General features: G+C 54.1%; 49 protein-coding genes (2 of these 49 cut by a window edge). 40 read left to right on the top strand and 9 right to left on the bottom strand.

The annotated features are described in order from the left end of the window. The 17 genes from QTL79_RS07840 to QTL79_RS07760 form a co-directional block, all read left to right on the top strand. Positions 1-1,235, top strand: partial view of a glycogen/starch/alpha-glucan phosphorylase gene (locus QTL79_RS07840; protein ID WP_346354408.1) — the 3' portion only. The gene continues 1,210 nt to the left of window position 1, outside the view; only the last 1,235 of its 2,445 coding nucleotides appear in the window; its start codon lies beyond the left edge, outside the window; its stop codon occupies positions 1,233-1,235. An 82-nt stretch (positions 1,236-1,317) separates the two neighbouring features. Further along, positions 1,318-3,222 carry a 1,4-alpha-glucan branching protein GlgB gene (gene glgB, locus QTL79_RS07835; RefSeq protein WP_346354407.1) on the top strand — a complete coding sequence of 635 codons (1,905 nt, stop codon included), beginning with the start codon at positions 1,318-1,320 and terminating at the stop codon, positions 3,220-3,222. A gap of 46 nt (positions 3,223-3,268) precedes the next feature. After that, entirely contained in the window at positions 3,269-4,624 is a 1,356-nt protein-coding gene (locus QTL79_RS07830) for a glucose-1-phosphate adenylyltransferase (RefSeq protein WP_346354406.1), read from the top strand. Next, on the top strand, positions 4,621-5,739 hold the full coding sequence (glgD, locus tag QTL79_RS07825) for a glucose-1-phosphate adenylyltransferase subunit GlgD (RefSeq protein ID WP_346354405.1): 1,119 nt from the start codon (positions 4,621-4,623) through the stop codon (positions 5,737-5,739). Before QTL79_RS07830 ends, glgD begins: the two co-directional genes overlap by 4 nt. Position 5,740: 1 nt before the next feature. Continuing rightward, entirely contained in the window at positions 5,741-7,204 is a 1,464-nt protein-coding gene (gene glgA / locus QTL79_RS07820) for a glycogen synthase GlgA (protein ID WP_346354404.1), read from the top strand. Positions 7,205-7,330: 126 nt separating this feature from the next. Beyond that, positions 7,331-10,795, top strand: a complete 3,465-nt coding sequence (locus QTL79_RS07815; protein WP_346354403.1) for a bifunctional glycogen debranching protein GlgX/4-alpha-glucanotransferase — start codon at positions 7,331-7,333, stop codon at positions 10,793-10,795. Positions 10,796-10,917: 122 nt separating this feature from the next. Next, a complete protein-coding gene (locus tag QTL79_RS07810; protein ID WP_346354402.1) occupies positions 10,918-11,358 on the top strand; it encodes an RrF2 family transcriptional regulator in 441 nt (146 codons plus the stop codon). Beyond that, positions 11,351-12,733, top strand: a complete 1,383-nt coding sequence (locus tag QTL79_RS07805; RefSeq protein WP_346354401.1) for a cytochrome ubiquinol oxidase subunit I — start codon at positions 11,351-11,353, stop codon at positions 12,731-12,733. The genes QTL79_RS07810 and QTL79_RS07805 overlap by 8 nt, the downstream gene beginning before the upstream one ends. Next, positions 12,724-13,731, top strand: a complete 1,008-nt coding sequence (cydB, locus tag QTL79_RS07800; RefSeq protein WP_346354400.1) for a cytochrome d ubiquinol oxidase subunit II — start codon at positions 12,724-12,726, stop codon at positions 13,729-13,731. Before QTL79_RS07805 ends, cydB begins: the two co-directional genes overlap by 10 nt. A 222-nt stretch (positions 13,732-13,953) precedes the next feature. After that, positions 13,954-14,190 (top strand): hypothetical protein, encoded by a 237-nt coding sequence (locus QTL79_RS07795; RefSeq protein ID WP_346354399.1) that lies wholly within the window; start codon positions 13,954-13,956, stop codon positions 14,188-14,190. A gap of 172 nt (positions 14,191-14,362) precedes the next feature. Then, on the top strand, positions 14,363-15,709 hold the full coding sequence (locus QTL79_RS07790) for an anaerobic C4-dicarboxylate transporter (protein ID WP_346354398.1): 1,347 nt from the start codon (positions 14,363-14,365) through the stop codon (positions 15,707-15,709). 130 nt (positions 15,710-15,839) lie between these two features. Then, on the top strand, positions 15,840-16,973 hold the full coding sequence (locus QTL79_RS07785; protein ID WP_346354397.1) for a L,D-transpeptidase: 1,134 nt from the start codon (positions 15,840-15,842) through the stop codon (positions 16,971-16,973). 140 nt (positions 16,974-17,113) lie between these two features. Beyond that, complete coding sequence (locus tag QTL79_RS07780) at positions 17,114-18,517, top strand: amino acid permease (RefSeq protein WP_346354396.1); 1,404 nt, start codon at positions 17,114-17,116, stop codon at positions 18,515-18,517. An 82-nt stretch (positions 18,518-18,599) separates the two neighbouring features. Continuing rightward, positions 18,600-20,339 (top strand): thiol reductant ABC exporter subunit CydD, encoded by a 1,740-nt coding sequence (gene cydD / locus QTL79_RS07775; RefSeq protein ID WP_346354395.1) that lies wholly within the window; start codon positions 18,600-18,602, stop codon positions 20,337-20,339. Beyond that, entirely contained in the window at positions 20,321-22,048 is a 1,728-nt protein-coding gene (cydC, locus tag QTL79_RS07770; protein WP_346354394.1) for a thiol reductant ABC exporter subunit CydC, read from the top strand. Before cydD ends, cydC begins: the two co-directional genes overlap by 19 nt. A gap of 66 nt (positions 22,049-22,114) precedes the next feature. Beyond that, entirely contained in the window at positions 22,115-22,834 is a 720-nt protein-coding gene (locus QTL79_RS07765) for a DUF2225 domain-containing protein (protein ID WP_346354393.1), read from the top strand. Between the two features lie 135 nt (positions 22,835-22,969). Next, positions 22,970-23,281 carry a hypothetical protein gene (locus QTL79_RS07760; protein WP_346354392.1) on the top strand — a complete coding sequence of 104 codons (312 nt, stop codon included), beginning with the start codon at positions 22,970-22,972 and terminating at the stop codon, positions 23,279-23,281. 50 nt (positions 23,282-23,331) lie between these two features. Here the strand turns inward: QTL79_RS07760 and QTL79_RS07755 are convergent, their stop codons facing one another. Together QTL79_RS07755 and QTL79_RS07750 are read right to left on the bottom strand one after the other, a co-directional pair. Continuing rightward, a complete protein-coding gene (locus tag QTL79_RS07755; RefSeq protein WP_346354391.1) occupies positions 23,332-24,165 on the bottom strand; it encodes an MBL fold metallo-hydrolase in 834 nt (277 codons plus the stop codon). A 77-nt stretch (positions 24,166-24,242) separates the two neighbouring features. Continuing rightward, a complete protein-coding gene (locus QTL79_RS07750; RefSeq protein WP_346354390.1) occupies positions 24,243-24,746 on the bottom strand; it encodes a flavin reductase family protein in 504 nt (167 codons plus the stop codon). 603 nt (positions 24,747-25,349) lie between these two features. Here QTL79_RS07750 and serA point away from each other — a divergent pair. The 3 genes from serA (at position 25,350) to serC (ending at position 29,531) form a co-directional block, all read left to right on the top strand. Further along, on the top strand, positions 25,350-26,936 hold the full coding sequence (serA, locus tag QTL79_RS07745; RefSeq protein ID WP_346354389.1) for a phosphoglycerate dehydrogenase: 1,587 nt from the start codon (positions 25,350-25,352) through the stop codon (positions 26,934-26,936). A gap of 216 nt (positions 26,937-27,152) precedes the next feature. Then, positions 27,153-28,415 (top strand): DUF1015 domain-containing protein, encoded by a 1,263-nt coding sequence (locus QTL79_RS07740; protein ID WP_346354388.1) that lies wholly within the window; start codon positions 27,153-27,155, stop codon positions 28,413-28,415. A gap of 24 nt (positions 28,416-28,439) precedes the next feature. Further along, positions 28,440-29,531 (top strand): 3-phosphoserine/phosphohydroxythreonine transaminase, encoded by a 1,092-nt coding sequence (serC, locus tag QTL79_RS07735; protein WP_346354461.1) that lies wholly within the window; start codon positions 28,440-28,442, stop codon positions 29,529-29,531. Between the two features lie 335 nt (positions 29,532-29,866). Here the strand turns inward: serC and QTL79_RS07730 are convergent, their stop codons facing one another. From QTL79_RS07730 to QTL79_RS07710, 5 genes are all read right to left on the bottom strand, one after another. Continuing rightward, positions 29,867-30,781 carry a DMT family transporter gene (locus tag QTL79_RS07730; RefSeq protein ID WP_346354387.1) on the bottom strand — a complete coding sequence of 305 codons (915 nt, stop codon included), beginning with the start codon at positions 30,779-30,781 and terminating at the stop codon, positions 29,867-29,869. A gap of 166 nt (positions 30,782-30,947) precedes the next feature. Beyond that, a complete protein-coding gene (gene nrdD, locus QTL79_RS07725; protein WP_346354386.1) occupies positions 30,948-31,223 on the bottom strand; it encodes an anaerobic ribonucleoside-triphosphate reductase in 276 nt (91 codons plus the stop codon). A 108-nt stretch (positions 31,224-31,331) separates the two neighbouring features. Continuing rightward, a complete protein-coding gene (locus QTL79_RS07720; protein WP_346354385.1) occupies positions 31,332-31,454 on the bottom strand; it encodes a hypothetical protein in 123 nt (40 codons plus the stop codon). Between the two features lie 234 nt (positions 31,455-31,688). Next, on the bottom strand, positions 31,689-32,375 hold the full coding sequence (locus tag QTL79_RS07715; protein ID WP_346354384.1) for a hypothetical protein: 687 nt from the start codon (positions 32,373-32,375) through the stop codon (positions 31,689-31,691). 193 nt (positions 32,376-32,568) lie between these two features. Then, positions 32,569-33,186, bottom strand: coding sequence for a hypothetical protein (locus tag QTL79_RS07710; RefSeq protein ID WP_346354383.1), 618 nt, complete (start codon positions 33,184-33,186; stop codon positions 32,569-32,571). A 297-nt stretch (positions 33,187-33,483) separates the two neighbouring features. On the opposite strand from QTL79_RS07710, the gene QTL79_RS07705 reads away from it, so the two are divergent. From QTL79_RS07705 to QTL79_RS07695, 3 genes are all read left to right on the top strand, one after another. Continuing rightward, positions 33,484-35,184, top strand: a complete 1,701-nt coding sequence (locus QTL79_RS07705; protein WP_346354382.1) for a LytS/YhcK type 5TM receptor domain-containing protein — start codon at positions 33,484-33,486, stop codon at positions 35,182-35,184. After that, a complete protein-coding gene (locus QTL79_RS07700) occupies positions 35,177-35,935 on the top strand; it encodes a LytR/AlgR family response regulator transcription factor (RefSeq protein WP_346354381.1) in 759 nt (252 codons plus the stop codon). Before QTL79_RS07705 ends, QTL79_RS07700 begins: the two co-directional genes overlap by 8 nt. A gap of 142 nt (positions 35,936-36,077) precedes the next feature. Then, entirely contained in the window at positions 36,078-37,868 is a 1,791-nt protein-coding gene (locus QTL79_RS07695; protein ID WP_346354380.1) for a carbon starvation CstA family protein, read from the top strand. 59 nt (positions 37,869-37,927) lie between these two features. On the opposite strand, the gene QTL79_RS07690 is transcribed toward QTL79_RS07695, so the two are convergent. Continuing rightward, entirely contained in the window at positions 37,928-38,170 is a 243-nt protein-coding gene (locus QTL79_RS07690) for a zinc-ribbon domain-containing protein (protein WP_346354379.1), read from the bottom strand. A 124-nt stretch (positions 38,171-38,294) separates the two neighbouring features. On the opposite strand from QTL79_RS07690, the gene QTL79_RS07685 reads away from it, so the two are divergent. The 5 genes from QTL79_RS07685 to QTL79_RS07665 all read left to right on the top strand — a co-directional run bounded on the left by QTL79_RS07685 (position 38,295) and on the right by QTL79_RS07665 (position 44,005). Next, positions 38,295-39,209 (top strand): NAD(P)/FAD-dependent oxidoreductase, encoded by a 915-nt coding sequence (locus QTL79_RS07685; protein WP_346354378.1) that lies wholly within the window; start codon positions 38,295-38,297, stop codon positions 39,207-39,209. 107 nt (positions 39,210-39,316) lie between these two features. After that, positions 39,317-40,321 carry an HD domain-containing phosphohydrolase gene (locus QTL79_RS07680; protein ID WP_346354377.1) on the top strand — a complete coding sequence of 335 codons (1,005 nt, stop codon included), beginning with the start codon at positions 39,317-39,319 and terminating at the stop codon, positions 40,319-40,321. A 184-nt stretch (positions 40,322-40,505) separates the two neighbouring features. Then, positions 40,506-41,774 carry a serine--tRNA ligase gene (gene serS, locus QTL79_RS07675; RefSeq protein WP_346354376.1) on the top strand — a complete coding sequence of 423 codons (1,269 nt, stop codon included), beginning with the start codon at positions 40,506-40,508 and terminating at the stop codon, positions 41,772-41,774. Positions 41,775-41,837: 63 nt separating this feature from the next. After that, complete coding sequence (locus QTL79_RS07670) at positions 41,838-42,809, top strand: DUF3298 domain-containing protein (protein ID WP_346354375.1); 972 nt, start codon at positions 41,838-41,840, stop codon at positions 42,807-42,809. Between the two features lie 299 nt (positions 42,810-43,108). Beyond that, entirely contained in the window at positions 43,109-44,005 is an 897-nt protein-coding gene (locus QTL79_RS07665; RefSeq protein WP_346354374.1) for a DMT family transporter, read from the top strand. Between the two features lie 79 nt (positions 44,006-44,084). Here the strand turns inward: QTL79_RS07665 and QTL79_RS07660 are convergent, their stop codons facing one another. Beyond that, positions 44,085-44,375, bottom strand: a complete 291-nt coding sequence (locus QTL79_RS07660) for a DUF5665 domain-containing protein (protein ID WP_346354373.1) — start codon at positions 44,373-44,375, stop codon at positions 44,085-44,087. A gap of 197 nt (positions 44,376-44,572) precedes the next feature. Here QTL79_RS07660 and QTL79_RS07655 point away from each other — a divergent pair, with 197 nt between their 5' ends. From QTL79_RS07655 to QTL79_RS07600, 12 genes are all read left to right on the top strand, one after another. Then, positions 44,573-45,016: a metal-dependent transcriptional regulator gene (locus tag QTL79_RS07655; protein WP_346354372.1), complete on the top strand. Its 444-nt coding sequence runs from the start codon at positions 44,573-44,575 to the stop codon at positions 45,014-45,016. Beyond that, entirely contained in the window at positions 45,009-45,239 is a 231-nt protein-coding gene (locus QTL79_RS07650; RefSeq protein ID WP_346354371.1) for a FeoA family protein, read from the top strand. The genes QTL79_RS07655 and QTL79_RS07650 overlap by 8 nt, the downstream gene beginning before the upstream one ends. A 22-nt stretch (positions 45,240-45,261) precedes the next feature. After that, a complete protein-coding gene (locus tag QTL79_RS07645; protein ID WP_346354370.1) occupies positions 45,262-45,474 on the top strand; it encodes a FeoA family protein in 213 nt (70 codons plus the stop codon). A gap of 65 nt (positions 45,475-45,539) precedes the next feature. Continuing rightward, a complete protein-coding gene (gene feoB, locus QTL79_RS07640; RefSeq protein WP_346354369.1) occupies positions 45,540-47,921 on the top strand; it encodes a ferrous iron transport protein B in 2,382 nt (793 codons plus the stop codon). A 10-nt stretch (positions 47,922-47,931) separates the two neighbouring features. Continuing rightward, positions 47,932-48,102, top strand: coding sequence for a hypothetical protein (locus tag QTL79_RS07635; protein WP_346354368.1), 171 nt, complete (start codon positions 47,932-47,934; stop codon positions 48,100-48,102). After that, positions 48,099-48,239, top strand: a complete 141-nt coding sequence (locus QTL79_RS07630) for a hypothetical protein (protein ID WP_346354367.1) — start codon at positions 48,099-48,101, stop codon at positions 48,237-48,239. The genes QTL79_RS07635 and QTL79_RS07630 overlap by 4 nt, the downstream gene beginning before the upstream one ends. Positions 48,240-48,635: 396 nt before the next feature. Continuing rightward, positions 48,636-49,853 carry a diaminopropionate ammonia-lyase gene (dpaL, locus tag QTL79_RS07625; RefSeq protein WP_346354366.1) on the top strand — a complete coding sequence of 406 codons (1,218 nt, stop codon included), beginning with the start codon at positions 48,636-48,638 and terminating at the stop codon, positions 49,851-49,853. 24 nt (positions 49,854-49,877) lie between these two features. After that, positions 49,878-51,206: a putative aminohydrolase SsnA gene (gene ssnA, locus QTL79_RS07620; RefSeq protein ID WP_346354365.1), complete on the top strand. Its 1,329-nt coding sequence runs from the start codon at positions 49,878-49,880 to the stop codon at positions 51,204-51,206. Positions 51,207-51,257: 51 nt separating this feature from the next. Beyond that, positions 51,258-52,556 (top strand): nucleobase:cation symporter-2 family protein, encoded by a 1,299-nt coding sequence (locus QTL79_RS07615; RefSeq protein ID WP_346354460.1) that lies wholly within the window; start codon positions 51,258-51,260, stop codon positions 52,554-52,556. Positions 52,557-52,602: 46 nt separating this feature from the next. Further along, positions 52,603-55,875, top strand: coding sequence for a putative selenate reductase subunit YgfK (ygfK, locus tag QTL79_RS07610; RefSeq protein WP_346354364.1), 3,273 nt, complete (start codon positions 52,603-52,605; stop codon positions 55,873-55,875). 84 nt (positions 55,876-55,959) lie between these two features. Further along, positions 55,960-57,195, top strand: coding sequence for a YgeY family selenium metabolism-linked hydrolase (locus tag QTL79_RS07605; RefSeq protein WP_346354363.1), 1,236 nt, complete (start codon positions 55,960-55,962; stop codon positions 57,193-57,195). A 156-nt stretch (positions 57,196-57,351) separates the two neighbouring features. Then, positions 57,352-57,671, top strand: the start of a protein-coding gene (locus tag QTL79_RS07600) for an ornithine carbamoyltransferase (protein ID WP_346354362.1). Its footprint extends 685 nt past the window's final position; 320 of the gene's 1,005 nt are visible here — the first part of the coding sequence; it begins with the start codon at positions 57,352-57,354; the stop codon falls past the right edge of the window.

Below are 57,671 nucleotides of genomic sequence, written 5' to 3'. Positions count from 1 at the left end.
CCAATATGGCGATCATTGCGGACGGCCTCATTCACATGGCCCGCCTGTCGGTAGTCGGCAGTTACAGCGTAAATGGCGTGGCCGCGATCCATACCGATATCCTGAAGAATCACATCATGGCCGACTACAACCAGTTCTATCCCGGCAAATTCAACAACAAGACCAACGGAATCACGCACCGGCGCTGGCTGGTGAAGGCGAATCCTAAACTAAGCGCGTTGCTCAATGAAACGATCGGCGAGACCTGGGTCTATAATCCGATGGATTTAAAAGAGTTGAGCAAGCATGCGGATGATAAGCGCGTGCTTGAGCAACTGCGCCGCGTAAAACAAAACAACAAGAAGGCGCTGGCAAAATACATTAAAGACCAGAACGGTGTTACGGTCGATCCTAACTCGCTCTTTGACGTTCAAATTAAGCGCATCCATTCGTATAAGCGGCAGATTTTGAATTTGCTGCACATCATGGATTTGTACAACCGTCTGCAAGAAAATCCGGATCTCGATATTGTGCCGCGAACCTTTATCTTTGCAGGTAAGGCGGCGCCCGGTTATTACATCGCTAAACAGACGATCAAACTCGCCTGCACGATGGCGGCGAAAATCAACAATGACAAACGCATCAAGGACAAATTGAAGGTGTTGTTCCTTGAGAACTACAGCGTCTCGCTCGGTGAAGTCGTCTTCCCCGGTGCCGATCTAAGCGAGCAGATCTCGACGGCCAGCAAAGAAGCGTCCGGAACCGGCAACATGAAGTTCATGATGAACGGCGCAGTGACGATCGGGACGATGGACGGCGCGAACGTCGAGATACGCCAGGAGGTCGGCGACGAGAATATCTTCATCTTCGGTCTGACGAGCGACCAGGTCTTTGACTACTATAACCGCGGCGGCTACAACGCCTGGGATGTCTATAACAACGACCTGCGTCTCAAGACGGTGATGGAGCAGCTGTCGAGCGATTATCTCGGCGTCGACCGCGGCGAATTCCAGCCGCTGTACAGCTATCTTTTGCATAACAATGACGAATTCTTCGTGCTGAAGGATTTTTCCGCCTATGCGAAGGCACAGAGCGATGTTGATCTGGCTTATCGCGACAAGGACGCGTGGGCGAAAAAGAGCTTGCAAAACATTGCAAACTCCGGCATCTTTTCGAGTGACCGGACGATCATGGAATACGCGGAAGATATCTGGAAGATCTGGCCGGTCAATGTATTGGGCAAGCGGAAAAAATAGCCGGTCATAGCTAAAAATCGCTGCGACGATCGTTTTTTTAGAAATAATGCCGCGTGCGGCAAACTGCAAAGGAGGCGGTGAGATGGTTTTTAAACCGGCACCCCTTGACAAGGAAACGATCTACTTGTTTAACAAAGGCTGCAACTATCAAAGTTACCGCTTGCTTGGCGCACATCTGCTGGAGCAAAAAGGCGTAAAGGGCGTCCGCTTCGTTGTCTGGGCACCCAACGCCAGATCCGTGCGGGTCGTAGGGGAATTTAACGCGTGGAACGGCGAACGGCATGTGATGAGCAAAGTGGCGGGGGCCGGACTCTGGAGCCTCTTCGTACCGGAGCTGGAAGCGGGCGTGCAGTACAAGTATGATGTGGAAAAGGCGGACGGTTGGCGCTGGCTGAAATCCGATCCCTATGCGTTCTGGTCGGAAATGCGCCCCGGGACCGCTTCGGTTGTCTATGAACTCGGCAACTATGAATGGAACGATGAAGAATGGCAGACGGCAAAGCAAGAGAGTAGCCCGTATGAAAAACCGATGCTCATTTATGAAGTGCATCTCGGTTCCTGGCGGCGCACGCCGGAGGGAGAGCCGCTGAATTGTCGCGATATCGGCGATTTGCTGCCGGCGTATGCAGCGGAAATGGGCTACACGCATATCGAGCTGTTGCCGGTCGTCGAGCATCCGTTTGACGGATCCTGGGGTTACCAGGCTACGGGCTATTACTCCTTCACCAGTCGCTACGGGAGCCCGGAAGATTTCATGTATCTGGTAGACAAGTGTCACCAACATGGTCTTGGCGTGATCCTCGATTGGGTACCGGGGCATTTTTGCAAGGACGATCATGGTCTACGCCTCTTTGACGGCACGCATTGTTATGAGCCGGAATGCAGCGTTAAAGGGGAGAACCAGGGCTGGGGAACGTCTAATTTTGATTACGGCCGCACGCAGGTGCAAAGTTTTTTGATCTCAAATGCGATCTTCTGGCAGGACGTTTATCATATCGATGGTTTTCGGGTTGACGCCGTTTCCAATATCCTCTATCTGGATTATGGGCGCGAAGACGGCGAATGGCTGCCGAACCGCTACGGCGGCAACGGCAATCTGGAGGGGATCGCCTTTCTCCGTCATCTCAACGCGATCATCTTTCAATACTATCCGAAAGCGTTGATGATGGCGGAAGAATCGACGTCGTGGCCGATGGTATCGTGGCCGACGGACACCGGCGGACTCGGTTTCAACTTCAAGTGGAACATGGGCTGGATGAACGATATGCTGCGCTATATGGAGACCGATCCGATCCATCGCAAATGGTATCATCAGTTGGTGACGTTTTCCTTCATGTACGCTTTTTCCGAGAACTATATTCTCGCGTTGTCGCATGATGAAGTGGTGCATGGGAAGCGCTCCCTGCTCAATAAAATGCCCGGCGACTACTGGCAGAAATTCGCCAATCTGCGTGCGTTCTATGGTTATTGGCTGGCGCATCCGGGCAAAAAGCTGCTCTTCATGGGCGGCGAAATCGGCCAATTTATCGAGTGGGATGACAAAGCCAGCTTGGACTGGCATTTACTTGAACACGAGATGCATCATCGTCTGCAAACCTATTGCCGGGATTTGAATTATTTTTACCGGGGGCAGTCGGCGTTATGGCAAAAAGACTTTGACTGGAGCGGTTTTTATTGGATTGATTGCAGCGACTACCAGCAAAGCATCATCGTTTTTGCCAGGCGTTCGCCAAAGACCGGAGAGACCTTGTTGGTCGTCTGCAACTTCACGCCCGAAGTGCGTTATGATTATCGGATCGGTGTGCCGGAACTGGCTTCTTACGAGGAAGTTTTCAACAGCGATCGTAAAGAATACGGCGGTGCAGGTGAGACGAACGAAGTCTTGCAGGCCGAAAAACTAAAGTGGCAGAACCAGCCCTATTCTCTGCGCCTTAAACTGCCGCCGCTCGCAACGTTGTATTTGCGGGCCCAAAAGCAGAAGGGCTAAGAGATGAAGGAAATGCAATAGATTAAGGTGAGGGGAGAGGCAGACTATGCATAAGAAGAAATGTATGGCCATGTTGCTGGCGGGAGGGCAAGGAAGCCGGCTCGGCATCCTGACGCAAAAGATTGCTAAGCCGGCCGTGCCGTTCGGCGGCAAGTTTCGCATCATCGATTTTACGCTGAGCAACTGTTATAATTCCGGCATCGATACGGTAGGCGTCTTGACGCAGTATAAGCCCTTGGCCTTGAACAGTTATATCGGCATCGGCAGCGCCTGGGATCTCGATCGTCAGCATGGCGGCGTGTTTGTCCTGCCGCCGTACGTCAAAGAGCAAGGCGGCGAATGGTATAAGGGGACGGCCGATGCGATCTGTCAGAATCTGAATTTCATCGATCGTTTCAATCCGGAGAATGTCCTGATTTTGTCGGGCGACCATATCTATAAGATGGATTATTCGCTGATGCTGGAATACCATGTGACGAAAGAAGCGGATGCGACGATCGCCGTTATCGAGGTTCCCTGGGAAGAAACCAGCCGTTTCGGGATCATGAACACCGATGCGGAGAAGCGGATCGTCGAGTTTGAAGAGAAGCCGAAAGAGGCGAAAAGCAATCTCGCTTCGATGGGCATCTACATCTTCAACTGGAAGGCGCTACGCCGCCAGCTGCTCGAAGACGAGGCAAATCCGGCTTCGAGTCACGACTTCGGCAAAGATGTGATTCCGAAAATGCTGCGTGAAAACATGAAAATGGTGGCTTACCCCTTCAGTGGCTACTGGAAGGATGTCGGGACCGTTGAAAGCTACTGGGAAGCCAATATGGACCTTTTGGATGAAGACTCCGCATTACGCCTATATGACCGGTCTTGGCGGATTTATTCCGTCAACCCGCCAAGACCGCCGCATTATATGGCGGCCGGCTCGAGAGTCAAGAACTCGATTGTCAGCGAAGGCTGTATGGTATTTGGTGAAGTGGAAAATTCGATCATATTTCCCGATGTCTATATCGGCAAAGGGGTGAAAATAAAAAACTCGATCATCATGGCCGGCGTGCATATCGAAGATCAGGTCAGCATTGACAAGGTAATCGTCGGTCGCAAGACGCTGGTCAGAACGGGAGCGCAGATCGGTGCGCCGTGCCAGGACGGCAGGCAGGAGATTCTTGTCGTGTCGGGGGACATCATCGTACCGGCGCACAGCCAGGTGACCGCCAATTTATCGACCGGCCGCAGCAGCAGTGAAGAAGAGGACGACGACCTGAACGCAGGGGGATCAATGCCGGTAAAAATGGCGCCAAATGAAATCGTTAAAATGCCACCCCAACATTTAAAAATCGTAAAAAAGCCGGGCCTTCCGGTCGAACATCGTACAAATAAGGACGGCGGCAGTGGGGGGGAGAAGCAATGATGGACATGATGGGCATCATCAACATGAATGAAGCGGAAGATTATTTGGGCGATATTACGAGGGTCAGACCGCTGGCGGCAGTTCCTTACGGCGGGCGATACCGTCTCGTCGACTTTACGTTGTCGAACATGGTGAATTCCGGTATCGATAACGTGGGGATTTTTATCCAGCATAAATACCGTTCGTTGATGGATCATTTGCGCTCCGGCAAAGAGTGGGATCTGGCGCGCAAGCGGGACGGGCTGTTTATTTTGCCGCCCGCATATTCTAAATTGCCGATGCAGATGCACCGCGGCGACGTGGAGAATTTATATGCGAATCTGGATTATATCTCGCAAAGCCGGCAAAAGTATGTGGTGATTTCGGGCGCCAATATGATCTGTAATTTCGATTTTCGCGAGGTGCTGGAATTTCACAAACGAACCGGCGCCGATATTACCGCGATGTACGGCGAAGCGGATTGCGACGCTGCGGACTGCAGCAAGTCACATGTTTTGGAAACCGATGCCGAAGGACGGGTGACCGACATCCGCGAATTTGAAGCGATCAAAGGCTGCCGCAAGATGGCGATGGAAGTCTTCGTGATGGAAAAAGCACTGCTTGTCGAGATGATCAACGAATGCATTTCACGCGGCGACTATGACTTCATTAAGCATTGCGTGATTAAAAATTGTCAGCGTTTGAAAATTTTCGGTTTTCATCATCCGGGCTATGTCGGGCGAATCATTTCGCTGCAGAGCTATTTTCAGCACAGCATGGCGCTGTTGCAGCCTGCCATCTGGCGCGAACTGTTTTTCAAGAGCGGTTTGGTTTATACGAAGGTTAAGGACGAACCGCCGTCCAAATACGGGGCAACAGCGGACGTGTCCAATTCATTGGTTGCCGGCGGCTGCCATCTCGAAGGCCGCGTGGAAAACAGCATTTTGTTTAGAGGAGTCAAGGTGCATAAAGGCGCCTATGTGAAAAACAGCATCATTATGCAACAGGGCGTGATTGAAGCGGGCGTAGTGCTTGATAATGTCATCTGCGATAAATCGGTTCGCGTTACGGCCGGTAAACAGTTGAAGGGAGAGAGCAATTATCCGCTGGTAATCAAAAAGGGGAGAGTGATCTGAGATGACTAAGGTTCTGTTTGTGGCCGCCGAAGCGGTTCCTTTCGCCAAAACGGGAGGTTTGGGAGACGTGATAGGCTCCCTGCCGAAAGAGCTGCGTCAGAAAGGTCTCGACGTCAGAGTAATCCTGCCTAAATATCAGGACATTCCTGCTTCGTTTCAGGAACAGATGACGTTAAAAGCCGAATTCACGGTGCCGGTCGGCTGGCGCCAACAATATTGCGGCATCTATATGCTCGAATATCAGGGCATCACATTTTACTTTGTCGACAATGAATATTACTTCAAACGGCATGGCTTTTACGGCTACGGCGACGATGCCGAGCGCTTCGCCTTTTTCAGTCGTGCGGTACTGGAAGGGCTCGACAAGATCGATTTCATGCCCGAAGTCCTGCACTGCCATGATTGGCATGCGGCCGTAGTGCCGGTACTGCTGAAGGCGAATTATGCCGAGCGTCCCGAGTATCAAGGCGTAAAAACCGTATTCACGGTGCATAACCTGCGTTATCAAGGCGTTTTTCCGCAGGTGGTTATGGCGGATATCTTGGGACTCGAGTGGCAGTATTTTCAGCCGGACGGTCTCGAGTTTTTCGATGCGGTCAACTATATGAAGGGCGGTCTGGCCTACGCCGATCGCATCACGACGGTAAGCCGTACCTATGCGCAGGAGATTCAGGATCCGTTTTACGGCGAGCAGCTTGACGGCTTATTGCGTAAGCGTCGGGAAGATCTGAGCGGCATCACGAATGGTATTGATTATGATGATTACAATCCAGCCGTCGACAAAGCGCTTTTTGTCAACTATGATGCAAGCTGCATCGAAAAACGCCGCGAGAATAAGAGTAAGCTGCAACAGCAACTGAAGTTACCGGTCAAGGACGTGCCGCTGATTGCGGTGGTTTCAAGGCTGGTCGGGCCAAAGGGCATGGATCTGGTAGAATATGCGCTGAATGACATGGTGAAGCATTTGCGCCAGACCGGTCAGGAGAAATATGGCGTACAGTTTGTCGTCGTCGGAACCGGCGAAGCGCGCTATGAAAATTTCTTTAAATATCTGGCCTGGCAATTCCCCGGAAAACTGTCGGCCAACATCATCTTTGACGATCGCCTGGCGCGGCAAGTCTATGCGGGCGCTGATCTCTTCCTGATGCCGTCGCTCTATGAGCCATGCGGCATCGGACAATTGATCGCCATGCGTTACGGTTGCTTGCCGATCGTGCGCGAAACCGGCGGCCTGAAGGATACCGTGACGCCTTACAACAGCCATACCGGCGAAGGAACCGGTTTCAGCTTCGCCAACTACAATGCGCATGAGCTAATGGAAACGATGGAGCGGGCGCTCGAGCTTTATGAAGACCGGCCTACCTGGGAAAAGATCATCAAGAATGCGATGCAGCGCAATTTCAGCTGGCAAGAGTCGGCCAGGCAGTACCAGGAAGTCTATGCGGAAATCGCAGGTAAAAAGTAAGCGTGTGAGAAATAAAAGAACACAGAGATGGGCAGTCGGAAAAGGACAATGGCTTTTTGCGCTTTCCTTCGCTCTGTGTTCTTTGCACATCAAAGAAGATGTCAGGCAAGACTAGGGGGTGTCCGGATGAAAAGCGAACAAATCATGCACGATTCGCAGGTCGGCTTTTACCGCAGTCCGTTTGGCGCAGTACCCTGCGGCGAAGTCGTAATCCTGCGCCTTGAAGTGGCGACGCAGCTGAAGACGAAAGAAGTAAAGCTGCGCATTTGGCAAGACGGCGTCGGTGAGAGACTGCTGCCGCTCATCTTAAAAGAAGACGGCAAGCAAAAGCGCCTTTATGAAGTGCGGTTGACGTTGCCGGAGCAACCCTGCCTGCTTTGGTACTATTTCATTATTACGAATGCCGAGCGGACGATTTACTACGGCAACCAAGCCGACCTGCTGGGCGGCGTTGGCCAGGTCTGGGAGCAAGATCCGGCCTCTTTTCAAATCTCGGTGCATATGCCTGCGTTGGCTACGCCCGATTGGTACAAAGACGCGGTCATGTACCAAATCTTCCCGGATCGTTTTTGCAACGGTGAACCGTCCGGCAAGGTGCAGAATCCGAAACAGGGCAGCCTGCTTCATTCGCATTGGGATAACACGCCGTATTATGTGCGGGATCCGGAAACGAAACGGATCGTTGCGTATGATTTTTTCGGCGGCAATTTGAAAGGGATCCGCAAACGTCTGCCGTATTTAAAAGAGCTGGGCATCAGCGTCATTTATCTGAATCCGATATTCGCTTCACCGAGCAATCATCGCTATGATGTCGGCGATTACAAGAATATCGATCCGATGCTCGGCGACAATGAAGAGTTCGCAGAACTATGCGAAGCCGCGAAAGAAATGGGCATCTACATCCTTTTGGATGGCGTCTTCAGCCACACCGGCAGCGACAGCATTTACTTCAATAAGGACGAACACTACCCGGGACCGGGCGCGTATCAGTCCGTGCAGTCGCCGTATTACAAATGGTATCGTTTCTACGATTATCCGAATAAATATGAATGCTGGTGGGGCGTTGACACGCTGCCGAATGTCGAAGAACTCGAACCGTCCTATATGGATTACATTATCGAAGATCAGGACAGCGTCATCCGTCATTGGCTCAAGCTGGGAGCCAAAGGCTGGCGACTCGACGTAGCCGATGAACTGCCGGATATGTTCATCAAGAAGATTCACCGCGTGATGAAGGAAACCGATCCCGACTCCGTCCTGATTGGCGAGGTGTGGGAAGATGCGTCGCGCAAGCATAGCTATGGGCAGCTGCGTCAATATCTGCACGGCGATGAACTGGACAGTACGATGAATTATCCGTTTCGCAAAGCGGTGATGGAATTCCTGCTCGGGCATGCCGATGCGAAACAGACGCACCGCCTGCTGATGAGTCTGTATGAAAATTATCCGAAAGAGATATTCTATGCGCTGATGAACCTAATCGGCAGTCATGACGTGCCGCGCATCATGACGCTGCTCGGCGAAGCGCCGGAACAGGACAGCCTGACCAGTCTGGAACAGTCGAGATACCGTTTGCCGCTCGTCAGACGAAAGTTGGCGATGGCGCGCTTGAAACTCTTGCTCATTTGGCAGATGACGTTTCCTGGTGTGCCGTCGATCTATTACGGCGATGAAGTCGGTTTGGAGGGCTTTAAGGATCCGTTCAACAGAGGAACTTATCCCTGGGGCAAGGAACACGAGGAACTGCTCGATTGGCACAAGCTGATCGTGGCGCTGCGCAACCGTTATGCGGTCTTTAGGACAGGCGAATGGGTCTCGCTGCCCGCGCATAAAGACGTCTACGCTTATGTGCGTCAAATCGTCAACGGGCGGGATGCTTTCGGCCAGGTGAGAGACGATAATACCGCGCTGATCCTGCTTAACCGCCATGTCTTGAGTGCGATCACGGTCAAGCTCGATCTGCGCAGCTGGTGTCGCGGCAGCATGAAAGACCTGTTGGATGAAAGCAGCGAGTACAAGATCGAAGGCGGTTGCCTCACGCTTACGCTAAAGCCACTGGAAGGCAAGGTCTTGCTGCAATTGGAAAAATGCAGCTTTGACCGCGCTTGCGGCGTATTGCTGCACCCGACATCGCTGCCGGGAAAATTCGGCAGCGGCGATATGGGAAAAGAGGCTTATGAATTCGTAGATTTTCTGCATGCGGCCGGGCAAAAATTATGGCAGGTGCTGCCGCTAAATCCGGTCGGTTTCGGGCAGTCGCCGTATCAGTGTCCCTCGGCTTTTGCCGGCAATCCGCTCTTGATTTCTCTGGGCCGCTTGGTCAGTAAAGGCTTGCTGAGCAGCAGCGACCTAAAGACGAGCGAGGAATTCGATCCAGACCGCGTCGATTTTGACCGCACTGCAGCGCTGCGCGAAACGCTGCTGCGCAAGGCGTACGAGAGCTTTCCCAAGCATCCGATGCCGGATGATTATGTGTCGTTTGTTGCGGACCAGCATGGCTGGCTGAAAGACTATGCGCTTTTCATGGCGCTTAAAAAACAGTTTCCCGGCCTGCCCTGGACGCAGTGGCCGGGCGGGTTGGCTGAGCGGGATGAAGCGGCGCTGGAGCGCTGGGCCGCGGAACTGGCGGCGGAGATGGAATACCATTATTTCTGCCAATACGTCTTTTTCCACCAATGGCAAGCGCTACGCGTTTATGCGAACAGGAAAGGCATTCAGATCGTCGGCGACCTGCCGATCTTTGTCGCACATGACAGCAGCGACGTCTGGGCCAATCAGAAACTGTTCGAACTGAGCGCGGATGGACGGGCGGCCAAGGTTGCTGGGGTACCACCCGATTATTTCAGCGCGACCGGGCAATTATGGGGCAATCCACATTATCGTTGGACGGAAATGGCCAAGGATGAATATCATTGGTGGCGTGAACGCTTTCGCGTACTCCTGCAGCTGGTCGATATCATACGAGTCGATCACTTCAGGGGCTTTGAGGCCTATTGGGAAGTGGACGGCAAAGAGAAGACCGCGGTGGTTGGAAACTGGCGCAAGGGACCCGGGGCGGAGTTTTTCCGCGTCGTGCAGAATCATTTCGGCGAACTGCCGCTGATTGTAGAAGATTTGGGCGTGATCACGCCGGAGGTTCAAGACCTGAAGCATGCGTTCAATTTCCCCGGCATCCAGGTGCTTCACTTTTCCTTTGTCCTCGCGGACAACGGGCGCTGCCATCCGGTCATCTGCCCGCGTAACAGCGTGACGTACAGCGGAACACACGACAATGACACTACTTGGGGCTGGTTCGTCGAACTGATGGAAGAGGAACCGCTGCTGGCCGAGGCGATCCGTCGCGAAGTCGGCGCAGCGCCCGATGCTACCGCGCGCGAGGTATGCTGGTCGCTGATCGAATATGCCTATGCCGGTAATGCAAACACCGTGATCATTCCGATGCAGGACCTGCTGCGACTGGAGTCGAATACGCGCATGAATACGCCGGGCACGGTGGGCGGCGAAAACTGGCGCTGGCGCTGTCGCGACGAATATCTGACCGCGCATTTACAAAGCCAGATGGCCGCATTGGCCAAAGCATACCAACGTTAAAAAAAGGCATGCATGAATCTTGTTCGTGCATGCCTTTTTAAGAAAAAACAGTTGACGAAAAAGCAAGAGCGCGATAGAATTTAATTAATACTATACCGGTGCGGTATGAAAAGGGGTAGAGCATGCAATTGAATCAGGCGACGGACTATGGTTTTCGCGTCGTACTTTATCTGAGTTGCCGGCCTCCGGGCAGCATTATCAGCGGGCAAGTGATTGCTCAGGAACAAAGAATTCCGGTTCGTTTCCTGCAAAAAATCATGCGACAACTGACCTTAGCGGGTCTGACGCGATCGTATCGCGGCATCGAAGGCGGCTTTGCATTACTGAAAGCGCCGCAGGAAATCAGTTTGCTTGACGTCGTGACTGCGATGGAGGGGCCGGTGTCCATCCAGCGCTGTCTGGAAGATACGGCGGAATGCAGTCGACAGTGCGCGAATCATTGTTCCGTGCATCGAGCGCTCGATCGAGTGCAGCAAACGCTGCTCGACGGTTTGACGGCAGTGACGTTTGACCGCCTCGCGGCGGAAGAAATGGCAAAAAAGGAGGAAAACAAGGATGAGTGAAGTGTTATTGGCTCGCTGGCAGTTCGGCATCACATCAACGTACCATTTTCTTTTTGTCCCCCTTACCTTGGGGTTGTCGATTCTGCTGGCCATTATGGAAACGATGTATGTCCGGACCGGAAACCCGTTGTACAAGAAAATGACGCAATTTTGGGGCAAACTGTTTTTAGTGAATTTCGCGATGGGGGTCGTGACGGGGATTGTTCAGGAGTTCCATTTCGGCATGAACTGGGCGGAGTATTCGCGCTTCATGGGCGATATTTTCGGCGCGCCGCTCGCACTCGAAGCACTGACGGCCTTTTTTCTTGAATCGACGTTCCTTGGCCTGTGGATCTTTGGCTGGGATCGGCTGTCGCCGCGTCTGCATGCCGCCTGCATCTGGCTGGTGGCGTTTGGCAGCAATCTCTCGGCTTTTTGGATTCTGGTCGCCAACTCGTTCATGCAATCGCCGGCCGGCTATGTCATTCAAAATGGCCGTGCCGAAATGGTTGATTTTACCGCGCTGCTTACCAATAAATATGTTTGGGGACAATTTCCGCACACGCTGTTGGCGGGACTTGTTACCGCCGGTATCTTTATCAGCGCGATTAGCGCATATTACCTTCTGAAGGGACGCTACCAGGATTTGGCGAAAGCGTCGATGCAGATCAGTCTGACCTGTCTGCTGGTTGCGGCATTGGCAACCGCTGCGAGCGGCCACTTGCAGGCGCAATATGTCGGCAAGCAGCAACCGATGAAACTGGCGGCGATCGAAGCGCTTTGGGAATCGGCCGATCCGGCGCCGTTCGGCATTGTGGCTGTGATTGACGAACAGGCGCAAAAAAACACGTTTGAAATCAATGTTCCTGCCTTTCTCTCGCTGTTGGTCTACGACAAGCCCTCCGGTGAAATCAAAGGAATAAAGGAAATGCAATTGCTTTCGGAACAAAAATACGGGCCGGGCAACTACATTCCGCAGGTGACGCCTCTTTTCTGGAGCTTTAGAATCATGGCTGGAGCGGGCGTGCTGATGATCCTGCTCGGTGCAAGCGGTCTGTGGCTTTGGTATCGCAATAAATTGGCCGAAACGCCGCTTTACTTGAAGATCATGCTTTGGAGTCTGCCGCTGCCGTACCTGGCAAATTCCTGCGGCTGGTTTGTCACTGAAGCGGGACGCCAGCCTTGGATAGTCGTCGGTTTGCAAAAAGTCAGCCAGGCGGCTTCCACGAATGTGACCAGTGCGGAAATCTGGTTTTCGATGATCGGTTTTACGTTGATTTACGGCGTGTTGGCAATGGCGGCCGTATATCTGACGCGCAAGTTCATCTTAAAAGGGCCGGATGATGCTGCTGCAGCGGTAGTGCCGGAAGAGAAGGAGGCGGTATTATGGAACTGAACATCATTTGGTTCATCTTGGTGGGCGTTCTGTTTACAGGTTTCTTTTTCTTGGAAGGTTTTGATTATGGCGTCGGGATGCTCTTGCCGTTCATCGGCAAGAATGACGTCGAGCGGCGCATGGTGATCAACACCATCGGACCGGTCTGGGATGGCAATGAAGTGTGGATGATCACGGCTGGCGGAGCGCTGTTCGCCGCGTTTCCACACGTCTATGCGACGCTTTTCAGCGGTTTTTACCTGGCGCTCTTTTTGATGCTGCTGGCGCTGATCCTGCGCGGCGTGGCGTTCGAGTTCCGCAGCAAGGATGAGAATCCTGTCTGGCGCAGCTGCTGGGACTGGTGCATTTTCATCGGCAGCGCCGTGCCGGCGTTGCTTTGGGGCGTCGCGGTTTCCAATCTGATCAAAGGGGTGCCGATCAATGCGAAGATGCAATATGTGGGGACTTTCTTTGATTTACTGAATCCGTACACGTTGCTGGGGGGAGCCGCTTTTCTTCTGGTCTTCCTCTTTCACGGCGCACTCTTCTTAAGCCTTAAGCTGGAAGAAGGACCGCTAGTAACGCGGGTCATTGCTGCGGCAAGACGCATTGGCGTGCTGACCGCCGTGGTGTTTTTGAGCTGGGTCGTCTTGGGTTACTCGAATACCGACCTCTTCCAAAGTACCTTGGCTGCTGCGGCGCTCTGGGGCGCAGTCGCGGTTTTCCTCGTCGGCTATATCGGCAGTTGGGTGGATCGGCCGGGCATCGGCTTTGTCGCCAGCGGCGGCGCGATCATCCTGACGACATTGGCGGTCTTTGCCGGATTGTTCCCGCGCCTGATGGTCTCTAGTCTCAATCCGAACTGGAGCCTGACGATTTACAATGCGTCCTCTACACCGTATACGCTGTCCTTGATGACCTGGGCGGCGGCGCTGATGGTGCCGATCGTCTTGATTTACCAGGGCTGGAGTTACTGGATCTTCCGCAAACGGGTCACCGCCAAGCATCTGGAATATTAAAGAGCAAACCGCTGCACAGCGTAACACTGTTGCAGCGGTTTTTCTTTTAGTTTTTTAAGCGGCAGATAACGAAAAAGCAAAAGAAACTTACATAAAGCGAAGTTTGAAGAAAAATGAAAAAATGGAGCAGGGGAATGCAAGAAAAAAGAGAAATCTTTCATCTGAAACGAGTGTTCATCGGCTGCGCGGATGGGCAAAATCGAAAGTGAAAGGTTGAGTAGCGTGAAGGAACTGTTTAAACAAGCTGTTTTGGCAGGGCGATTCGAGGACGCATACCCTCTGTTTTGCAGTATGGATTTTTTAGTGGCGAGCGGCATCTTAGTCGGCCTGACGGCGCGCGATGCCAACCAGCGGCCGCTGCATTTCGTCGAGTATCTGACGCAGCGTCAGGACAGCCGGCGTATGCGACAATTGTACAGCGCACTTGCGCAGGGCTGCTACAAACAAGGCGTCTCGTAAAGGACGCACAATTAATGCTCGTCTTACGCGAACATTAAAATACTGTTTATGAACAGTAACGTTTAAAAAACTTAAAAAACGTGGAAGCATGTGAATTTTCGCGCTATCATTAGGCAAACGTTTGGTACAAATAGATGCCTAATGGATTTGCGAAGGAGGATTCATACTTATCATGCTTATATTAGAGTTTATCGTGATTCTGGCCTGCCTATTGCTGGGCACGCGCTTCGGCGGCATGGGGCTTGGACTGATCAGCGGCATCGGGTTGTTTATTCTTTCTTTTGGTTTTGGTCTTCAACCGGGAAAACCGCCGGTAGACGTAATGCTGACGATTATGTCGGTTATTGCCTGTGCTTCGGTGCTGCAAACGGCAGGCGGTCTTAATGTCATGATGCAGTTTGCGGAACGCTTACTGCGCAAACATCCATCGTACATCACGATTTTAGCGCCGGTTACGACCTGGACGCTGACGTTTTTGTGTGGTACGGGCCATGTCGTTTATACGATGTTTCCGATTATTTATGACATTGCAATCAATAAGAACATCCGACCGGAACGACCGATGGCGGTCGCTTCGGTAGCATCGCAGATGGGGATTTGCGCGTCGCCGGTATCGGTCGCGGTCGTCTCGATGGTTACGATTTTGGCGCAGGCGCACGGTTTCGGCAAGGCGATCGGCCTTTTGGAACTGCTCTCTGTTGCGGTTCCGGCATCGTTTGCCGGTGTTTTAATGGCGGCGCTTTGGAGTCTGCGGCGCGGCAAAGATCTGGACAAGGATGAAGAGTTCCAGGAAAAACTGAAGGATGCGGAACTGAAGGAATATATTTACGGCGGCACGGAGAATACTTTATTGAACAAAGTGTTCCCTAAGGAAGCGTACTGGGCGACCGGCATTTTCTTTGCCACGATCGCGGTGGTCGTCGTGCTTGGCGCGTTTGCCGATCTGCGGCCGCATTTCGGACCGCCCGGCAAGATTCAACCGCTCTCGATGAATCTCGTGATTCAGATGCTGATGCTGATTGCCGGCGCCGTCATCTTGATGGCCTGCAAGGTCGTGCCGCGGGAAGTACCGAACGGGGCGATCTTCAAGGCCGGCATGGTCGCGGTTATTTCCGTCTTCGGCGTAGCCTGGATGGCGGACACTTTCTTTGAATCACATTTTAAGCTGTTAAAAGAAGTCTTGGCTGGCGTCGTGGCGACAAAGCCGTGGACGTATGCAATCGTCTTGTTCTTGGTATCGAAACTGGTTAACAGCCAGGCGGCCGCGTTGGCTGCGATTGCGCCGATGGGCATCAGCCTGGGCGTTGACCCCAAAATTATGGTGGCCTTTTTCCCGGCGGCGTACGGTTATTTCGTACTGCCGACGTACCCGAGCGATCTGGCCTGCATCGGTTTTGACCGTTCCGGCACGACGCGCATTGGAAAGTTCATCATCAATCATAGCTTTATCATCCCGGGTTTGATCGGCGTCGCAACCGGCTGTGCGACCGGTTTCCTGCTCTCTAAGATATTACTGTAGTCAGAAGAAGGGCCTGTCTCGAATACAGAGATAGGCTCTTCTTTTCGATTCGGACGTCCATTGCAGGAAGGCGGGCGTGCGTCGGCGAATAGGGGTAAGCAGAAGTGCAGGAAAAAGGAGGGCAGCGGACTTGCAGGAAGAAGAGGAATTTTATCTTTCGCGTCGGGCGACGCGTGCCCGGCGCAAGCGTTTTAGCCGCGCGCGCCTTTGGAATCGCCTGTTGCTGCTGGGGCTGGTCGTTAGTTTAGGTTTATTGGCCGGAGGCGGCTTTTGGTTTTGGCAGCATCGGGAGCCGCAGACGGCACCGCCGCCAAGTGTGACGAGGGAAAGTGCGGGGTTGTCGCTGCGGGAAACGCGGGCGGCGACGCCGCTTCTTTTGCCGCCGATGAGCGTCGGCGCAAGGCAGAAAATAGTTGTCCACATCCCCAGCCGGACGCTCGACTGGTACAAGGACGGCAAACTGGTCAAGACTTACCCGGTCGCAGTTGGACGCAGGGCCAATCCGACGCCGGTCGGCGTGTTCACGGTCTTTCAAAAAGAGGTCAATCCCTGGTGGTATCCGCCGAAAGGCAGCCGTCCGGTTGCTTCGGGGCCGAATAATCCGCTTGGTTATCGCTGGCTTGGCTTTGCGCCGATGTATGGCATTCATGGAACCAATGCGCCCTGGCAGATTGGCGGCGTCGTGTCAAACGGCTGCGTAAGAATGCAGGAAGCGGATGTAGAAGAACTTTTTCCGCAGGTCGACTACGGCACGCCGGTCCGAATCGTTTATGAATTGACGAAGGTCAGCGCGGCGGCAGACGGACGCATCACGGTCGGCGTTTACCCGGATGTTTACGGCTGCCGGGGCGGGGAAAACAGCGTGCTTGACGTCATGCGGCAGCTTGCCGCGCTCGGCGTGGAGGGCTTTTTAAGCGAAGCGCAGGTGGCGGCCGTTCTTTCTTCTGCTGCCGGACGTCAGACGATGCTTGCGCGCTTGCATCGTCTGCGCGTCAACGGGAAGGACGTGAACGGTCAAATCGTAAACGTGCAGGGTCAGCTTTGGGCGCCTGCCGCGCCCCTTGCCGCGGCGCTCGGGAAAACGATCGTGTTCAATGCCGCGACGGGGCAGGTGGTCTGCGAAGGCAGCTATGCAGCGGCCGCTAAAAAAGGCAACGAGCTTTATCTGACGCTTGACGCGGCGCGCCGATTATGGGGTGGTTTATGGCTGTGGCGCGAAAAGGACAATGCCTGGGAACTCGCGGCGCCGGGGCTCGGTTTTTAAATTATTTTTGCTTGCATATCACACTTGAACGGCGTATCATGAATAGCGGACGAAAAGATATAAACAGTCGAACGATCGCCGGATACGGTGCAACGATAGTAGATGTGCTCAGGATGCGGAAAAACAAAGGGGGATGTTAGATGAAAGAGACCGGCCCACAAAATGAATTGGTGCGGGGTTTGAAAAATCGTCATCTGCAGTTGATTGCTTTGGGCGGCATCATTGGCAGCGGATATTTTCTTGGGACGGGTTATGTGATCAGCAAGGCCGGACCGGCGTCCGTACTTTCCTATTTGCTTGGCGGCCTGATCGTATTCGCCGTGATGCTCTGTTTGGGGGAACTGGCAGTGGCTGTGCCGCTCGGCAGTTCTTTCGTCACCTATGCCAAGGAATATATCTCACCGGCTTGGGCCTGCGGCGTCGGCTGGTGCTACTGGATGACATGGGTCACCTATGTCCCCTCGGAGATGATTGCCGGCGGCATCATCATGAACGGTTATTTTCCCGCGATCAGCACGATGTGGTGGGCGGTCTTATTCGGCTTGATGATCACGGTCATCAACCTTTCCTGCGTGGAAACTTTTGGTGAAATGGAATTCTGGTTGGCGCTGATCAAAGTGGTCGCGCTGATCATGTTCGTCGTACTGGGCGGACTGATCTTTTTCGGCGTGCTAGGCCAGCATACGTTTCTCGGCAGTTCGATTCTGCTTGGCGACGGCGGCTTTACGCCGAATGGTTCTTGGGCCATCTTGTTGACGATGGTTCTGATCCTCGTCAATTTTCAAGGCTCTGAGATCATTGGACTGGCGGCCGGTGAGAGCAAGAATCCGGAAAAGAGCATTCCGATGGCGATCCGCAGCATCAGTTGGCGTATCGTAGCGCTCTACCTGGTGCCGATGCTGCTCTTGGTCAGCATCTATCCCTGGAGTCAGGCCAGCCTGGAACAGAGCGTCTTTGCAGCGGCTCTCAATTCCTACGGCCTGGAGTGGGCCGGCGCGCTCTTCTCCTTCGTGGTCTTGACCGCGGCGATTTCCTGTTCCAATTCCGGTCTTTACGGCTGCAGCCGTGCGCTCTACGCGCTCTCGAAAGAAGGGATGGCGCCGGAATTTCTCGGCCGCGTCAATGCGAAGGGCGTGCCGCAGAACGCGACCGCCGCTTCCGTCCTGGCCTGCTGGGTCGGCGTTGTGGCTTATACGATCGATACCAGTTCGACGCTCTATACGTATTTATTGGCGCTCTCCGGCTTTTCCGGCGCGATTGCCTGGATATCCATCTGCTGGTGTCAGCTTAAATTTCGTCGGCGTTTGGAAGAAGCGGGCGGCGATGCGCGGCAACTTAAATTCCGTACGCCTTGGTTCCCTTACCTGACATATTTCGGTATCTGGGCGCAGGTCGCTTGTCTCGTCGTGATGGCGTTCACCGAGGATCTGCAGAATTCACTGTATCTGGGCATTCCTTTTTTGCTCGGTCCGTTTCTTTGGTATAAACTGCGGGAAGCGCGGCTGGAAAAAGCGGCGGAAATGGTACGCGACAATACGGCCTGATAAAAACGGCGGCAGACTCCGAAAGGGGTTGCCGCCATTTTGTTGAATATAAAAGACGTGAAGAAGCGAGTGGAGGATTGGCATGATAGAACCAAACTTGCTGCGTGAAGCGAAGCAGGATCGAAGGCATTTTTTTTTCTTAGCCGCCTTGAGCTTTCTCGGCGGTGTGCTGGCCGTTTTGCAGGCGGATCTGATTGCGCAAATCATTGAGCAGGTATTTTTGCACGAGCATTACCTGGCGGAAAATAAGACGAGGCTGGCTTGGTTGCTTTTAATCATGCTGCTGCGCAGCGGACACGGCTGGTGTGTGCAGCAAATGGGGCACGATCTGGCGGCCGGCGTCAAGGAACGGCTGCGCCGTCAACTTTTGCAACGATTGCTGACGTTCGGGCCTTGGGCCGCGAATGCGCGTTCGGCAGGCGACTGGGTCACGCTGCTGCAGGAGGGGATCGATAATCTGGAAGCGTACTTTTCCCGCTTTCTGCCGCAACTGGCGACGGCGGTGCTGGTGCCGCTTTGCGTGCTGCTGCGCGTAGGGCCGCTCGATACGACGAGTACGATCCTGCTTTTGATCACGGCGCCGCTGATTCCGGTCTTTATGCTGCTGATCGGGCGACGGGCCGAAGCGCTTAGCCGCAAGCAGTGGAAGACGCTGACCCGGCTCGGCGGACATTTCTTTGATGTCTTGCAGGGCCTGTTTATCTTAAAGATCTTTGGGCGCAGCAAGGAACAGGCGGCGGTGATTGCCCGTCTGAGCGCACGGTTTCGCCAGAGCAATCTGGAAGTGCTGCGTGTCGCTTTCTTATCCGCGCTTGTCCTGGAACTGGCCGCGACGATCAGCACCGCGATCGTCGCGGTGACGGTCGGGCTCCGGCTTTTGTTTGGCTGGCTTGATTTTTATCAGGCCTTGTTCGTCTTGCTGCTGGCGCCGGAGTTTTATTTGCCGCTGCGCCAACTCGGCGCGCAGTTTCATGCCGGTTTGTCCGGCAAGGCGGCGGCATTCGAGATCTTCGGTTGTCTGCAACAGACGGCAGGACGGCAAGAGGAGGGCGATTTGGAACCCGAGCTGCAGCGCATCGAGCTCGAAGTCCGGCAGATGCGTTATCAGTATGAGGCGCAACGCGGCGCAGCTTTGCAGGGGATTTCTTTTAAGCTGCGAGCCGGTGAGAGCCTTGCGCTCGTCGGCGACAGCGGTGCGGGGAAAAGTACGCTGGCAGGTTTGCTTTTGGCCTTCGACCGGCCTGAAAGCGGCGAGATCTTGGTGAACGGGTTGCCGCTCGCGGCGATTCGGCGCCAGCACTGGTTGGCGAATGTGGCCTATGTGCCGCAAAGTCCGTTCTTACTGCGGGCGTCGCTGGCTGAAAACATCGCGTTAGCCAGACCAACGGCCAGCCGCGCCGAAGTGGAAGAGGCCGCGCGTGCGGCCGGTCTGGCGCAGCTGGCAGAGGGGCTACACGAAGGATACGACACGCTGATCGGCGAAGCGGGGCGAAGCCTTAGCGGCGGCGAAGCGCGAAGGGTGGCGCTCGCCCGCGCCTTCCTGCAAGATGCCGGGTTGATCATTTTGGATGAAGCGACCGCCGGTCTTGATCCGCAGCAGGAACAGCGGATCGAAGAAACGCTGCAGGGTTTGCTGCAAGGTCGTTCAGTGCTGATCCTGGCGCACCGGATGAACACGGTCGCACGGGCCGATCGCATCTTGGTTATGGAAAAGGGTTGCGTGGTGGAAGAGGGCAGTCATGCGCAACTTCTTGCCGCGCAGGGAAAATATGCCGCGTTGGTGCGGGCGTTTCGGGGGGCAGCATGGGATATTGGGAATTGATTCGTTTGCTGGGAAGCGCCTGGCCGGTTATGCTGAGCGCGCTTTTTTTTGGCTGGGGGACGGTTGTGTCCGGGACGGGTCTGATGGTGCTGTCGGCGTATCTGATTTCGGCTGCGGCGCTGCATCCATCGGCAGCAGAATTGTCGCCGGTCATTGTCGGCGTGCGTTTTTTCGGTCTGGCGCGAGCCGTCTGCCGTTATGCGGAGCGCTATGTCTCGCACGATGCGACGTTTCGCTTGTTGGAATCGGTTCGGGTTCGCTGCTATCAAGGGCTTGAAGCGTTGCCGTGGACGCAGTTTTTGGCGCGTGATCGTGCAGACTGGCTTACGACGGTGGTCGAGGATGTTGAAATCCTGAAAGAATTTTATCTGCGCTCGCTCCTGCCGCTCGGGATTTCGCTTGCGGTGCTGGGACCAGTCTGTTATTTTCTTTTGCCGCTTGCCTGGCAGTTGCCCGCATTGATCACGACCGCCTTTCTGAGCGCCGGTCTTTTGCTGCCCTGGCTGACGAAGCAGCGGCAAAAGAAAGTCACGACCGAGTTGAGTTTGGAGCGGCTTCGCCTGCGTGAACAGATTCTGGAAACGGTGCTTGGCATGGAAAGCCTTTGGGCGGCGAACCGCTGTCAGGAACGCCAGACGCTGCTGGAACATGCCAGCCGGAGGCTGATCGAAGCGCAAAGCCGCGCGTCAAAGATTCTTGTCCGCGGTGAAAGCTACGGCAATTTGCTGCTGCAGCTGACATTCTTTTTCTTGTTGGTCTTGGGCATACTGCTGGTCGAGCAGGGGAGGTTGGCGGGCGTACACCTGGCGCCGCTGGTGCTTGGCGTGCAAAGTGCGTTCGAAGCGGTCCTGCTCTTGCCGGCAGCGGTATACTATCTGGCGGAAAGTCTGACCGCATGGCGGCGTTTGCGCGGTCTCCTGCGCTTTTCTCAGTCGAAGGAGGCTGACGCAGCGCCGCAAAGAACGCGAGTGAAAAAAGTAAGCGTAAGCGCGCTAAGCTATCGGCATGGTCCGGACGAAGCGGGCATCGAGGATATCTCTTTTTTTCTCGAACCGGGGCGACGGGTAGCGATTGTCGGGGCGAGCGGTTCAGGCAAGACGACGCTGCTCAATGTGCTGCTCGGCTTTCTGCCGAAACAAGCGGGGACGATTTCTTTGGACGGGCGAAGCGTCGCGATGCTTCCGCTGGACTCAGTAAGCTTAGTACCGCAGGCAGGCCATTTGTTTCAGGCCAGCCTGGAAGACAACATTCGTTTGGCTGAGCCGCACGCGGACGAGGCCGCGGTCGACGCTGCGGCAGCGGCTGCGCAACTGAGCGAAGTGGCGGCAGCGCTGCCGGAGGGAATGAAGACGCTTGTCGGTGCGCAAGGGAAAAGCCTGTCGGGCGGCGAGCGGCAGCGTGTCGCGCTTGCGCGCAGCTTCCTAAAAAAAGCGCCGTTTCTCATCTGGGATGAGGCGACAGTCGGCCTTGACGCGTTGCTGGAAGAAAAAGTTTTGGCGGCGCTGGATGAGGCGCAGCGAGTTTGCGGTGTGCTGCTGATAACGCATCGCTTGACGGTAGGCTTAAAAGAGGCGGATGAAATCATTCTGCTTGAGCGCGGACGGGTGGCCGAACGAGGCAGCATGCAGGAATTGCTGGGCAGGCGCAGCCTTTTCCGCCAGATGTGGCTGCAGCAGCGCGACACGCTGCCGTTTGATTTAATGCGATAAAAACAGACTGCCTGTAGGCAGTGGCTGACGTTTGTGGTAAAGTTATAAGGCGGGGGTGTGAAAAACATGGCGGATGCATTATACGAAGCGGAACGGATCTGTAAGGTGTGTGAAGAAAAAATTCATGTGACGAAGGTGCGGTCCCGTCTGATAACGGAAAAACAGGACAGCGACTTTTGCATGCACTACCGGGATGTGAATCCCTATTATTACAGCGTCTGGGTCTGTCCGAACTGCGGCTATGCGGCGCAGGAAGCGGAGTTTGGCGAAATCTCATCTACAGCGGTGGAACTGGTTAAGAAATTCTTGGCTGGTCGGGAGGTCAGCGTAGATTTTAGCGGGATTCGTACACGCGAGCAGGCGATAGCGACCTATAAACTGGCGATCTTTTTTGCTGGGCTGACAAAACAGCAAAACAGCAAGTTGGCCGGCTTATATCTACGTTTAGGCTGGCTCTATCGTGAAGGGGAGCAGGAAGAAGAAGAGCAACTGGCGCTTGCTAAAGCGGCGGAGCTGTTTGACGCTGCGATGGCGAAAGAACGCTTTCCGATCGGCGGCATGTCGGAGCTTAATCTGCTTTACCTGGTCGGCGAATTATTGCGCCGCACAGGCAAGGCGGAACAGTCGCTGCTTTATTTCAACAAGGTCGTCTCCAATCCGCAGGCGAAGTTTGAAAAACGTCTGATGGATATGGCGCGCGATGCTTGGCATGCGGCGCGTGAAGAGCGGGATCGCTTGAAGCGCTTAGCCGGAGAAGAAGTGAGCGAAGAGCAATTGGGCGAATGATATAAAGGCCGTGGTCGCTTTTAAGCGGCGCGGCTTTTTATTTTTCTGGAGAAAACTGAATCTTCTGACGGAAAAGAGGAATTTCTTGCGCCTATGCTGAATACGAATAAATACCAAAGATAGGAGGCGATCAAAATGAGAGTCAAACTATGTTTAGAAAAATTAGAGATGGTTGTACGCTTGCTGAAAGATCAGTCGGAAATGGAACGGCTGCAGTCGTATGCGGCGGTGGTGACGTTGGTTGAATTGGTGGACAGCAACGTATTCAGCGGCAAATACCAGCATGAAGTCTTTGAAGAATATAAAGGGACGTTGCTCGATTCGTGCCAGGTCATGTGCGGTTTGATGCCTGCCGAAGACGGTAAGACGGACGACGATTATTTTAATGGAGCCCTTCAAGCGATCAAGGAAGTCAGAGGTCGCTACTGCGTCGAGTGCAGTTTTTAAGGAGCCAAAAAAAGTGTCTGTCGCGAATTTAGCGACAGACACTTTTTTGACTAAAATTCCAGCTGCGTACCGACAAAGGCGGGCGTGAACTTTTCGCCGAATTGGTTGGCGAGTCGGCTTAGCATTGCGAAGCCGGTACAGTGGTTGGCCGCGATGAAAGTAGGCGAGAAATCCGCCAGCTGACGGAGTGTTTCCTCCTGCTGCGCAAGCGGCGCAGGACCAAGATGCGTGCCGCCGATGATGCCGTAGAGTCGCAGACTGTCAGTGACGGATAGGCCGTGCATAATCGTATTAATAATGCCGGCATGCGCGCAGCCTGAAATCACGACGAGACCTGCAGCGGTTTTGACGTATAAGGACATGTCGTCAATGACGGAGTCGTGACAGGCGCAGCCCTGCTCGGCGATGCGGATAAAGGATGACGGCGTCTGCTCGAATCCACTCTCACGCGGGATCGGGCCGCTTAGCCAAAGGTCATCGTCCAGCGCGAGCGGCTCTGTGACAAGTTGAAAGTCGGCGCCGAGCTGGACGAGAAGTTCCTGGCTGAACGGTATGCCGATGAAACGGCGTGTTTCCGATTCGGAAAAGCGAGGCACGAATGCCTGCGGATGGATGTAGACCGGCAGGCGCTTGCGTGCGTGCGTCAGGATCGCCGACAAGCCGCCGGTGTGATCATAATGCCCGTGACTGATGACGATCGCGTCGAGATCGGCAGGCCGGACGCCCAGGAGACTGAGATTGTGGATGACAAGCTCGGATTGGCCCGCATCGAACAAAATAAGTCGTCCTTTTGTTTCCAGGAGCAGCGCTTGCCCGTGTTCGGCGCGAAACGGCCGTTTGGCATTCACCGGAACCTGATTGTCGATGATAACGGTTGCTTTCATGAACATAGACCTCCCCTATGCGTGTAGTATGGAGGCTGCTACAGGCGTAAAGCGTAGTAAGATGTAAGAGTGCGGTGTCAAGCGTCTTTGTAACAGGCCAGGATTTCACCGAAATATAACGTGTGAAAATCGCCGCTGGCATATTTTTGTGCGGCGATGGATGGATCCAAATGAGCTGGATCCATCGTTTGCTTGAAGACGACGCGGCATTCGTAATGCAGACCGCAGCCTTCGATGATCGGTGCGGCGACGTTCCGGCTCGGCGCGGCCTTCAGACCGGCCGCAGCAAACTTGTCGAGCTCGCGACCCGATTTTGAACCGCAGACGGCGAGCGCTTCTTTCATGTCCTTAAGCGGCAGGCTTACCGTGAATTCGCCGCTTGCTTCAAGCATTTGGTAGCTGTGGCGCGAGGGCCGGACCATGACCATGAAGACCGGACGCTGCCAGATATAGCCGATGCTGCCCCAGGCAATTGTCATCGTGTTCTGCGCGCCGTTGGCCGCGGTAGTCAAAAAAGCGCCTTTACTGAGAATTTCTACCGCTTCTTTGGCATATTCATTATAAGAAAGTTCTTGTTGCATGAAATCCTCCTGCTGCGTAATCAGTGTCGTCCGTGCTTGGCATGGACGCAATACTCCTCCTATTCTGGACGGCAAGAGGAATTTCCTGTTTGCGGCGTACGATAAATTACTGCCGACGCAAGAGGTTTAGCGCGCGAAAAAGGCGGAAAAAGGAAAGAAGTGCGAGTAGAAAGAAGAAAAGTGTAAAATATAAAAAGGAATGTTTTTGTGAAAAACACACTTGACTTGCGTCGGGAGAGGCTGTATAATCAGTTTCAATTGAAAAATGAAATTTTGCAAAGAACGGGATGTCGTAAGTGCTGAAGGCCAAGAGAGCCGGCGGTTGGTGTAAGCCGGTGCTTCAGACGTATGATTCCGCCCGGGAGCAATTGGCGACGAGTCAAAGGGGACCGCCCCATACAGCGGAACGAGTTGGCCGGTTTTCCGGCAATTTGGGTGGCAACGCGGGAGTATGCTCTCGTCCCTGTTTAGTGCAGGGACGAGAGCTTTTTTATTCTACGCGGCCGAATTTTTCAGGCGGGGTGTTTCCACACGCAATCAGGCTGCAAACTACGGGGTGGAAATAAAAATAAAGCTTCAAGCAGATAGATGGAGGGATGCAACATGAAAATTTTAGTCAGCGATCCGGTATCGGAGCAAGGGGTAGCGATTTTACGCGAACAGTTTGAGGTGGATGTGAAGACGAATCTGCCGGCGGAAGAGTTGATCCGCATTATTCCGGAGTATGACGCGCTGGTCGTGCGCAGTGAAACCAAGGTTACGAAAGCGGTTATCGCGGTAGCCGAACGTTTGAAGGTCATTGGCCGGGCCGGGGTCGGCGTCGACAACATCGACGTCGAAGCCGCGACGCAAAAAGGCATCGTAGTTTTGAACGCGCCGGAAGGAAACACTGTAGCCGCGACGGAGCACACGATGGCGATGATGCTCAGCATGGCGCGCAATATTCCGCAAGGTCATGCTGGAATGCGCGAGGGCAAGTGGCTGCGCAGCAAATTGATGGGCGTCGAATTGCGCGGCAAGACGCTTGGCATCATCGGCCTTGGCCGCATCGGCGGCGGCGTTGCGAAACGTTCGTTGGCGATGGAAATGAAGGTAATCGCCTACGATCCGTTCATTAGCGCAGAACAAGCGGAAAACATGGGCATCGAGCTGGTTGAACTGGCAGATATCTTCCCGCGCGCCGACTTCATTACGCTGCATATGCCGCTGACGCCAGAAACAAAGAATCTGCTGAACAAAGAGTCCTTTGCCAAGATGAAGCCCAGCGTGCGCTTGATCAACTGCGCGCGCGGCGGCATCATTAACGAAGCGGATCTGGCGCAAGCGCTGACCGACGGCATTGTCGCCGGAGCGGCGGTCGACGTGTTTGCAAAAGAGCCGGTCGAAGCCGATAATCCGCTTTTAAAAGCGCCGAATATTATCCTGACGCCGCATCTTGGCGCTTCGACCGCGGAAGCGCAGGTTGGCGTCGCGGTTGATGTGGCGCATGGCATTATCGCGGTATTGAAAGGAGAGCCGATTTCGACCGCGGTTAATATGGCGCCGCTGCAGTCGCATGTGCTTGAAGTCATCAAGCCTTACTTCAATCTTGCGGAGAAGATGGGCTGTCTGGCGATCCATCTGGCCGACGGACGCATCAATGCAGTGGATGTCGAATACAACGGCGACATCGGCGAAGTCGATACTAAGATGCTGACCACCGCGGTGATCAAAGGTCTGCTCGGCAGCATCCTGACCGAACATGTCAATTATGTGAATGCGCCGTTTATCGCGAAATCGCGCGGCATTAAAGTCAGAGAGGTGCGCAGCAAGGAAAAAGCGAATTTTGCCGATCTGATCACGGTCAAAGTGCATACCGACAAGCACCTGCATACGGTGTCCGGTACGCTGTTCGGCAAAGAAGAGGGACGCATTGTGACAATAGACGGCTACCGCGTCGATGTCGATCCGAAAGGCTGGCTCCTAATCGGGCCGCATTACAATCGGCCGGGTATCATCGGCAAAGTCGGCACGATCCTTGGTGCGGACGGCATCAATATCAACAGTATGCAGGTTGGCAAGACCGATGTCGAAGGCACAAGTATCATGGTAATGGGCGTCGATTCCGACGTGCCGGCATCGGTGCTCTTGAAGATCAAAGCGGTAGACGGTATCCTCGACTCCAAGCTGATCAATTTTTCCGGTATGTAGGGTAAAAGCGAAGAGGCTCCTGCGGTTTTGTCTGCGACTTCTCTGCCGTACGTCTGTATTCCGGACGGAAACAATATTTCACTATAGGCAAAGGACGGGATAGGCGATAAAATAGAGGCAGGGCATTCGACAGGGCTGTCCTGCGCTGCGGGGCGTCTGTCGCATGCTGAGAGTTGCAAATGATAAAATAAAAATATTCCGTAGGAGGGAAACGATATGGCAAGTGTAAAACCGTTTTGCGGGCTACGGCCTGCGAAAGATTCGGCGGAGAGGGTAGTATCCCTGCCGTATGATGTGATGGATACGAAAGAGGCGCGGCAGATGATTGCCGCGAATAAGGACAGCTTTTTACGCGTGACGCGGGCGGAAGCCGAACTGGATGCGGGCATCGACCCGCATGCGCCGGAAGTCTATGCAAAGGCCGCAAGCAATATGAAGGAATTCATTGCCACGGGCCTACTCGTGCCGGATGCGCAGCCTTGCTTTTATGTATATAAGCAGCAAATGGACAATCATAAACAGGTCGGCCTGGTCGTCGCCGCTTCGGTCGAAGAATACAAGAACAATATCATCAAGAAGCACGAACTGACCCGGCCGGACAAAGAACAGGACCGCGTCAATCATATTCTCGCGACCGAAGCGCAGACCGGCGCGATCTTTCTCACCTATCGCGCGAGCGAAACGGTCAATGCGCTGATGGCGCAGGCGATGGCGCAGACGCCGGCGCACGAGTTCACGACTGAGGACGGCATCGTGCATACGCTCTATGTTGTTTCCGAACCGGAGCGGATTCGCGCGATCGAAGAAGCGTTTGGCCGGATCGAGACGCTCTATATCGCAGACGGGCATCATCGCGCAGCAGCTGCCGCGCGCGTGTATGACAAGTGCCGCAGCGAGAATCCGAATCATACAGGCGAAGAGCCTTACAACCGCTTCCTGGCGGTTCTCTTCCCGCATAACATGATGAAGATCCTCGATTATAATCGCGTCGTCAAAGATTTGAATGGCTTGTCCCAGACAGCATTCCTGGAACAAGTGCAGGAAAAGTTTGAGATCCATCCCTGCTCGCGCAAAGATTGCCGGGCCGAATACCCGCATTATTTCGGCATGTACCTGGACAAGGCTTGGTACAAGCTGGTGGCCAAGGCTGACAGTTATGACGAAGCCAATCCATTGCAACGTCTTGACGTCAGCATCTTACAGGAGAATTTATTGAAGCCTATCTTAGGAATTGAAAACCCGCGCACCGATAAACGGATTGGTTTTGTCGGCGGCATCCGGGGCATTAAAGAATTGGAACGGCTGGTGGATCAGGGCGAATACCAAGTGGCTTTCTCGCTCTATCCGACCTCGATCAAGGCGCTGATGGAAATTTCCGACGCCAACTTGATCATGCCGCCCAAGTCCACCTGGTTCGAGCCCAAGCTGCGCGATGCCATGGTGGTGCATATGACCCCCTGCCGCTTTACCGACCAATAAAGAGCTGCGGTAAAATTAGGAGGAATTTTCGTGAAACGTATTTATAATTTCAGTGCCGGTCCCGCGACCTTGCCGCTTGCTGTCTTGGAAGAAGTGCAAAAGCAGCTGCTCGACTTTGAAGGCCAAGGCATGTCGATTTTGGAGATGAGCCATCGTTCCAAACCGTATGAGGCGATCAACAAGGAAGCGGAAGCGAACATGAAAGAATTGCTCGGACTGGGCGACGATTATCGCGTCCTCTTTCTCCAGGGCGGCGCCAGCACGCAATTTTCGATGCTGCCGCTGAACTATCTGCCGCAAGGCGCGACAGCCGATTACATCCTAAGCGGCGTCTGGTCGGAAAAAGCCTTGAAGGAAGCCAAGCTGATCGGCAAGACCCATGTGGCGGCGACGACCGCGGAAGGCAATTATACGCGTGTGCCGCAGCAGGCGGAAATCGTCCTGAGTGATAAGCCCGCTTATGTCCATATGACATCCAACAACACCATCTTCGGTACGCAGTGGCACGAATTCCCCGAAGTGGGCGACGCGCTGCTGGTGGCCGACATGTCTTCCGACATGCTCTGCAAACCGTTTGATGCGAAGAAGTTCGCGATCATCTATGCCGGAGCGCAGAAGAACCTGGGCCCGGCCGGCGTGACCGTCGTGGTCATTCGCAAAGAATTGCTCGGCAACAATCCGAAAACGATTCCGACGATGCTGCGTTACGACACGCATGCGGACAGCGATTCGCTCTACAACACGCCGCCGGTCTTTTCGGTCTATATGGTCAACTTGGTGTTGCGCTGGATCAAGGAGCAGGGCGGGCTCACGGCAATGCAGGCGAAGAACGAAGCCAAGGCGGCGCTGATTTATAATACGATTGACGAAAGCGGCGGTTTTTATCGCGGCCATGCCGAAGTCGGCAGCCGTTCGCTGATGAACATCACCTTCCGCTTGCCGAGCGAAGAGCTGGAAAAAGCTTTCGTTACCGAAGCGACAAAAGCCGGACTCGACGGGCTAAAAGGCCATCGCTCGGTCGGCGGACTGCGGGCCTCGGTTTACAACGCGATGCCGCACGAAGGTTGCCAGGCGCTGCGTGATTTCATGCTTGATTTTCAAAAACGTAACGGATAAAAGGAAAACGGTCGCCCGTCGACAAAACGAAATCAAGAGGAACGTTTTTACACGAAGAGTTGAAGAAGGGAAAGGGGGAAGAGTTTATTATTACTCTTCCTCTCTTCCTAGAGGGCCGATGGGATCGGCCCTCTTCGCTTCTTCGTGTCTTTTCATTTTGTGTCCAGTTTGTTTTTTTTGATTGTAGTTAGCTTGAAATAGCTGTGCCGCCGGAATTGCCGCTTTTCCCTGTTGAAAGAAAAGTCGTTGCAATCGCTATGCGCGTGAAACAAAGAAAAACGAGGTCGACGGAAAAATAATCCGTTGACCTCGTTTTTTCTCGTACACTTCTGTCGTTAGACTTCCTGACCTAAAAGGTCAGAATCTTGTTTTCGGCTGGCTAGGATTGTTTTTAGCTGTGAAAGCAGCATGCCTGCGAGCATCAGGGCGCAGCCAAGGAGCTCGTAGCGGCCGAGTTTTTCGTCGAGCAGGAGGTAGCCGCCGAGGGCGGCGAAGACTGTTTCCAGGCTGAGGATGAGCGCGGCATGCGCCGGTGAGGCGTGGCGCTGCCCGACGACTTGCAGCGTGTAGGCGATGCCGACCGAGAAGAAGCCGCCGTACAGAATCGGAACAATGGCCTGCTGCAGGCTGGAGAGGGTGATCGTTTCGCATAGTGCTGCCGTAGTCAGGCTGAGTGCGGAACAGGTGATGAACTGGACAAAGCAAAGTTTGAATACGTTCACTTTTTTCGAGAAATGATCAATCCATAAGATGTGTCCGGTCCAAAAGACAGCGCCGATCAGCTGGAGCAAATCGCCGAACGCAATCGAGAATCCTTCTTTGACGCATAAGAGGTACAAACCGCTCAGCGCAAGCAAAGCGCCGAGCCAGGTCGCGGTATCGACGCGTTGTTTCAGCCAAAGGCCGGCGATCGGCACGAGAATGATGTAGAGGCAGGTAATGAACGCGGCTTTTCCAGCTGTCGTATAGATCAGTCCGACTTGCTGCAGCGAAGCGCCGGAAAATAAAAGCAGTCCGGCGACAAGACCGGCCCAAAGAACCGTACTGCGGCCAAGCGGCGCCGCTTTAGGCTGCGGATCATTTTTGAAGTAAAAGAGCAGCGGCAGCAAAGACAGCGCGCCGAGCGCAAAGCGTACGCCGTTAAAGGTGAACGGGCCGACGTAATCCATACCGACGCGCTGTGCGACAAAGGCCAAGCCCCAAATCACCGCGGCGAGCGTTAAGAAAAGATTGGAACGAAGTGTACTCATAAAAAGGACTCCTTTATGCTTTGAAAATGGATATAAGGATGGGTCTTCGACAGAGTTGCCGGATAACCTGCCTAAAAGATGTTTTTTAAAGAAGAAAGAAACGGCTGACGCAGGGGGGCGTCGGCCGTTTCTTTGCAGGGCATCTATCGTGTATACAAGGGCGATGCTAGGAGTGGATCACCCTTGCATCTAGCTCGGCTTGTTTCGCGGCGTTAAAGTTGCTGGATTCGCTCAGATAACCGGTGATCCGGCGAATGCGCTTAATCGGAGATTTCTCCGAACTTTGGATGACGACCTCGTTGCCGTCGAGCGTCAGAATCATTTTGCCGAGTTCCTTGCCCTTTGCGCGCCACTGTTCCTTTTCTTCGGCCAGATAAGCGGCTGCTTCTTTTGGGCTGATCGCGTCGGGATAGGATACCAGAACGTCATTTACCAATGTCATTGTCAATGCCTCCCAAGTGGATTTCTCTTCTCTGGTTTAGTATTCGCGCTGCAGAGAAAAATTCCTGCCGGAAAAACAATATATTGTTTATTTTTTATTCGTGAGACACTATATATTGTGTTTGAGTGGGGCTGGAGCGTGCGAAACTGTGGCGGCGATGGCTTCCGGGTCCAGTGAGACGGGGAAGAGGATCCAATCGCTGATGAACCAGTCCGATAAATAGCTATCCATGCGAACGCCTCCTTTTCAATCAAACGTGAATTTGTCCGGTCGTGCTGAGAAACAGGCAAAGCAGAGCGATGGCAAACAAGAAAAAACGCATTGTGAAACCTCCTTGTGAATCGACCTGTAACTAGCATACTCCTCTTTTGCCGTGCAGGCTATGACGGGAAGCTGACAAGGTGATGACAGGGCGGTTATAAGGAGAAGTCCCATCCGGCAAAGTTGCCGCATGGGACGAAGAGCCTAACCTAAGAAAGCCGAAACGAGTTTGCGGATGTTTTCCGGCACGGTGAGGTCGGTCGTCAAGAGCAGGTGACCGGCTTCCGGTGTAGCGCTGCGAATGCTCAGCGCGTGGATCGGCTGCCAGCCGAACAGATTGACCTGGCCCAGGTTGGAATCGAGCAAAGCCTGGCGGACATCGACCGAAACCAGGTTGCCGTTAATGGTGACGATGACGCCATGTCCGGGCTTGATCGGCCCGGTCAGCTTGGTGGCCATCGCCAGACTGACGCGGGCAAACATCCAGGAGAGGATCGGATGATCGGGCAATTTTTTGTCGGTCACTTTCAGACGGATCAGCGAATGCTCGCGGTTGTGTTCGAAAAGATCCACTTTGCAAATCAGATCGATGCGACCGATTGCTTTGGTTTTGGCATGAATCGCCAGCGTCTGGTCGGCGCGCGAAGCGATCGTTAGTTCGCTTACCTCGGTCTGATCTTTAAGCGAATCCGCCAGGAATTGATTGATAGCGTCATCGGGAACGGCCACTTTGCCTTCTTGCAGATTTTCAAACGTCTGCAAATCCCAGGTTTCTTTAAGAACGGGAGAAACCTCGCCTAAATCGGGCAGTGCGACAGACGAAGTCCAGCTGCCGACCGAATCCATAAACGAAACCGGCGTTGCCGGAGGGAGTGAGCTGGGTATAAACATAGAAGACCTCCTGTGTAAGTTATCTCATAACGTGCTTCTTAAATAGAAATAATCCATTTTTATCTTTCTGTCAAGTGTAGCGCGTCGTCAGTTAAAAACACAGGAAGCGAATTGAGGCAGGAAAAGGAAGGAGAACAAAGAAGAAGACGGCAGCTTTTCAGCTACCGTCTTCTTCGCTATTTTCCCTGGAAAATTAATTAAACGCTGTTTTTAAGCCGTCATCGACTTTGACGAGCAGATTATTTATGGACGTCAAGGTAAGAGCCTTGGCATCGCTTGTTTTGCCCGGCACTGGATTGGAAACGGTTTCGGCAAGCGTTTTATTGTAGAGTTCTTTCTTGTTTTTCAGGTCGATGATTTTCAAAGGGACACTTAGCGTTGCGGGAGAATTTGGTTGGGTTTGCATCGCCAATGTTTTGACTTCCATGTAGATCAAATAATCAGCAACGTCGGATTTAAACAATGCCGCGATGTCGCTGGAATTGGCATCGGCGAGATTGGTGATGCCGGCCTGCTGTATTTTATCGAGATAAGTTTGGCCGGAAAGGAGGGTATAGTTTGTACCCAGTTTTTCAGTCAGATTGGCTGTAAACTGGCTGTCGACTTCATTGTCGTAAGGCAGTTTGGCATTATTAACGTAGATCACGGCAATTTTACCTTTTTTCGCGGGTACCGCAGTCGAATCACTTGCGGCAGCTGGCTTTTGCATAGCGTCCGGGGTCGTTGTTGTGGGAGCCGCCGGAGCGGCGCTGCATAGGCTGGCAAAGCCTAAAAGAGAAATACCCAGCAAGGTGAAAATGATTTTTTTCATACGAGTCACTCCTTATTGTGTTTTTTTGGCGTCTATAGTCAAGTGTTCCTGACTACAGTCTTAGTCTAACAGATGAAAATTACAGGCCGACGTGCATGGCGGCTATATTTTTCTTACAAATTTATGCTGAAAAGCGCGCTAAATACTACGAAAAAAGAAGGGAAAGTGACTGCTCCTGTTTGCTGCATTCAGCTTCTTCTTGAAAAAACAGGCCGGCGCGTTGATAATAGAAGCAATGAGTAAACGAGGTGCGATCTGTCATAATTGGCGGCGCGTTTGATGCGAGAGGTGAGCGGTATGAGCAACGGAGAATTATTGCTGGAGATGGTGGAACGGATGAGCGTCGCCGCGACCATCGCCTTTTTGCTGTCGCAGACCGCGGTTTTTAGACGTTTGGTTTATCGACAGGGACGAAGCAGGGATCGACTGCTCTTAAGTGCGGTATTCGGTCTCTTGGGCATCTTCGGTACCTATGCGGGAATTCCGGTCAACGATGCGCTGGCCAATTCGCGGGTTATCGGCGTCATGGCAGCGGGCTTGACCGGGGGAACGTCGATGGGCCTGCTGGCCGGACTAATTGCCGGCGGGCATCGCTTCTTTCTCGGCGGTTTCACGGCGCTCGCCTGTGCGGTCGCCAATCTGAGCGAAGGTTTGTTGGCCGGATTTGTCCAGCGGCGCTTCGGCGGCGCCCCGGTACCCTGGTGGGCGGCTTTGCTTGCGGGCATGGTCGGCGAGATGATGCAGATGGGCATCATTCTGCTCTTGGCAAGGCCGTTTGATGCGGCGCAACGTCTGGTCGGAGAGATTGCGCTGCCGATGATCGTCGCCAATTCGATCGGTTTGGCCATCTTCATGCTGATCATCAAGAGCGTGATGGATGTTCAGGATCGCGCTGGGGCGGAGCAATCGCGCAAGGCGCTCGATATCGCGACTAAGACGCTGCCTTATTTGCGGCGCGGCCTCGACGAGGCTTCCGGTCTGGCCACTGCACAGATCATCTTTGCCGCGGGCGGCTATGACGCGGTCGCGGTGACGAATGAAGTCAAGGTGTTGGCGTATATCGGCGCGGAAGAACATCATCACTGCCAGCCGCATTACAATGGCTTGACCGCCGCGACGCGTCACGTATTGGCGGAGGGTAAAACCTACATTGCGCAAAACGCGGAGTCGATAGGCTGTTCCTGTACCGGTTGCCGTTTGGCGTCGGCGATGGTCGTGCCGCTCAAACGGGGCGAGCGCGTCGTCGGAACGCTGAAGCTTTACTATACGCGTCCGGAGGCGATCAGCCAGGTGGATATGCTCTTTGCGGACGGCTTGGCGCATCTCTTTTCCACGCAGCTGGAACTGGCCGAAATCGACCGTCAGGCGAAACTGACCGCCAAAGCGGAACTGCGCGCGCTGCAGGCGCAGATCAATCCGCATTTTTTCTTCAATACGCTGAATACGATTACGTCACTGGTGCGGACGAAACCGGAACAGGCGCGCGAATTGCTGCTCAAGCTCGGCGCCATCTTTCGCTATAACCTGCATAAGGCGGGGACGTTCATCAGTGTGGCCGAAGAAATGGAGCAGGTGAATGCTTATCTTGCGATTGAAAAGGCGCGACATGGCGACAAATTGTGCGTGCGCGAGGACGTGGCGGAGTCGGCCAAGGCCTGCCGCTTGCCTGCGCTGACCGTGCAGCCGTTGGTCGAGAATGCGATTCGCCACGGGCTGCAGCCGAAGGAAAACGGCGGTACGGTCTGGATCCGCGTGAGCGATGAAGGAGAGCAGGTCTGCGTTCAGGTGAGTGATGACGGCGTCGGAATCGACTTGGCGCGGCAGCATCCGCTGCTGACGCCGGATGCGGCGAGCATCGGACTGGTTAACGTGCATGAACGGCTACGCGGCATGTTCGGCGCAGCCTTCGGCCTGACGCTCGAAAGCCGCCCGGGGGCGGGAACGACTGTTTCGTTGCGTTTGCCGAAGGGCGGCGGAGAGGGGGATGAGCATGCTTAAAGCGATTATCGTCGACGACGAAGCGCCGGCCAGAGATGAACTGGCTTATTTACTGGGGAAGGAAAGCGGCGTCGAAGTGGTCGGCGAGGCCGACGGCGGAGCCGCTGCTGTGACGCTGGCGGCCCAGGTCAAGCCGGATGTCGTGTTTCTCGATATCGAGATGCGCGGCATGAACGGCCTCGAAACGGCGCGCGTGCTGCGCGGTGTGGTGCCGAAGGCGCTCGTTGTCTTCGCCACCGCCTATGACAGTTATGCGCTGCAGGCTTTTGAACTTGGCGTCGTCGACTATCTGCTAAAGCCATTCGAAGAAGAGCGCGTCCATCTGACGGCTAAGCGTCTACAAAACTACCGACCGGAAGAGTGGAAAGAGGCGAACCAGCGCCTTGACGCCGAATTGGAACGCAGTCGGGTGCGGGTGAACAAGCTGGCGGTGGAAAAGGACGGCAAGATTGTCCTGATCCAATATGACGAATTGGTTTGTGCGCAGGCGCAGGGAAAAAGCGTGACCGTGCTGACCGCGAACAGCGAATATGCCTATAACGGCAGTCTGGGCGAACTCGAACAGCGCTTGCGTGCCACGACCGCGATGCGCGTGCATAAAAGTTTTCTCGTCAATCTCGATAAGGTCAGCGAAGTGGTGCCCTGGTTCAAAGGAACCTATTGGCTGCGCCTTACCGGTCGTCCGGAACTCGAGATCCCGGTTAGCAAAAGTCAGATCAAGGAATTGAAAGAAGCGCTCGGTCTTTGTTAGAATAGTATTTCCATTCAGACTCCTCCCTTTCCGTTCAGGGAGGAGTTTGTTCCGTTCAGCCCTCATTGCTATCCAGATAGATTATTTGAAGGTATTCTACAATAGAGCTTATTGAAAAAAGCAAGGAGGGTTTATTGCTATTATGAATGCGATTTATCTGGTTATCATTGCAGCGTTGGTATTGACGCTGGCCTATCGTTACTATGGCGCTTTTATGGCGGCCAAAGTTCTGACGCTCGACGCTTCGCGCACGACGCCTGCGGTGCGTCACAACGACGGGCGCGATTATGTACCGACCAACAAATGGGTGACGTTCGGGCATCATTTCGCCGCGATCGCGGGCGCCGGTCCGCTGGTTGGCCCGGTTCTGGCCGCTCAGTTCGGTTATCTGCCGGGTACGATCTGGCTTTTGATCGGCGCGGTCTTCGCCGGTGCAGTGCATGACATGGTCATCCTTTTTGCCTCGGTCCGGCATGACGGATTGTCGGTGGCGGAAATCGCCAAAAAGGAAATCGGCAAGGCTTCCGGCCTCGCGACCAGCGTCGCGGTTCTCTTCATTCTCGTCATCACGATGGCGGGGCTTGCGATTGCGGTAGTCAACGCATTGTACGACAGTCCGTGGGGTACGTTTACCGTCGCGGTGACGATTCCGATCGCTATTTTTGTCGGTCTGTATCTGCGCTATCTGCGCCCCGGCCAGATCGGCGAAGCGTCGTTCATCGGCGTCAGTCTGGTCCTGATCGGCGTTTTTGTCGGTCCGATGGTGCAAAACTCTTGGCTTGCGCCGTATTTTACCTTCAGCCGCGGTCAGCTTTCGATTCTGCTCGCCGCGTACGGCTTCGTCGCGGCGGCGCTGCCGGTCTGGCTGCTTCTCGCGCCGCGCGACTATCTTAGCACTTACATGAAGATCGGCACGATTTTAGCGCTGGCTCTGGGCATCGTCATTGTCCAGCCGGAAATTCAAATGCCTGCGCTGACGCCGTTTATCAACGGCGGCGGCCCGATCATTCCGGGACCGGTTTGGCCGTATATGTTCATCACAATCGCCTGCGGCGCGATTTCCGGTTTCCATTCGTTGATCGCCACCGGCACGACGCCGAAGATGCTGACCAGCGAAGCGGAAATCCGTGCGGTCGGCTTCGGCGGCATGCTGGTCGAATCCTTCGTCGCGTTGATGGCTTTGATTGCAGCGACCAGCCTGGTGCCTGCCGATTATTTTGCGATCAATACCGTACCGGCTGTCTTTGCCAAGCTGAATATGCAGATTCAGGACTTGCCGATGCTCTCGCAAATGGTGGGCGAAAATGTTGCCGGACGTCCGGGCGGAGCGGTATCGCTCGCGGTCGGCATGGCGCATATCTTCTCCAAGATTCCCGGTCTCGAAAGCATGTTGGCGTTCTGGTATCATTTCGCGATCATGTTTGAGGCTTTGTTCATCCTGACGACGATCGACGCCGGAACGCGCGTCGGCCGTTACTTGCTGCAGGAACTGGGCGGCATGGTATACAAACCGCTGAAAAATACGCATTGGATTCCCGGCATTGTCCTGACCAGCGGCGGGATGTCGTTTGCCTGGGGCTACCTAGTCTATGGCGGTTCCATCTCGACAATCTGGCCGCTGTTCGGCGTAGCGAACCAACTGCTGGCCAGCATGGCTTTGGCGATCGGTACGACGGTGCTGTTCAGAATGGGCAAAGGGCGTTATACTTGGACGACGATTACGCCGATGTGTTTCCTGGCGGTAACCACCGTTGCGGCCGGTTATCTCAATATCACGACGAATTATCTGCCGCAGAAAAATTATCTGCTGGCCGGCGCCAGTGCGATTATGATCGTGCTTGTGGTCTTCGTCATTGCCGATTCGATTCGCGTTTGGCAACAGATCCGCAATGAGCAAAATCAGAAACCGCAGTTGCAACAAAAAGCAATATAGTGGTATGAAACAAAGGAAACCCGGGCAGCTATAGCTGTCCGGGTTTCCTTTGTTTCATCTTATTTGCCTTTTACTTGTTTTACCGATTCCACTTGTTTTGGCAGCCATTGCTCGGCGGTTTCGTCGCAGCAGCAGCAAAGATCGGAGAGGCTTTTGCCGACATTTTCATAAGCAGTCTGGATGTCGGGAGCGGCGGTCATGCCGCAACTGGCGCATTTCAGCGGTGCTACTTTTTTAGCCAGCGCTTCAACATCGACCTTGAAATCGGCATTGCATTCGGGACACTCTACAGTTAATTTCACCTTGCATCCACTCCTTTATCTCGGATACTGTCTATTTTGACAAAAGGGCGCGATTCCCTGCTGCCGTTAGCAGGAATTAACGCATTGGCAAGGGAAATAATAGAGACCGGAAGGAGGGATTGTGATGACGAAGAAACCAGTCTTTGATATAGCCGTCATCGGCGGCGGACCGGCCGGACTATCGGCCGCGCTGACCGGACGCATCCGAAATAAACAGGTGGCGCTCTTTGAGCACCGCAGTTTCAGCCAAAAATTGCAGAAGGCGCATACGGTGGAAAATTATCTGGGCCTGCCGGAGCTAAGCGGACAGGAGATGATGCGACAGTTCGCCGACCATTGCCTGAAACATCAGCCGACGCTGATCAAGGAAAAGGTGATGAATATTTTCCCCGGCAATGAAATGTTTACCTTGCTGACGCCCGACGCGACCTATGAGGCGAAGACGATCATCCTGACCACCGGCGTGACCAGTGCGGTACTGCTTGGCGGCGAACGTGAACTGCTCGGCCGCGGCGTGAGCTATTGCGCCACTTGTGACGGCATGCTCTACCGGGGTCGCGATGTGGCGGTTATTTCGTATACGCCGGAGGGCGAGTCCGAGGCCGATTATCTCAGCGAAATCTGCCTGAATGTGCATTATCTGCCGCAGTACAAAGAAACGCCTTGCGTCAATGACAAGGTGGAAGTGCTGCACAGCAAACCGCTTGAAGTCGTCGGCAAGCAGACGGTGGATGAACTGATCACCGACAAGGGGACGCTGAAAGTGGATGGCGTATTCATCCTGCGGCATTCCGATCCGGTGGAAAACATCCTGCCGGGACTCGAACTAGGCGCAGGCGATGTGATTTTGGTAAAACGGGACATGGCGACGAATATTCCCGGCGTATTCGCGGCGGGCGACTGCACCGGCAAGCCCTGGCAGATCGCCAAGGCGACCGGCGAAGGCCTGGTCGCGGTATTCAGCGCGATCCAGTATCTCGATCAGCAAAGCCGGAAAACGGCGGACGGGGCGAGCGATAAAATTCAAAAGAATGTTTAATTAAAAAACGGGCCTTCGAGCAGGAGTTTTTAATCCCGGCGGGAATAAAGGAAAGACATATCGATGCTCCGCAGACACACTAAGGATGAGGAGACGCAAGAGCAATCATGGCAGAAGAATTGTTGCAGCGCATCAGCGGCGCTATTGAATCAAATATGTTTCATGGAATGCTGGTCATCGACAAAGATTTCAAAGTGGCCTTTATTAACGACTCCCTGTGCAACATGTGGCGGATCAATCGGCGCGAGGTCCTGCAGCGCTCTCTGTTGAAGGTCTTCCATGAAGGGCGCAAGGTAAAAGGCTGCGGCGAATATGTCGGTCCGCTGGTCGAATCGATGGACAAGGAGATTCCTGTCCTCGGCCGCGAGGTTTACCTGCGTCTGGCTTCGGCCGGGCAGGGCAGCTGGTTCCTCGTCAACACTTTTTTGCTTAAGGATGAGAAAGGCCGCGCCGAATATGCGGTGGGGACGTATGTCAGCATCAATCGCTTCAAACGGATGGAATTTCAGCTCGGCGAAGTGAATGTCAGCATCTTGAATGCGTTTACCAAGGCGATTCATGCGCGGGATCAATATACAAGGCTGCACAGCGACAATGTTTCCGGCTTGATGGGCGGCTTTGCCGAATACCTTTCTTTGCCGACCGAAGAAATCACCATGGCTTATATTGCCGGCCTGATCCACGATGTCGGCAAGATCGGCATTTCGGAACAGGTGCTGAATAAGCCGGGGCGGCTCAGCGAGCCGGAATATGAGGAGATCAAACGCCACTCTGCGAAGGGCGCGGAAATTCTGCAGGAAGTGGTCGGCTTCGAAGACTTGGCGCATATGGTGCGTCATCATCATGAACGTTACGATGGCAAAGGCTATCCGGACGGGATCGGCGGCGCGCAGATTCCGTTTCATAGCCGCATGCTGGCGATTTGCGATGCGTATGACGCGATGACCAGCGTGCGCTGTTACTCGGCTGCCCGTTCCACCGCGCAGGCGCTGGAAGAAATCGAGCGCTGCAGCGGTCAGCAGTTCGATCCCGAACTGGCGGAACGTTTCCGGGCGTTCGTGCAGACGGCGGGGCTTGTTTCCGGCGTCGCTGAAGATGATCAGACCGCCTGAGAGGCCTGCTTTACAAGGGTAAGTCGACTGGTGTACAATAAAGTAACGTTTTCTTTTCGGGATAGCATGACTCTCGTTGACGGATAAGCGGGGGTCTTTCTTCTGTTGGTCTGAACAAATGTCAAGTCGAGAGCGGGATATAAGTGCGGCTGCTTAGCCAGCGGCGCAGAGGGAGGAATTATAGATGTTAGATATTCGTTTTGTCCGCGACAATGTGGAAATCGTACGCCAGGCACTGGCTAACCGGGGGGCCAGCGTCAACCTGGATGAATTTTTGCTGCTGGAAAAAGATCGCCGGGATCTGCTGCTTGAGGTGGAGAGCCTGAAGAGCAAGCGCAATGCCGCGTCGCAGGAAATCAGCCGTCTGAAGAAGAATAAGGAAGATGCCGAACCGTTGGTGCTTGAGATGCGCCAGGTCGGCGATACGATTGCTGCGCTTGACGCAAAAATGCGCGACATGGACAGCCGTCTGCAGGAAATCATGCTGACGATTCCCAACATCCCGAGCGAAAAAGTGCCGGTTGGCAAGGATGAACATGACAACAAAGAAGTCCGCCGCTGGGGCGATACCGCGTTGCCGGACTTTGAAGTCAAAGCGCACTGGGAGATTGGCGAAAAACTCGGCATTCTCGATTTTGAACGGGGCGGCAAAGTAACTGGAGCGCGTTTTCTCTTTTACCGCGGCCTGGGCGCGCGTCTCGAACGTTCCTTGATCAATTTCATGCTTGACGTCCATACCGGACAGCATGGCTATACGGAGTTTTTCCCGCCGTTCATTGCCAATCGGGCCAGCATGACTGGTACCGGGCAACTGCCGAAGTTTGAAGAGGACGCATTCAAGCTCGAAGGGCTTGATTATTTCCTCATTCCGACCGCGGAAGTGCCGGTGACCAATTTCCATCGCGATGAAATCCTTGACGGCAAAGACCTGCCGTATCGCTATACGGCGTACAGCGCCTGTTTCCGCGCCGAGGCCGGAGCGGCAGGACGCGACACGCGCGGCCTGATTCGCCTGCATCAGTTCAACAAGGTGGAACTGGTTAAATTCAGTTTGCCGGAAGAATCCTATAACGAACTGGAACAGCTGACGCTGAACGCGGAACGCATTCTGGAACTCTTGGGCCTGCCGTACCGCCGTATGGCGCTCTGCACCGGCGACATGGGCTTTACGTCTGCGATGACGTACGATCTCGAGGTGTGGCTGCCCAGCTTCAACTGCTACCGTGAAATTTCATCCTGTTCCAACTTCGAAGATTTCCAGGCGCGACGCGCCAACATCCGTTTCCGTCGCGACACGAAATCCAAACCGGAATTCGTGCATACGCTCAACGGTTCGGGCCTTGCGATCGGCCGTACCGTTGCGGCCATTTTGGAAAACTATCAACAGGCCGACGGCAGCGTTGTCGTACCGGAAGTCCTGCGTCCGTACATGGGGACCGACATCATCAAATAAAACGCTGCAAGGAGTCTGCCCGTGGCAGGCTCCTTTTTGCCAGACGGAGAAAGAGGGGATACGATGAATAAATGGCTTGGCATACTGGCAATCGCGCTTTGCCCGCTTTTCGTGAACAGTGCGGCGGAAGCGGCGGCGATCGTCGGCAAGGATATCCAATACAAAGACGTCAAGGGCACGGTGCCGGTCGTGACCAGCGGCGCGAGTCCGGCGGCGCTTGAGGCGCTGAACGCGCAATTCGTCAAAAATTTGCAGGGAATCATGGCGGACTACATTAAGCAGCGCGATGAGAACCGCAGCCAAACCGCGTTGCCGGAAAGCATCAAGAAAAGCATGAGCTTTGCCGGAAATTATCGCGTATATTACGACAGCGGCCCCTGGGTCAGCCTGGTGCAGAACGGCTATCTCTTCATCGGCGGCGCGCATGGCATGCCGTTTGAAAATGCAGTGACCGTGAATCTCGATACCGGAAAGAATTATAAACTGGCGGACCTCTTCAAGCCGGGCTTCGACTATAAGACGTATCTGACCGAGCGCGTCAAGAACGAAGCGATCGAACGCAAAGAACTCGACCTTCTCGTGCGTCCCGAAGTGACCGACCAGCAGAAATTCTATCTGACTGAGGACGGTCTGGTCCTTTATTATGCGCCGTATGAAATCGCGCCGTACTCGAACGGCTTTGTCCGCTTTATGATTCCGTACCGCGATCTGGCCGGCGAATGGGTGCGTGAAGTCGCCGACATCGAACCGGGCTTTATCCTGATCGGTGAAGAACCGTTTTGGCATATCGATATCCGGCCGGGTGAATTCATCCGTTTCCGCGGCGTGTTTGAAACGCTGGTCGACCAGAAGCTCGCCTATGATCGCCCGGCGTACACCGGCGATACTTGGGTGTACAACTTGGGCAGCGACCTGTCGGTGACGATTGTGCGTCAGCCGACCGCCAGCACGATGGCCGATAACCGGCACTTTGAATGCACCGCGTATTTGAAATGGCAGGGCAAGACTTATAAAGGCGGCGCACAAAAGTGGTGAAAGAGCAAGGATCGCGGCGATTGCCCGGTCCTTTTTCTTTATAATCAAAAGAAGCGAGCGTACAAAGCGGCAGACGGGCCTTAATTGTCCTTGTGTCACGTCACGTGCGCAGTTATAATAGGACGGGTGCGTGTTCCGTAAAAAGGATAAACGACGCAACGGCGGTTGCCGAAAGGTTTCAAGTGCAAGATAAATCTGGGAATCCAAGAGACGGCGCAGGACATGCGCATTGCAGTGGGCTCGCGAGTTAAAAATGCAACGGGACTTTTTCCAATCTCCGCAAGAAGGAGGTTTTTTTTATGTGGTTTTCTGCGTTACTGGTCTTGATTGGTTCCGCTTCGTACGGGATTCTGTCAACATTTACGAAAATGGCCTACAGTGAAGGTTTCAATCCGGCGCAGGTGGTCTGCAGCCAGATGTTCTTCGGCGCATTGACTTTTTGGTGTCTCAGCCTGTTTCGCTGGCGGCAGCTTTGGGCGGTGCCGCTGCCGACTCTGCTCTTGTTGTTGGGCGGCGGCGCGCTGTCGGGTCTCACCGGCGTCTTTTATTATCAGTCACTCAAAGAGCTGCCCGCTTCCTACGCGGTCATTTTGCTCTTTCAGTTCACCTGGATCGGGTTGATGGTCGACTGGGCCTGGAAGAAACGCCGTCCCGGCTTTTGGCGCTGGATCGCGCTGGTCTGCATCCTTGGCGGAACCTTGCTGGCCGCCGGTCTAAGCGGTGGCCAGGCAGTGCCTTACACGGGCATCATACTCGGTTTGCTGTCAGCACTGTCGTATACGCTCTTCATCAATTTTAGCGGCCATGCTGCGCTGGAACTGCCGACTTTGGTGCGCAACACCTGGATGGTGACCGGTGCGTTCCTTGTTTCGCTGTTGATCTTTTCGCCCGATTTTTTGATGGACGGCTCGATCCTGCGCGGCATGTGGCGCTGGGGCGGCGCGATGGGCCTGTTCGGCATGGTATTGCCGGTCTATCTGTTCGCCAAAGGCGTGCCGAAAATCGGAAGCGGACTGGCTTCACTGCTCGGCTCGGTCGAACTTCCGGTCGTGATGGCGGCTTCGATCTTCTTTCTGCAGGAACAGGTTAGCTGGACGCAGAGCGTCGGCATCGTTGTCATTGTTATCGGCATCGCGCTGTCGCTGCTTGATAAACAGCCGAAGGCGTTCATCCGCACAGAGCGTAAAACGGCGTAACGAAAAGATACTGATAAAAGAAGACTTGCCAACATTGCGACGTTGGCAAGTCTTCTTTTATCAACAGGTGGTCTGTCTATTATTTCTTCAGATCAATAAGTCGAAGGAAGTCGATGAGCGAGGCGCTTATAAACGGCAAATGCAACAAGATGATGCGGCGCAGAATATCAATGACGAGTGCGAATACGATGGTTGTGCCGATTGCAAAGCCTAAGCCCCTGGAGATGCCGGCGATGAAATTCGTCACGATCAGTTTCCGCGGTTTTTCCAGCGATTCCAGATAGTCGGCAATGTTTAAGGCCTCCAGGTGGCGGGCTAAGCGCTCTAGCTGCTCGACCGGCCGACTGCTGTTAGGATCTTCGCTTTTCATAGTTCCTCCTTGCTGAGTCCGGATTAGTAAGAAGACTTCTTCATCCGAACGAAGAATCCTTTTGTTAACAGTATAAACAAATACCGGCTAAATAGTTATTGACAATTGAGATTGATTCTTATTATAATCATGGCAAAGGGTTTTATTTTTTAAGCTCTCAGTGAGAATGAATCTCAAAGAACGATGGGAGAACGTCAATGAAATGTTCGGTTTCGCCCAGCATGGAAAATTATCTGGAGTCGATTTACGAGATCGGCAAAGACCGTGATGTTGTACGCGTCAAGGATGTGGCGGAACGGATGGGCGTGAAGATGGCCAGTGTTACCGGCGCGCTGCAAAGCTTGGCGAAGCGCGAACTGGTGCATTATGCTCCTTATCAGAGCATCTCTTTGTCGAAACAGGGCAAAGAACTGGCGCGCTGCATCCACAACCGCCATCGCGTTTTGACGAGTTTTCTTACCGGCGCTCTCGGCGTTACGCCGGAGACGGCTGCCGAGGATGCCTGCAAGCTCGAACATGTTCTGAGTCCGGAAACGATGGACGGACTCTTGCGCTTCATGCTGCAGCATGCGTTTATCAGCCCGGCGGAAAAAGAACTGATCGATGAATATGAAAAAGGAAGAAGGGGTATAGATGGTTAAGCCGCTTAGTGAGTTAGAGCCTGGTGAAAAAGGGATTGTTGCGAAAGTTGTCGGCCGCGGCGTGATTCACCGCCGGATTGTTGATATGGGTATCGTGCCCGGCGCGATGGTCAAGGTGGAAAAGTTCGCACCGCTTGGCGATCCGATGGAGATCAAAGTAAAAGGTTTTAACCTGTCGCTGCGCAAATCAGAAGCGAATCTGATTCAGATCGAAGTGGCATAAGAAGGAAAAATGGGGTGAGCATATGCCGTTGACGATGTTAAACGCGGGACAAGCCGCTCAAATACTTGAAATACATGGTTCGCCTGCAGTGAGAGTCCGCTTGGCCGACCTGGGTTTAACGGTCGGTTCCGATTTGCGTGTGATCAGTCGAAACGGCGGCAGCGTATTGGTCGGAGTCAGGGAAAGCCGTTTGATGATTCAACAGGGCTTGGCACACCAGATAGAAGTCGGCTAAGGTGAGAGGTTTGATTTTTTGTAAAAAAAGTTAGGGTTGCCTAACTTTCAATCAGGGGAGGAAACATGACGAAGCAATTATTGATCGCAGCATTGGCGGGAAATCCGAACGCGGGTAAGACAACGATATTCAATAACCTGACAGGCTCACGCCAGCATGTCGGGAATTATTCCGGCGTGACGGTCGAAAAGAAAGAAGGGTGCCGCTGCTATCGCGAGCAGCAGTTCCGCATTGTCGATCTGCCGGGAACCTATAGTCTGACTGCGTATTCGCCCGAAGAAGTTGTAGCGCGAAATTTCATCATTCAAGAAAAACCGGATGTGGTCATCGATGTGCTCGATGCGTCAAACTTAGAGCGCAATTTATATCTTGCAATGCAAATCATGGAATTGGAACGACCGGTGGTTTTGGTCTTGAATATGGCGGATGTTGCGGAATCGCGCAATATCAAAATTCATGAACAGAAGATCCGCCAATTGCTTGGCGTGGAAGTGGTGCGTGCGGTCGGCAGTCGCAATCAAGGCATGGATGAAATCCTTCAGGCGGCGGCGCAAGTCGCGCAAGACGGCGTGAAAAAATCGTTCAAAGTTGATTATGGCACAGAAATTGAAACGGCGATCGAGGTGCTGACGGAAAAATTGCCGCAAGCCGATCGTGTCCTGGCTTTTCCGCTGCGCTGGTTGGCGCTTAAACTCTTGGAAAACGACAAGGAAGTGGTTGCCGATATGGCGCAAGTCGCTGGCGGCGAAGAAGTGCTGCGCTCTGCTTCGCGTCTGCGTCAGCAGCTTGAAAATCAATTGGGTGAGGAGCCGGAGTTGGCGATTGCCGACCGGCGCTATCGTTTCATCGGCAAAGTGTATAAAGAGATTGTCACTGCGCCGGATGAAGACGTCCTGACGTTTTCCGACAAGGTGGATCGGGTCTTGACGAATCGGGTGCTCGGCATTCCGATCTTTCTTGGCCTGATGTGGCTGGTTTTCAGCCTCGTTTTCCGCATCGGTCATTATCCTCAGGAATGGATCGCAAGCGGCGTCGAATGGGTTGCGGCCTTGGTCGGCGGTTATCTGCCGGACGGCGAACTGAAGTCGTTGGTGGTCGACGGCGCGATTGGCGGCGTAGGCTCGGTGCTCTCGTTTTTGCCGCAGATCCTGCTACTCTTTTTTGCGATAGCGCTGCTCGAAGGCACCGGTTATATGGCAAGAGCTGCGTTCATCATGGACCGGGTCATGCAAAAAGTAGGCTTGCACGGCAAATCGTTCATTCCGCTGATGCTCGGTTTCGGCTGCGGCATTCCGGCGATCATGGGAACGCGAACGCTCGAGAATCCGCGCGACAGGATGGTGACGATCCTGGTCAGCCCGTTGATGAGTTGCAGCGCACGTTTGCCGATCTACACGCTCTTGATCGCGGCGTTCTTTTCGGAAAACATGGCGGGCAATGTATTGTTTTCCATTTATCTGCTTGGGATTTTCCTGGCGGTTTTGATGGCGCGCATTTTCCGTTCGGTACTTTTTAAAGGGGATACGGAACCGTTTGTGATGGAACTGCCGCCGTACCGAATCCCGACCTTGCGCAGCGTGATGATTCATATGTGGAACCAAAGTTCGATGTATGTGCGCAAAGCGGGTACGATCATCCTGGCGGTCTCGGTCATCGTCTGGTTCCTGACGAACTATCCGAATCAGGTCGAGTTCGACAAAGATTACGATGCACTTGCGGCGCAAGCGACGGCTGCCTTTACTGCTCAGGTTCAGGAAGAGGTGACCGGGCCGCTTCAATTGGCGCAGCTGGCTGACAGTGAAGAGTTGCAATCTTTGATCGTCGAGCTGACGGAAATCGAAGAAGGCTTTAAGAAGCAGGAAGAAGAAGCGGAAGACGATGCAGCGCAGATCATTTCGCTTGCGGATGAAAAAGCGGTTAAGTTGGCTGCGGTGCAACAGGGTCACAGTGAACTGTTTCCGGCTGTCAGTCGCTATCTGGAACTGAAGGAAGCGTTGACGGAGACGACGGAAAAACTGGAAAAAGAACAGGGTAGCGAAAAACTGGCGAAAAGCTATGCCGGTAAGTTGGGTCAGTTCTTTGCACCGGTGACCGCGCCGCTCGGCTTCGACTGGAAGATCAATGTTTCGCTGATCGCCGGATTCAGCGCAAAAGAAGTCGTCGTTAGCAGTTTGGGGACGATTTACAGTGTAGGGGACGGCAAAGAAAACGGGACATCGCTTAAAAAGGCGTTAGCGGACGATCCGACGTTCAACCCTCTCGTTGCCTACACGATGATGGTTTTCACGCTGATTTACTCGCCCTGCCTGGCGGTGATCGCGACGATCAAACGGGAAACGAATTCCTGGAAATGGGCTGCATTCAGCATGGGATATTCAACAGCGCTGGCCTGGTTGGTTGCTTTCCTCGTCTATAACGGTGGAAAACTGCTAGGCCTCGGCAGTTAGGAGGTAGAAAGTGGAAAAAATAGTATTGGCGGCAATCGGCCTGATGGCAGTGTATTATTTAGCTCGCCTCTTGTGGAAACAAAGTAAGGGTGATGTGGTTTGCAATTGCAGTAACGATAGCAGTGGTTGCAGCGGCTGCAAAAGTTGTCCCAGCGCAAAGCCGGATGGGAAAGGCCAATGATGCAGGTGCGCGTCTGTCCCGGTTGCGGGCGAATACCACAGGCGAAGGAGGAATACTGCACGGAGTGCGGCGTCTCTTTAGCCCGTCCATGTTGCGGCTGCGGCTGCGCAGGCTGCGACGCAGAGAAAGAAGAATAGAGGAAAGGAGTCGTCTTGCTTGCAAGGCGACTCCTTTCCTTTCTTTTATCAAAACGATAAAAATAATTGGCGTAAATGCATGAGAACGAAGTTAGGCCAAGGAATGGCAGGCTTACAGACTTTAGGCGTTTCTTTCTTATCAAAATGATACAAATTATCGTATTGATAATAAAGAGCGCTTTATTCTTTGCCTCTTTCAGAGAAAAATTTCTCGGACGGAAAAAAATGTCTTACGGAGCAAATTTAAAAAGAGAGGAGCAACGCTGAATCTGACTGCACTGTCGGGACTTGCAGCGTTGAAAAGAGAACGCTTTGGCGACGTGTGAGAAAAGTTGGCATCCTTATTGCATTATAAGGCAATAGGGAAATAGCGAGAGCAGAAGAGAGGTATGGAGAATGGATGCTAAGATCAAATGGGTTGCCAATGGCAAACGCGGACAGGCGAAAGCCGATCTCACCTTCTTAAGTCCGAGCGAAATCGGCAAAGTGAAGAAATTTCACGAGAGTTTTCCCGAGTACAAACCGACGCCGTTGGCAGATCTGGGACAACTGGCAAAGCATATCGGTGTTGCCGGTTTATATGTAAAAGACGAATCGTATCGCTTCGGCTTGAACGCGTTTAAAGTCTTGGGAGGCTCGTTCGCGATGGCCCGCTATCTGGCGGAAAAACTGGGCAAGGATATCAGTGAACTGAGCTACGCTGAACTGACGTCGTCCGAAACGCGTAAGGCGCTCGGCGAAATCACCTTTGCCACTGCAACCGATGGAAATCATGGCCGCGGCGTGGCTTGGACCGCTAATCGCCTAAAACAAAAATCGGTAATTTATATGCCGAAAGGTTCTTCGCAGACTCGACTTAAAAATATCCAAGCCGAAGGCGCGGATGCCAGCATCACCGACTTGAATTATGATGATGCGGTTCGCCTGATCACCGAACGGGCCAAGAAAAACGGTTGGGTCGTTGTCCAGGATACTGCGTGGGAAGGCTACGAAGATATTCCGGCCTGGATCATGCAGGGGTACGGCACGATGGCGGCCGAAGCGCTGACGCAACTGCAGGAAATCCAGGTGAAAAAACCGACGCATATCTTCATCCAGGCGGGCGTCGGATCGCTGGCAGGCGCGGTGCAGGGATATTTCGCCGCCGCATTTGGCGAAGAACAGCCTAAGGTGGTCATCGTCGAATCGGATCAGGCCGACTGCATGTACAAATCCGGTCTGGCCAACGACGGGAAACCGCATGCGGTGGGCGGCGATATGGTCACGATCATGGCCGGTCTGGCCTGCGGCGAAGCCAATATCATCGGCTGGAACATCCTGCGCGATTACAGCGAGGCTTTCGTTTCCTGTCCGGACTGGGTCGCGGCGAACGGCATGCGTATTCTCGGCAATCCGCTCTCCAAGGATAAACAGGTGGTGTCCGGCGAATCCGGAGCGGTGACGACAGGGCTTGTCGTTGAACTGATGACGAACCCGGCGCTGAAGGATTTGAAAGACAGACTCGGCTTGAATGAACAGTCACGGATCTTGGTCTTCAGCACCGAAGGCGATACCGATCCGGCTAAATATCGCAGCATCACGTGGCAGGGAGAGTGCCCGGCACCAAAAGAATAAAACGGTCTGCAAAGGAGAATAAATATGCTTCTGATCGGAAATGGCAGCATGATTACCCGCGATCCCGCTCAACCGTTTCTCGCGGACGGCTGCGTTGCAATTGACGGCGACACGATTGTTGCCGTTGGTAAAACGGATGAATTGAAAGCGAAGTATCCGGCTGCACGCTTCAGCGATGCGAAAGGTCGGGTCATTATGCCGGGCCTGATCAACAGCCACATGCATCTATACAGTACGTTTGCCCGCGGCATGGCTCTGAAGGATGCGTCGCCGCAGAATTTCGTTCAAATATTGGAGCGGCTCTGGTGGCGACTCGACAAGGTGCTAACGACGGAAGACGTTTATTACAGCGCATTGCCGGTAATGATTGATTGCATTAAAAACGGTACGACGACGATCTTCGACCATCATGCCAGTCCCGCTGCGGTGAAAAACAGCCTGTTTACGCTGGCCAAGGCCGGCAAGGAAATCGGCCTGCGCGGCTGCTATGCCTATGAGGTCTCGGATCGCGACGGCCAGGCGGTGATGGAAGAGGGAATCCGGGAAAACATGGATTTCATCAACCATGCCAATAACGGCAATGACCCGATGCTTCGGGGCATGTTTGGCCTGCATGCGTCAATGACGCTGAGCGATGAAACGCTCAGACGTTGCGCTGCTGCGAAACAAAACAGCAATGCTGGGTTTCACGTCCACACGGCGGAAGCGCTCTCCGATCAGGAACACAGTTTGGAGACGCACGGTAAGCGGGTTGTGGAACGGTTCAACGAATTCGGCATTCTGGGCGATAAATCGATTGCGGTGCACTGTGTTCATGTCAACGACGCGGAGCGGCAACTGCTGAAAGAGAGCAAAACCGCGGTGGTTCATAATCCGGAATCGAACATGGGCAACGCCGTAGGCTGCTCGCCGGTGCTTTCCATGCTGGAGCAGGGAATCCTGATGGGTCTTGGCACGGACGGCTACACGAGCGACATGCTGGAGTCCTATAAGGTAGCCAACATATTGCATAAGCATCAACAGGCGGATCCCGGCGCAGCCTGGGGCGAAATTCCGACGATGCTCTTTGAAAACAATGCATTGATCGCCGCCAAGTATTTCCCCAAACCGCTCGGACAGTTGAAGCCGGGCGCGTACGGCGATGTGATCGTAGTCGATTATCAGCCGCCGACCGCGCTGTCGGCGGACAATGCCAACGGACACATCCTGTTCGGGATGTCCGGTCGCGGCGTCGTGACCACGGTAGTAGGCGGCCAGGTGCGGATGGAAGAACGCCAACTGGTCGGCATCGATGAAGCGGCCATTTGCGCCGAGGCGCGCAGGTTAAGCGCCAAGGTATGGGAGCGCTTCTAATCTAAAGAGGTGATCAGAGTGAAAGAGAACACGATTCACCCAGTAGACGAAATGCTGCCCATTGGCCAGTTATTCGCCTACGGTCTCCAGCACGTATTGGCGATGTACGCCGGTGCGGTGGCCGTGCCGCTAATTTTAGCCAATGCATTGCACCTGTCACAGGAGCAAGTGATTTATCTGATCAATGCCGACTTATTTTGCGCCGGCATTGCAACAATCATCCAAGCGATCGGTATCGGACCGGTCGGCATCAAATTTCCGATCATGCAGGGCGTGACGTTTGCCGCCGTATCGCCGATGATTCTGATCGGCCAGGAACATGGTTTGACCAGCATTTTTGGCGCGACGATCGCTGCCGGGCTGATCACCTACCTGCTCAGTCCATTTTTCAGCCGACTGATGCGATTTTTTCCCGCCGTCGTCACCGGCACAATCATTACGATTATCGGCATCGCATTGCTGCCGGTCGCTGTTAATTGGGCGGCCGGAGGGAATTCAGCCGCTGCGAATTACGCGAGTCCCGCCAATATCGGTCTGGCCTTTGCGGTGCTGGCCTTTATCCTGACGCTGAATAAATATGTTAGCGGGTTTCTTAGCAACATTTCAGTTTTGCTGGGACTGGTCTTCGGAACGCTGCTTGCAATGCCGCTTGGCATCGTCGATTTTTCTAAAGTCGGCCAGGCGGATTGGATCGGATTTACAATGCCGTTTGCGTTCGGTATGCCGACGTTCGAACTTTCATCCATTCTGGCGATGACCGTCGTGATGCTGGTCGTGATGACCGAGACGACCGGCGACATCATTGCAATCGGGCAGATTGTCGATAAGCCGGTCGGAGCGAAGGAATTGACGCGCGGTTTGCAGACCGACGGCGTGGCGACCATGATCGGCGGCTTGTTTAACAGCTTTCCGCATACCGCCTTTGCGCAAAACGTCGGACTGGTCAGCCTGACCGGCGTCAAAAGCCGCTTCGTCGTAGCGACTGGCGGTCTGATTCTGATCCTGTTTGGTTTGTTTCCGAAAGCGGCTGCAGTGGTTGCGGCGATTCCAAACCCAGTTCTTGGCGGCGCCGGCATCGTGATGTTCGGCATGGTGGCTTCGAGCGGGATTCGCGCCCTGACCAAGGTCAATTATGAAGGCAACAAGAACACGTTAATCGTGGCGGTCAGCATTGGGGTCAGCATGGTGCCGCTTGCCGTTCCTAACTTTTATCACGCGTTGCCGGAATGGGCTCGCATCGTCTTGCACAGCGGGATTACCGGCGGCACACTGAGTGCGATTTTGCTCAATGCCTTCTTCAACGAAATTGGAAAATTAAAACTGAAAAAAACACTGGAAAAAGTGGCCTGAGAATTATCGGCCAGGCAACAACAGTTGTTAGAGGAGGAAACCGAACATGTCACACAGCATGAAAGTTCAACCGTTTCCGGTCTTGCTGGAATGGATATTGAAGGAATACCAGGAGAATCAGAGCATTTTCGGCATTCACCGTTCTCTTTTTTACACGCCGAAGGCGGATGCACCCTATGCGGTGCAGGACTTGTTCGGTCACTATCTGGCGACGCCGCTTGGACCGGCTGCCGGACCGCATACGCAGCTGACGCAGAACATCCTGTGCAGCTGGCTGTCGGGTGCGCGCTTTATCGAATTGAAAACGGTGCAGTGCATGGACGAACTGGAAATTGCGCGACCCTGCATCGATATGGAAGACGAAGGCTATAACGTCGAATGGTCGCAGGAGCTCAAGCTGGAACAGTCCGCGCCGGAATATATCAAGGCCTGGGCGCTGATCCATATTCTGCCGCGCATCCTTGGCTGGGATGCGACGCTGCCGGTCGGTACGATCTTCAATATGAGCGTCGGCTACAATTTGGAAGGCGTAAAGACGCCGGAGATGACGCGTTTCATGGATCGTATGCAGAATGCGAAGACCGAACTCACTGAGATCAGAGCGTTTTTGCAAAAAGAATATCCGCAGTTTGCCGACATTGAGATTCCGGATCAAATCACGAACAGCGTCACGCTGTCGACGATGCACGGCTGCCCGCCGGATGAGATCGGCCGCATCGCCCGCTTCCTTTTGGAAGAGCGCGGCCTGCATACAACGGTGAAATTGAATCCGACGCTGCTTGGCCGCGAATGCGTCCTTGGGATATTGCATGAAAAACTTGGCTATCGCTCGATCGACATTCCGGAAAAAGTCTTCGATCATGATTTGAAATATGACAAGGCCGTCGAGCTGGTGACGATGCTCTGGCAGGTCGCCAAGGAGCGCGGTCTCGCGTTCGGCGTCAAGCTCAGCAACACGCTGGCGATGGCGAATTATAAGAAGCAGATGCCCGGCGACGAAATGTACATGTCAGGCCGGGCGCTGTATCCGGTGACGATGCAGCTGGTCAAGAAATTTGCGCAGCAATTCGACGGCAAACTGAGCGTGTCATATTCCGCAGGCGCGGATGCGCTGAATTTCTCGACGATTCTCGCGACGGGCGCTTTGCCGGTCACGGTCGCGTCCGATCTCCTGAAACCGGGCGGCTATTCGAATCTGGTGCAATATCTTGAACAGCTCGAAGCGGACATGAAAGTGAAAAAGGCAAAAAACCTTGATGAACTGGCTGCCGACAGATTGACTAATGTTGATCGGGCCGCCGAAGAGGCGCTAAGCGATATTCGCTATAAAAAAGCCTATCATGATCACGGACTGCCGAAACTCGAATCGAATCTGAGCGCGTTTGACTGTGTCGCCGCGCCTTGCACCGCGCAATGCGCAGTTTGCCAGGATGTACCCCGCTATGCGTGGCAGATTGCAGAGGGCGATTATGATGCGGCGCTGACGACGATTCTCGAGCGCAATCCGCTCCCGTCTGTGACAGGCTATGTCTGTACGCACCTTTGCCAAAGCAAATGCACGCGCAACAATTACGACGAACCGGTCGCGATCCGTTCGCTGAAACGGTTCGCTTCCGAACACGGCAAGGCGCAGCTTCCTAAGGGCAAGGCGAATGGCCACAAGGTGGCGATCGTCGGCAGCGGGCCTTCCGGCCTTGCGGCGGCGACGGCGCTTGCACTGCGCGGTGTTGACGTCACTGTGTTTGAAAAGCGCGAACGCGCAGGCGGCATGATGGCGATCGCACCGGCGTTCCGGGTACCGAAAGAAGTGCTCGACGGCGATGTGCAGCGCATCCGCGACCTAGGCGTCGAGATTCGGCTTTCGCAGCCGGTGAACGGCAAGGCGGAAGGCCTCTTGAAACAGGGGTACGACGCGGTTTATCTCGCGTGCGGCTTTCCGCAGGATGCGAAGATGGATATCCCCGGCGACGGTGCAGACGGCGTCTACAGTGCGCTTGAACTTTTGGAAAAAGTCGCGCGCGGCGAAAAAGTCGCGCTTGGTAAAAAAGCCGTCATCATCGGCGGCGGCAACACGGCGATGGACGCGGCGCGCACCGCGCAGCGGCTCACCGGACAGCCGGTTACGGTGGTGTATCGAAGGACGCGCCAGGAAATGCCCGCGATTGAAGAAGAGATTCATGAATTATTTGCGGAAGGAAATCAGCTCGAAGAACTGGCAACGCCGGAGGCGATTCTACTCGAAGGCGGCAGGGTGAAAGGTCTTTCCTGCAGTCGCAACAAGCTTGGCGAACCAGACGCGAGCGGGCGGCGACGCCCGGTGCCGATTCCAGACAGCGCGTTTACGCTCGAGGCCGACGCAGTGATCATCGCGATCGGACAGAGCGCGGATTTGAACTTTTTTGACGGCAGCGAGGTCCGGCTTGAGAAAAGCGGCGGCGTCGCAATCGAGAAACGCAGCGGCAAGACTTCGGTCTGCGGCGTATATGCAGGCGGAGACGCGGTTACCGGACCGGCGATCGTGATCCAGGCCTGCGCCGACGGCCAACGCGCGGCTGCGGCGATCTGCGAGAAACTGGGACTGAAGAGCCCCGAGGCAGAGCCCTCCGTGACATTGAGTGAAGAAGAGATTCTGTGCGTGAAACAGGCGCGCTGCAGAAAATCGGCGCAAAAGAGACAGGCGACGCTGCCGTTTAGTGAACGCGACGGTTTCAAGCTGGTCGATCGAACGCTGGCGGAAGCGGAGGCGAAAGAAGAGGCGAAGCGGTGTCTGCAGTGCGCCAGCTTTTGCGACAAGTGCGTCGAGGTGTGCCCCAACCGGGCCAACTTTATCTACCAGTTGCCGCAAATCGAGGTCGAACTGCCGCGCCTCTCCTGCCTGAACGGCAAACTGACGCTCTCCGGCACGGAAGAGTTCGCGATCCGGCAGACGCGCCAAATCCTTCATCTGGACGATTTTTGTAACGAGTGCGGCAACTGCGCCAGCTTCTGCGTCCATCAGGGCAGGCCGTATCTCGATAAACCGCGCCTGTTCCGCGAGAAAGCGGACTTTGCGCAAGAAAACGACAATGCGTTTTACATCGAAGGCGAGCGGATCAAACGCCGCGAAGGCGGCAGGGAAATGACGCTTGCGCTGACGAAGAGCGGCTGGCTGTTCGAAGACGACGCGCTGCAGCTGACCTTAAGCGACAGCTTCGAGCTGAAGGCGATGCAGTTGAAAACGGAGTTCAGCGGCGATTTCTCGCTGCGCCAGGCTGCCGAAATGGCGGCGCTTTACCATGGCGTGACCAGGTCGTTGCCGTTCTTACTGACACGGGCGTAGCGGCAGGGTTTGGGAAGAGGTTGCAGAGCCCCAAACCAAGGCTGAAATATACAAGCGGTGATGTTGAAAGGGGAATGTGGAATCATGGAATTTGCTAAAATCGTCGAACAGGCAAAGAAGTATCAACCGGAAATGACCCGATTCTTGCGCGACATGCTGGCGATCCCGAGCGAAAGCTGTCAGGAAGAGAAGGTCGTCCTGCGCATCAAGCAGGAGATGGAAAAAGTCGGCTTTGACGAAGTCAAGATCGATCCAATGGGCAATGTGCTGGGACGTATCGGCCATGGCCCGCATGTGATTGCGATGGACGCGCATATCGACACCGTCGGCGTCGGCAACATGGCGAACTGGGAATTCGATCCGTACAAAGGCTTTGAAGATGACGAAGTGATCGGCGGGCGCGGCGCGAGCGACCAGGAAGGCGGCATGGCCTCGATGGTCTACGCCGGAAAGATCATCAAGGATCTCGGCCTCGAAGGCGAGTATACGCTCTGGGTAGTCGGCTCCGTGCAGGAAGAAGACTGCGACGGCTTGTGTTGGCAGTACATCATCAATGAAGATAAACTGGTGCCGGAATTCGTCGTGATCACCGAACCGACCGACGGCAAGATCTATCGCGGTCAACGGGGACGGATGGAAATCCAGGTCAAGACGCAAGGCGTCAGCTGCCACGGCAGCGCGCCGGAGCGCGGCGACAATGCCATCTATAAAATGGCTCCGATTCTCGAAGAGTTACGGGCGCTGCACGAAAATCTGCTCGATCATCCGTTCCTGGGCAAAGGCACGCTGACCGTATCGGAAATCTTCCATACTTCGCCGTCGCGCTGCGCAGTGGCAGACAGCTGCTGGATCTCGATCGACCGCCGTCTGACGGCTGGCGAGACTTGGGAATATGCGATCCAACAGATCAAAAATCTGCCGTCCGTCAAAGCGGCCAAAGCAGAAGTAACGATGTATCAATACGATCGTCCTGCTTACACCGGCCTCGTCTATCCGACCGAATGCTACTTCCCGACCTGGCTGATCGAAGACGGCCATCCGGTCTGCGGTACGCTGGAAGAAGCGTATGCGGAGCTGTTCAAGAAAAAACCGGAAGTCGACAAGTGGACGTTCTCGACGAACGGCGTTTCGATCATGGGCCGCTACGGTATCCCTTGCATCGGCTTCGGCCCTGGTCATGAAGATCAGGCGCATGCGCCAAACGAAAAGACCTGGAAAAAAGAACTGGTCGACTGCGCCGCGATGTATGCCGCTATTCCATTGCTCTATGTAAAAAAATATGCGGACAAAATGCCGAAAAACACACAGAACCTGGTCTAAGGATAAAGCGTTTAAACCACAGTTGCCTTCGGCAACACAGCGGCCGCTTGCGGCCTACACTGTGCGGCGCGTTAGCGCTACTGCGATGCCGCAGGCATCTGTGGTTCAATAAAAAATTCGCAACAAATAAAACAAAATTTGAGGGGGATCATCATTATGCAAAGCGTTTTCAGAGGCAGACATTTCATCGATTTGGAAGAGTTCACAAAAGAAGAAGTCGACACGATGCTCGAAGTCTCGCTCGATTTGAAGAAAAAATTCGCGATGGGCGTACCTACGCCGTATCTCTTGCATCAATCGATGTTCATGATGTTCTTTGAACAATCGACGCGCACGCGCAACTCGATGGAAGCCGGTTTCGCACAGCTTGGCGGCCATGCGGGCTTCTTGGATTCGAGCAGCATGCAGATCGCGCACGGCGAAAGCGCCAAGGATACCGCGACGATCCTGTCCCGCTTCGGTCATGGCATCGCCTG

The sequence above is a fragment of the Azotosporobacter soli genome (assembly GCF_030542965.1).
GTDB lineage: Bacteria > Bacillota > Negativicutes > SG130 > SG130 > Azotosporobacter > Azotosporobacter soli.
This window is presented reverse-complemented; position numbering and strand designations above follow the sequence as displayed.

Bases quoted from the DNA above. Each gene is read 5' to 3' on its own strand.
- glgB (WP_346354407.1), top strand. From the start codon at position 1,318: ATGGTTTTTAAACCGGCACCCCTTGACAAGGAAACGATCTACTTGTTT.
- QTL79_RS07830 (WP_346354406.1), top strand. From the start codon at position 3,269: ATGCATAAGAAGAAATGTATGGCCATGTTGCTGGCGGGAGGGCAAGGA.
- glgD (WP_346354405.1), top strand. From the start codon at position 4,621: ATGATGGACATGATGGGCATCATCAACATGAATGAAGCGGAAGATTAT.
- glgA (WP_346354404.1), top strand. From the start codon at position 5,741: ATGACTAAGGTTCTGTTTGTGGCCGCCGAAGCGGTTCCTTTCGCCAAA.
- QTL79_RS07815 (WP_346354403.1), top strand. From the start codon at position 7,331: ATGAAAAGCGAACAAATCATGCACGATTCGCAGGTCGGCTTTTACCGC.
- QTL79_RS07810 (WP_346354402.1), top strand. From the start codon at position 10,918: ATGCAATTGAATCAGGCGACGGACTATGGTTTTCGCGTCGTACTTTAT.
- QTL79_RS07805 (WP_346354401.1), top strand. From the start codon at position 11,351: ATGAGTGAAGTGTTATTGGCTCGCTGGCAGTTCGGCATCACATCAACG.
- cydB (WP_346354400.1), top strand. From the start codon at position 12,724: ATGGAACTGAACATCATTTGGTTCATCTTGGTGGGCGTTCTGTTTACA.
- QTL79_RS07790 (WP_346354398.1), top strand. From the start codon at position 14,363: ATGCTTATATTAGAGTTTATCGTGATTCTGGCCTGCCTATTGCTGGGC.
- QTL79_RS07780 (WP_346354396.1), top strand. From the start codon at position 17,114: ATGAAAGAGACCGGCCCACAAAATGAATTGGTGCGGGGTTTGAAAAAT.
- cydD (WP_346354395.1), top strand. From the start codon at position 18,600: ATGATAGAACCAAACTTGCTGCGTGAAGCGAAGCAGGATCGAAGGCAT.
- cydC (WP_346354394.1), top strand. From the start codon at position 20,321: ATGGGATATTGGGAATTGATTCGTTTGCTGGGAAGCGCCTGGCCGGTT.
- QTL79_RS07765 (WP_346354393.1), top strand. From the start codon at position 22,115: ATGGCGGATGCATTATACGAAGCGGAACGGATCTGTAAGGTGTGTGAA.
- QTL79_RS07760 (WP_346354392.1), top strand. From the start codon at position 22,970: ATGAGAGTCAAACTATGTTTAGAAAAATTAGAGATGGTTGTACGCTTG.
- QTL79_RS07755 (WP_346354391.1), bottom strand. From the start codon at position 24,165: ATGAAAGCAACCGTTATCATCGACAATCAGGTTCCGGTGAATGCCAAA.
- QTL79_RS07750 (WP_346354390.1), bottom strand. From the start codon at position 24,746: ATGCAACAAGAACTTTCTTATAATGAATATGCCAAAGAAGCGGTAGAA.
- serA (WP_346354389.1), top strand. From the start codon at position 25,350: ATGAAAATTTTAGTCAGCGATCCGGTATCGGAGCAAGGGGTAGCGATT.
- QTL79_RS07740 (WP_346354388.1), top strand. From the start codon at position 27,153: ATGGCAAGTGTAAAACCGTTTTGCGGGCTACGGCCTGCGAAAGATTCG.
- QTL79_RS07730 (WP_346354387.1), bottom strand. From the start codon at position 30,781: ATGAGTACACTTCGTTCCAATCTTTTCTTAACGCTCGCCGCGGTGATT.
- nrdD (WP_346354386.1), bottom strand. From the start codon at position 31,223: ATGACATTGGTAAATGACGTTCTGGTATCCTATCCCGACGCGATCAGC.
- QTL79_RS07720 (WP_346354385.1), bottom strand. From the start codon at position 31,454: ATGGATAGCTATTTATCGGACTGGTTCATCAGCGATTGGATCCTCTTC.
- QTL79_RS07715 (WP_346354384.1), bottom strand. From the start codon at position 32,375: ATGTTTATACCCAGCTCACTCCCTCCGGCAACGCCGGTTTCGTTTATG.
- QTL79_RS07710 (WP_346354383.1), bottom strand. From the start codon at position 33,186: ATGAAAAAAATCATTTTCACCTTGCTGGGTATTTCTCTTTTAGGCTTT.
- QTL79_RS07705 (WP_346354382.1), top strand. From the start codon at position 33,484: ATGAGCAACGGAGAATTATTGCTGGAGATGGTGGAACGGATGAGCGTC.
- QTL79_RS07700 (WP_346354381.1), top strand. From the start codon at position 35,177: ATGCTTAAAGCGATTATCGTCGACGACGAAGCGCCGGCCAGAGATGAA.
- QTL79_RS07695 (WP_346354380.1), top strand. From the start codon at position 36,078: ATGAATGCGATTTATCTGGTTATCATTGCAGCGTTGGTATTGACGCTG.
- QTL79_RS07685 (WP_346354378.1), top strand. From the start codon at position 38,295: ATGACGAAGAAACCAGTCTTTGATATAGCCGTCATCGGCGGCGGACCG.
- QTL79_RS07680 (WP_346354377.1), top strand. From the start codon at position 39,317: ATGGCAGAAGAATTGTTGCAGCGCATCAGCGGCGCTATTGAATCAAAT.
- serS (WP_346354376.1), top strand. From the start codon at position 40,506: ATGTTAGATATTCGTTTTGTCCGCGACAATGTGGAAATCGTACGCCAG.
- QTL79_RS07670 (WP_346354375.1), top strand. From the start codon at position 41,838: ATGAATAAATGGCTTGGCATACTGGCAATCGCGCTTTGCCCGCTTTTC.
- QTL79_RS07665 (WP_346354374.1), top strand. From the start codon at position 43,109: ATGTGGTTTTCTGCGTTACTGGTCTTGATTGGTTCCGCTTCGTACGGG.
- QTL79_RS07660 (WP_346354373.1), bottom strand. From the start codon at position 44,375: ATGAAAAGCGAAGATCCTAACAGCAGTCGGCCGGTCGAGCAGCTAGAG.
- QTL79_RS07655 (WP_346354372.1), top strand. From the start codon at position 44,573: ATGAAATGTTCGGTTTCGCCCAGCATGGAAAATTATCTGGAGTCGATT.
- QTL79_RS07650 (WP_346354371.1), top strand. From the start codon at position 45,009: ATGGTTAAGCCGCTTAGTGAGTTAGAGCCTGGTGAAAAAGGGATTGTT.
- QTL79_RS07645 (WP_346354370.1), top strand. From the start codon at position 45,262: ATGCCGTTGACGATGTTAAACGCGGGACAAGCCGCTCAAATACTTGAA.
- feoB (WP_346354369.1), top strand. From the start codon at position 45,540: ATGACGAAGCAATTATTGATCGCAGCATTGGCGGGAAATCCGAACGCG.
- QTL79_RS07630 (WP_346354367.1), top strand. From the start codon at position 48,099: ATGATGCAGGTGCGCGTCTGTCCCGGTTGCGGGCGAATACCACAGGCG.
- dpaL (WP_346354366.1), top strand. From the start codon at position 48,636: ATGGATGCTAAGATCAAATGGGTTGCCAATGGCAAACGCGGACAGGCG.
- ssnA (WP_346354365.1), top strand. From the start codon at position 49,878: ATGCTTCTGATCGGAAATGGCAGCATGATTACCCGCGATCCCGCTCAA.
- QTL79_RS07615 (WP_346354460.1), top strand. From the start codon at position 51,258: ATGCTGCCCATTGGCCAGTTATTCGCCTACGGTCTCCAGCACGTATTG.
- ygfK (WP_346354364.1), top strand. From the start codon at position 52,603: ATGTCACACAGCATGAAAGTTCAACCGTTTCCGGTCTTGCTGGAATGG.
- QTL79_RS07605 (WP_346354363.1), top strand. From the start codon at position 55,960: ATGGAATTTGCTAAAATCGTCGAACAGGCAAAGAAGTATCAACCGGAA.